Origin of the sequence: Streptococcus huangxiaojuni (assembly GCF_040930515.1) — a bacterium.
Taxonomy (GTDB): domain Bacteria; phylum Bacillota; class Bacilli; order Lactobacillales; family Streptococcaceae; genus Streptococcus; species Streptococcus huangxiaojuni.
The window spans coordinates 1-56811 of sequence record NZ_JBFQEG010000011.1 but is presented as its reverse complement, the minus strand read 5'-3'; the positions used below and the strand labels follow the sequence as shown (position 1 = coordinate 56811).

General features: G+C 42.1%; 70 protein-coding genes and 1 pseudogene (1 of these 71 only partly in view). 70 read left to right on the top strand and 1 reads right to left on the bottom strand.

What is annotated here, in order from left to right:
* The 16 genes from AB3329_RS07370 to AB3329_RS07295 all read left to right on the top strand — a co-directional run.
* Positions 1-212, top strand: the 3' end of a protein-coding gene (locus tag AB3329_RS07370) for a phosphoribosylformylglycinamidine synthase (RefSeq protein ID WP_368395183.1). Its footprint begins 3514 nt before the window's first position; the window shows 212 of its 3726 coding nt (coding positions 3515-3726); its start codon lies off the left edge, out of view; the stop codon is at positions 210-212.
* A gap of 142 nt (positions 213-354) precedes the next feature.
* Entirely contained in the window at positions 355-1791 is a 1437-nt protein-coding gene (gene purF / locus AB3329_RS07365) for an amidophosphoribosyltransferase (RefSeq protein ID WP_368395182.1), read from the top strand.
* A 118-nt stretch (positions 1792-1909) separates the two neighbouring features.
* Positions 1910-2932, top strand: coding sequence for a phosphoribosylformylglycinamidine cyclo-ligase (gene purM, locus AB3329_RS07360; RefSeq protein ID WP_368395181.1), 1023 nt, complete (start codon positions 1910-1912; stop codon positions 2930-2932).
* The gene (purN, locus tag AB3329_RS07355; RefSeq protein ID WP_368395179.1) at positions 2932-3489 is read left to right on the top strand and encodes a phosphoribosylglycinamide formyltransferase; all 558 of its coding nucleotides are present in this window, start codon (positions 2932-2934) and stop codon (positions 3487-3489) included. Before purM ends, purN begins: the two co-directional genes overlap by 1 nt.
* Positions 3490-3574: 85 nt before the next feature.
* Positions 3575-5122, top strand: a complete 1548-nt coding sequence (gene purH / locus AB3329_RS07350; protein WP_368395177.1) for a bifunctional phosphoribosylaminoimidazolecarboxamide formyltransferase/IMP cyclohydrolase — start codon at positions 3575-3577, stop codon at positions 5120-5122.
* A 39-nt stretch (positions 5123-5161) separates the two neighbouring features.
* Positions 5162-5908 (top strand): hypothetical protein, encoded by a 747-nt coding sequence (locus tag AB3329_RS07345; protein WP_368395176.1) that lies wholly within the window; start codon positions 5162-5164, stop codon positions 5906-5908.
* A gap of 195 nt (positions 5909-6103) precedes the next feature.
* Positions 6104-7057, top strand: coding sequence for a sugar-binding transcriptional regulator (locus AB3329_RS07340; protein WP_368395174.1), 954 nt, complete (start codon positions 6104-6106; stop codon positions 7055-7057).
* A gap of 188 nt (positions 7058-7245) precedes the next feature.
* The gene (locus tag AB3329_RS07335; RefSeq protein ID WP_368395201.1) at positions 7246-8046 is read left to right on the top strand and encodes an SDR family oxidoreductase; all 801 of its coding nucleotides are present in this window, start codon (positions 7246-7248) and stop codon (positions 8044-8046) included.
* A gap of 336 nt (positions 8047-8382) precedes the next feature.
* Positions 8383-8811, top strand: a complete 429-nt coding sequence (locus tag AB3329_RS07330) for a PTS sugar transporter subunit IIA (RefSeq protein WP_368395172.1) — start codon at positions 8383-8385, stop codon at positions 8809-8811.
* The gene (locus tag AB3329_RS07325) at positions 8808-9299 is read left to right on the top strand and encodes a PTS sugar transporter subunit IIB (RefSeq protein WP_368395170.1); all 492 of its coding nucleotides are present in this window, start codon (positions 8808-8810) and stop codon (positions 9297-9299) included. Before AB3329_RS07330 ends, AB3329_RS07325 begins: the two co-directional genes overlap by 4 nt.
* A gap of 35 nt (positions 9300-9334) precedes the next feature.
* Positions 9335-10132, top strand: a complete 798-nt coding sequence (locus AB3329_RS07320; protein WP_368395168.1) for a PTS mannose/fructose/sorbose transporter subunit IIC — start codon at positions 9335-9337, stop codon at positions 10130-10132.
* Positions 10133-10485: 353 nt separating this feature from the next.
* Complete coding sequence (locus AB3329_RS07315; RefSeq protein WP_368395167.1) at positions 10486-11328, top strand: PTS system mannose/fructose/sorbose family transporter subunit IID; 843 nt, start codon at positions 10486-10488, stop codon at positions 11326-11328.
* A gap of 26 nt (positions 11329-11354) precedes the next feature.
* A complete protein-coding gene (locus AB3329_RS07310) occupies positions 11355-12569 on the top strand; it encodes an iron-containing alcohol dehydrogenase (protein ID WP_368395166.1) in 1215 nt (404 codons plus the stop codon).
* 175 nt (positions 12570-12744) lie between these two features.
* Complete coding sequence (locus AB3329_RS07305; RefSeq protein WP_368395165.1) at positions 12745-13977, top strand: zinc-binding dehydrogenase; 1233 nt, start codon at positions 12745-12747, stop codon at positions 13975-13977.
* Between the two features lie 110 nt (positions 13978-14087).
* Positions 14088-15080 (top strand): Gfo/Idh/MocA family protein, encoded by a 993-nt coding sequence (locus tag AB3329_RS07300; RefSeq protein WP_368395164.1) that lies wholly within the window; start codon positions 14088-14090, stop codon positions 15078-15080.
* Positions 15081-15313: 233 nt separating this feature from the next.
* Positions 15314-16477: a LysM peptidoglycan-binding domain-containing protein gene (locus AB3329_RS07295; RefSeq protein ID WP_368395163.1), complete on the top strand. Its 1164-nt coding sequence runs from the start codon at positions 15314-15316 to the stop codon at positions 16475-16477.
* 39 nt (positions 16478-16516) lie between these two features.
* Here the strand turns inward: AB3329_RS07295 and AB3329_RS07290 are convergent, their stop codons facing one another.
* Positions 16517-17779 carry a hypothetical protein gene (locus tag AB3329_RS07290; protein ID WP_368395162.1) on the bottom strand — a complete coding sequence of 421 codons (1263 nt, stop codon included), beginning with the start codon at positions 17777-17779 and terminating at the stop codon, positions 16517-16519.
* A 194-nt stretch (positions 17780-17973) separates the two neighbouring features.
* On the opposite strand from AB3329_RS07290, the gene purD reads away from it, so the two are divergent.
* The 54 genes and pseudogenes from purD (at position 17974) to AB3329_RS07020 (ending at position 56702) form a co-directional block, all read left to right on the top strand.
* Entirely contained in the window at positions 17974-19239 is a 1266-nt protein-coding gene (gene purD, locus AB3329_RS07285) for a phosphoribosylamine--glycine ligase (RefSeq protein WP_368395160.1), read from the top strand.
* Positions 19229-19675 carry a 2-thiouracil desulfurase family protein gene (locus AB3329_RS07280; protein WP_368395159.1) on the top strand — a complete coding sequence of 149 codons (447 nt, stop codon included), beginning with the start codon at positions 19229-19231 and terminating at the stop codon, positions 19673-19675. The genes purD and AB3329_RS07280 overlap by 11 nt, the downstream gene beginning before the upstream one ends.
* Positions 19675-20163: a 5-(carboxyamino)imidazole ribonucleotide mutase gene (gene purE / locus AB3329_RS07275; protein ID WP_067064761.1), complete on the top strand. Its 489-nt coding sequence runs from the start codon at positions 19675-19677 to the stop codon at positions 20161-20163. Before AB3329_RS07280 ends, purE begins: the two co-directional genes overlap by 1 nt.
* Positions 20150-21241 (top strand): 5-(carboxyamino)imidazole ribonucleotide synthase, encoded by a 1092-nt coding sequence (purK, locus tag AB3329_RS07270; RefSeq protein WP_368395158.1) that lies wholly within the window; start codon positions 20150-20152, stop codon positions 21239-21241. Before purE ends, purK begins: the two co-directional genes overlap by 14 nt.
* Positions 21242-21418: 177 nt before the next feature.
* On the top strand, positions 21419-22114 hold the full coding sequence (locus tag AB3329_RS07265; RefSeq protein ID WP_368395156.1) for an aspartate/glutamate racemase family protein: 696 nt from the start codon (positions 21419-21421) through the stop codon (positions 22112-22114).
* A gap of 126 nt (positions 22115-22240) precedes the next feature.
* On the top strand, positions 22241-23191 hold the full coding sequence (locus AB3329_RS07260) for a ketopantoate reductase family protein (RefSeq protein ID WP_368395154.1): 951 nt from the start codon (positions 22241-22243) through the stop codon (positions 23189-23191).
* Positions 23192-23216: 25 nt separating this feature from the next.
* Positions 23217-23439 (top strand): annotated as a pseudogene (locus tag AB3329_RS07255) (phosphoribosylaminoimidazole carboxylase).
* 406 nt (positions 23440-23845) lie between these two features.
* Positions 23846-25138: an adenylosuccinate lyase gene (gene purB, locus AB3329_RS07250; RefSeq protein WP_368395152.1), complete on the top strand. Its 1293-nt coding sequence runs from the start codon at positions 23846-23848 to the stop codon at positions 25136-25138.
* Between the two features lie 174 nt (positions 25139-25312).
* The gene (locus AB3329_RS07245; protein WP_368395150.1) at positions 25313-26821 is read left to right on the top strand and encodes an FAD-dependent oxidoreductase; all 1509 of its coding nucleotides are present in this window, start codon (positions 25313-25315) and stop codon (positions 26819-26821) included.
* A gap of 346 nt (positions 26822-27167) precedes the next feature.
* Complete coding sequence (locus tag AB3329_RS07240; RefSeq protein ID WP_368395149.1) at positions 27168-28082, top strand: helix-turn-helix domain-containing protein; 915 nt, start codon at positions 27168-27170, stop codon at positions 28080-28082.
* 373 nt (positions 28083-28455) lie between these two features.
* Entirely contained in the window at positions 28456-29457 is a 1002-nt protein-coding gene (gene ruvB / locus AB3329_RS07235; protein WP_368395147.1) for a Holliday junction branch migration DNA helicase RuvB, read from the top strand.
* A gap of 117 nt (positions 29458-29574) precedes the next feature.
* The gene (locus AB3329_RS07230) at positions 29575-30111 is read left to right on the top strand and encodes a hypothetical protein (RefSeq protein WP_368395146.1); all 537 of its coding nucleotides are present in this window, start codon (positions 29575-29577) and stop codon (positions 30109-30111) included.
* Between the two features lie 308 nt (positions 30112-30419).
* The gene (locus AB3329_RS07225; RefSeq protein ID WP_368395145.1) at positions 30420-30881 is read left to right on the top strand and encodes a TipAS antibiotic-recognition domain-containing protein; all 462 of its coding nucleotides are present in this window, start codon (positions 30420-30422) and stop codon (positions 30879-30881) included.
* A gap of 24 nt (positions 30882-30905) precedes the next feature.
* Positions 30906-31787 (top strand): ATP-binding protein, encoded by an 882-nt coding sequence (locus AB3329_RS07220; protein WP_368395144.1) that lies wholly within the window; start codon positions 30906-30908, stop codon positions 31785-31787.
* Between the two features lie 236 nt (positions 31788-32023).
* The gene (locus tag AB3329_RS07215; RefSeq protein WP_368395142.1) at positions 32024-32464 is read left to right on the top strand and encodes a low molecular weight protein-tyrosine-phosphatase; all 441 of its coding nucleotides are present in this window, start codon (positions 32024-32026) and stop codon (positions 32462-32464) included.
* 19 nt (positions 32465-32483) lie between these two features.
* The gene (locus AB3329_RS07210) at positions 32484-32867 is read left to right on the top strand and encodes an MORN repeat-containing protein (protein ID WP_368395140.1); all 384 of its coding nucleotides are present in this window, start codon (positions 32484-32486) and stop codon (positions 32865-32867) included.
* Positions 32864-34654, top strand: a complete 1791-nt coding sequence (locus AB3329_RS07205) for an acyltransferase family protein (RefSeq protein ID WP_368395139.1) — start codon at positions 32864-32866, stop codon at positions 34652-34654. Before AB3329_RS07210 ends, AB3329_RS07205 begins: the two co-directional genes overlap by 4 nt.
* A gap of 292 nt (positions 34655-34946) precedes the next feature.
* Positions 34947-35093, top strand: a complete 147-nt coding sequence (locus tag AB3329_RS07200) for a hypothetical protein (RefSeq protein WP_368395138.1) — start codon at positions 34947-34949, stop codon at positions 35091-35093.
* A 72-nt stretch (positions 35094-35165) separates the two neighbouring features.
* Complete coding sequence (gene thrC, locus AB3329_RS07195; protein ID WP_368395137.1) at positions 35166-36653, top strand: threonine synthase; 1488 nt, start codon at positions 35166-35168, stop codon at positions 36651-36653.
* 110 nt (positions 36654-36763) lie between these two features.
* The gene (locus AB3329_RS07190) at positions 36764-38050 is read left to right on the top strand and encodes an MATE family efflux transporter (protein WP_368395136.1); all 1287 of its coding nucleotides are present in this window, start codon (positions 36764-36766) and stop codon (positions 38048-38050) included.
* Between the two features lie 4 nt (positions 38051-38054).
* Positions 38055-38420, top strand: a complete 366-nt coding sequence (locus AB3329_RS07185; RefSeq protein ID WP_368395134.1) for a LysR family transcriptional regulator — start codon at positions 38055-38057, stop codon at positions 38418-38420.
* Positions 38411-38947, top strand: a complete 537-nt coding sequence (locus AB3329_RS07180) for a LysR family transcriptional regulator substrate-binding protein (protein WP_368395199.1) — start codon at positions 38411-38413, stop codon at positions 38945-38947. The genes AB3329_RS07185 and AB3329_RS07180 overlap by 10 nt, the downstream gene beginning before the upstream one ends.
* A gap of 360 nt (positions 38948-39307) precedes the next feature.
* On the top strand, positions 39308-39691 hold the full coding sequence (locus AB3329_RS07175) for a hypothetical protein (RefSeq protein WP_368395133.1): 384 nt from the start codon (positions 39308-39310) through the stop codon (positions 39689-39691).
* A 594-nt stretch (positions 39692-40285) separates the two neighbouring features.
* On the top strand, positions 40286-40594 hold the full coding sequence (gene rpsJ / locus AB3329_RS07170; protein ID WP_368395132.1) for a 30S ribosomal protein S10: 309 nt from the start codon (positions 40286-40288) through the stop codon (positions 40592-40594).
* Between the two features lie 104 nt (positions 40595-40698).
* Complete coding sequence (rplC, locus tag AB3329_RS07165) at positions 40699-41325, top strand: 50S ribosomal protein L3 (RefSeq protein WP_067064795.1); 627 nt, start codon at positions 40699-40701, stop codon at positions 41323-41325.
* Between the two features lie 24 nt (positions 41326-41349).
* Positions 41350-41973, top strand: coding sequence for a 50S ribosomal protein L4 (gene rplD / locus AB3329_RS07160; protein WP_368395131.1), 624 nt, complete (start codon positions 41350-41352; stop codon positions 41971-41973).
* Positions 41973-42269 (top strand): 50S ribosomal protein L23, encoded by a 297-nt coding sequence (locus tag AB3329_RS07155; RefSeq protein WP_067064800.1) that lies wholly within the window; start codon positions 41973-41975, stop codon positions 42267-42269. Before rplD ends, AB3329_RS07155 begins: the two co-directional genes overlap by 1 nt.
* Positions 42270-42286: 17 nt before the next feature.
* Positions 42287-43120 carry a 50S ribosomal protein L2 gene (gene rplB / locus AB3329_RS07150; protein ID WP_368395130.1) on the top strand — a complete coding sequence of 278 codons (834 nt, stop codon included), beginning with the start codon at positions 42287-42289 and terminating at the stop codon, positions 43118-43120.
* 43 nt (positions 43121-43163) lie between these two features.
* Positions 43164-43400, top strand: a complete 237-nt coding sequence (locus tag AB3329_RS07145; RefSeq protein ID WP_368395128.1) for a hypothetical protein — start codon at positions 43164-43166, stop codon at positions 43398-43400.
* Between the two features lies 1 nt (position 43401).
* Positions 43402-43680, top strand: coding sequence for a 30S ribosomal protein S19 (gene rpsS, locus AB3329_RS07140; protein WP_003079295.1), 279 nt, complete (start codon positions 43402-43404; stop codon positions 43678-43680).
* A 17-nt stretch (positions 43681-43697) separates the two neighbouring features.
* A complete protein-coding gene (rplV, locus tag AB3329_RS07135; RefSeq protein WP_067064805.1) occupies positions 43698-44042 on the top strand; it encodes a 50S ribosomal protein L22 in 345 nt (114 codons plus the stop codon).
* A gap of 12 nt (positions 44043-44054) precedes the next feature.
* On the top strand, positions 44055-44708 hold the full coding sequence (gene rpsC, locus AB3329_RS07130; RefSeq protein ID WP_067064808.1) for a 30S ribosomal protein S3: 654 nt from the start codon (positions 44055-44057) through the stop codon (positions 44706-44708).
* 3 nt (positions 44709-44711) lie between these two features.
* Positions 44712-45125: a 50S ribosomal protein L16 gene (gene rplP, locus AB3329_RS07125; protein WP_067064810.1), complete on the top strand. Its 414-nt coding sequence runs from the start codon at positions 44712-44714 to the stop codon at positions 45123-45125.
* 9 nt (positions 45126-45134) lie between these two features.
* Complete coding sequence (gene rpmC, locus AB3329_RS07120; protein WP_067064813.1) at positions 45135-45344, top strand: 50S ribosomal protein L29; 210 nt, start codon at positions 45135-45137, stop codon at positions 45342-45344.
* Positions 45345-45367: 23 nt separating this feature from the next.
* Complete coding sequence (gene rpsQ / locus AB3329_RS07115; RefSeq protein ID WP_067064815.1) at positions 45368-45628, top strand: 30S ribosomal protein S17; 261 nt, start codon at positions 45368-45370, stop codon at positions 45626-45628.
* Between the two features lie 27 nt (positions 45629-45655).
* Positions 45656-46024: a 50S ribosomal protein L14 gene (gene rplN, locus AB3329_RS07110; protein WP_067064818.1), complete on the top strand. Its 369-nt coding sequence runs from the start codon at positions 45656-45658 to the stop codon at positions 46022-46024.
* Positions 46025-46095: 71 nt separating this feature from the next.
* Positions 46096-46401, top strand: a complete 306-nt coding sequence (gene rplX / locus AB3329_RS07105; RefSeq protein WP_368395125.1) for a 50S ribosomal protein L24 — start codon at positions 46096-46098, stop codon at positions 46399-46401.
* Positions 46402-46424: 23 nt separating this feature from the next.
* Positions 46425-46967, top strand: coding sequence for a 50S ribosomal protein L5 (gene rplE, locus AB3329_RS07100; RefSeq protein WP_067064822.1), 543 nt, complete (start codon positions 46425-46427; stop codon positions 46965-46967).
* A gap of 15 nt (positions 46968-46982) precedes the next feature.
* A complete protein-coding gene (locus tag AB3329_RS07095; protein WP_067064824.1) occupies positions 46983-47168 on the top strand; it encodes a type Z 30S ribosomal protein S14 in 186 nt (61 codons plus the stop codon).
* A gap of 126 nt (positions 47169-47294) precedes the next feature.
* Positions 47295-47693, top strand: a complete 399-nt coding sequence (rpsH, locus tag AB3329_RS07090) for a 30S ribosomal protein S8 (RefSeq protein WP_368395123.1) — start codon at positions 47295-47297, stop codon at positions 47691-47693.
* Between the two features lie 124 nt (positions 47694-47817).
* A complete protein-coding gene (rplF, locus tag AB3329_RS07085) occupies positions 47818-48354 on the top strand; it encodes a 50S ribosomal protein L6 (RefSeq protein ID WP_368395122.1) in 537 nt (178 codons plus the stop codon).
* 96 nt (positions 48355-48450) lie between these two features.
* Entirely contained in the window at positions 48451-48807 is a 357-nt protein-coding gene (rplR, locus tag AB3329_RS07080) for a 50S ribosomal protein L18 (protein WP_368395120.1), read from the top strand.
* An 18-nt stretch (positions 48808-48825) separates the two neighbouring features.
* Positions 48826-49320 (top strand): 30S ribosomal protein S5, encoded by a 495-nt coding sequence (gene rpsE / locus AB3329_RS07075; protein ID WP_067064834.1) that lies wholly within the window; start codon positions 48826-48828, stop codon positions 49318-49320.
* 14 nt (positions 49321-49334) lie between these two features.
* On the top strand, positions 49335-49514 hold the full coding sequence (gene rpmD, locus AB3329_RS07070) for a 50S ribosomal protein L30 (RefSeq protein WP_067064841.1): 180 nt from the start codon (positions 49335-49337) through the stop codon (positions 49512-49514).
* Positions 49515-49754: 240 nt separating this feature from the next.
* A complete protein-coding gene (rplO, locus tag AB3329_RS07065; protein ID WP_368395117.1) occupies positions 49755-50195 on the top strand; it encodes a 50S ribosomal protein L15 in 441 nt (146 codons plus the stop codon).
* Between the two features lie 16 nt (positions 50196-50211).
* On the top strand, positions 50212-51522 hold the full coding sequence (gene secY, locus AB3329_RS07060; RefSeq protein ID WP_368395116.1) for a preprotein translocase subunit SecY: 1311 nt from the start codon (positions 50212-50214) through the stop codon (positions 51520-51522).
* A gap of 283 nt (positions 51523-51805) precedes the next feature.
* A complete protein-coding gene (locus AB3329_RS07055; RefSeq protein ID WP_368395115.1) occupies positions 51806-52453 on the top strand; it encodes an adenylate kinase in 648 nt (215 codons plus the stop codon).
* A gap of 117 nt (positions 52454-52570) precedes the next feature.
* A complete protein-coding gene (gene infA, locus AB3329_RS07050) occupies positions 52571-52789 on the top strand; it encodes a translation initiation factor IF-1 (RefSeq protein ID WP_001040189.1) in 219 nt (72 codons plus the stop codon).
* A gap of 24 nt (positions 52790-52813) precedes the next feature.
* A complete protein-coding gene (gene rpmJ / locus AB3329_RS07045; RefSeq protein WP_001808836.1) occupies positions 52814-52930 on the top strand; it encodes a 50S ribosomal protein L36 in 117 nt (38 codons plus the stop codon).
* Between the two features lie 22 nt (positions 52931-52952).
* Positions 52953-53318 (top strand): 30S ribosomal protein S13, encoded by a 366-nt coding sequence (gene rpsM / locus AB3329_RS07040; RefSeq protein ID WP_067064864.1) that lies wholly within the window; start codon positions 52953-52955, stop codon positions 53316-53318.
* A gap of 18 nt (positions 53319-53336) precedes the next feature.
* Positions 53337-53720 (top strand): 30S ribosomal protein S11, encoded by a 384-nt coding sequence (gene rpsK / locus AB3329_RS07035; protein ID WP_067064867.1) that lies wholly within the window; start codon positions 53337-53339, stop codon positions 53718-53720.
* A 49-nt stretch (positions 53721-53769) separates the two neighbouring features.
* Entirely contained in the window at positions 53770-54708 is a 939-nt protein-coding gene (locus AB3329_RS07030) for a DNA-directed RNA polymerase subunit alpha (protein WP_368395104.1), read from the top strand.
* 14 nt (positions 54709-54722) lie between these two features.
* Positions 54723-55109, top strand: coding sequence for a 50S ribosomal protein L17 (gene rplQ / locus AB3329_RS07025; RefSeq protein ID WP_067064873.1), 387 nt, complete (start codon positions 54723-54725; stop codon positions 55107-55109).
* Between the two features lie 312 nt (positions 55110-55421).
* Complete coding sequence (locus AB3329_RS07020; protein ID WP_368395101.1) at positions 55422-56702, top strand: glutamate-cysteine ligase family protein; 1281 nt, start codon at positions 55422-55424, stop codon at positions 56700-56702.
* Positions 56703-56811 lie beyond the last annotated feature (109 nt).

Genomic DNA, 56811 nt, shown 5'->3' with positions numbered 1-56811 from the left:
ATGTGGATTTTGCCGGCAAACCGAGTATGGACAGCCGCTATAATCCTAATGGTTCCTATTATGCCATCGAAGGAATCACCAGCGAGAATGGTCAAATTATTGGGAAAATGGGACATTCTGAACGTTATGAGAAAGGCCTTTTCCAGAATATTCCGGGAAATAAAGAACAGCTGCTCTTTCGCAGTGCGATTGAATATTTCACTAAATCATGAAAATTTCAATTTTCAGCAGGCGGCTGCTGTTTTTGAAAGCAGTGCTGATGTTCTGCAGCTAGTACTTTTTGGTGTTTTTGTCAAAAGTTAGTTTGCTTATGGCTGATCTGAGGGGAACGAATAAGCAGTTAAAGGTGTAAACATGTACGAAGTAAAATCTCTTAATGAGGAATGCGGTATTTTTGGAATTTGGGGACATCCCCAAGCAGCTCAAATCACTTATTTTGGGCTTCATTCATTGCAGCACCGCGGTCAAGAGGGTGCAGGGATTCTCTCAAATAATCAGGGTAAATTAATAGGACACCGAGACATAGGCTTGGTCTCAGAAGTCTTTCGCAACCCTGCAGATCTGGAGAAATTAAAGGGCACTGCCGCAATCGGACACGTCCGCTATGCGACAGCGGGTGAGGCTTCTATTGACAATATTCAGCCCTTCCATTTTAAATTTCAGGATATGCAGTTTGGGCTGGCTCACAACGGCAATTTGACAAATGCTGTCAGTCTTCGGCGCCAGTTAGAAAACAAGGGGGCTATTTTTTCATCAACATCTGATACAGAAATTCTGGCTCATCTTATCCGTCACAGCAAGCAGAAAGATTTTATGGGAAAGCTCAAAGAAGCTCTTAATGCCGTTAAAGGCGGTTTTGCCTATCTGCTCATGCTTGAAGATAAAATGATTGCTGCTTTGGATCCTAATGGCTTTAGACCGGTTTCTGTCGGGAAAATGAAAAACGGCGCCTGGATTATTTCGTCTGAAACCTGCGCTTTTGAGGTGGTCGGTGCAGAATGGGTGCGCGATTTAAAGCCGGGGGAGATTGTGGTGGTTGACAAAGAAGGTCTCCATAACGACTATTTTACTGCCGACACACAGCTTGCTGTCTGTTCCATGGAATATATTTATTTTGCCCGCCCTGATTCTAATATCCATGGAATTAATGTACACACAGCCCGCAAACGGATGGGTGCCCAGCTGGCACGGGAATTCGGTTATGAGGCTGATATTGTTGTCGGCGTTCCCAATTCATCCTTATCAGCAGCAATGGGGTTTGCTGAAGCCTCTGGTCTGCCAAATGAAATGGGCTTAATCAAAAATCAGTATACCCAGAGAACCTTCATTCAGCCAACTCAGGAACTGCGTGAGCAGGGTGTGCGCATGAAACTGTCTGCGGTATCCGGTGTTGTTAAAGATAAGCGTGTTGTGATGATTGATGATTCTATCGTACGGGGGACAACTTCGCGACGAATTGTGCAGCTGCTGAAAGAAGCTGGTGCTAAAGAGGTGCATGTTGCTATCGGCAGTCCGCCTCTGGCTTACCCTTGCTTTTATGGCATTGATATTCAGACTCGCCGAGAGCTGATTGCAGCCAATCATACCGTAGAGGAAACCCTTGCTATTATCGGCGCAGACAGTCTGACTTACTTGTCCATTGACGGTTTGATTCAGTCGATTGGGCTTGATACAGCTGCCCCTAACGGCGGTCTTTGTGTGGCCTACTTTGACGGCCAGTATCCGACGCCACTTTATGATTATGAAGAAGAATACCATAAGAGCCTGAAAGAGAGAATAAGTTTTTATTAGAAAAAGACAGTGATAAATCAGCGCTCTTGATGCTGTGCTGATTTAAACAACATCATGGCTTGATTCTGTCTTTTCTTGATTTTACCGGTTTTTATGTACAAAAAAGGAGAAAACAGTTATGTCTGACAAAAATGCTTACGCACAATCGGGTGTTGATGTTGAAGCCGGTTATGAAGTGGTTGAGCGTATTAAAAAACACGCAGCCCGCACGAAGCGTGCAGGAGCTATGGGAGGACTTGGCGGTTTTGGCGGTATGTTTGATTTATCGCAGACCAATGTGAAAGAGCCTGTCCTTATCTCGGGGACAGATGGTGTCGGGACAAAGCTTATGCTGGCTATCAAGTACAATAAGCACGATACCATCGGACAGGACTGTGTGGCGATGTGTGTTAATGATATTATCGCAGCCGGCGCAGAGCCTCTCTATTTTCTTGATTATATTGCAACCGGGAAAAATAAACCGGAACAGCTGGAAGAAGTAGTGGCCGGTGTTGCAGAAGGCTGTGTGCTGGCTGGCAGTGCCCTTATAGGCGGCGAAACAGCAGAAATGCCCGGTATGTACGGAGAAGATGACTATGATTTAGCCGGTTTTGCAGTCGGTGTAGCAGAAAAAAGTCGCATTATCGACGGATCCAAAGTCAAGGAAGGTGATATTCTGTTGGGGCTAGCTTCAAGCGGCATTCACTCAAATGGCTACTCGCTTGTCCGCCGTGTTTTTGCTGCTTATACAGGTGAAGAAGTCTTACCTGAACTGGAAGGTAAAAAACTTAAAGATGTCCTCCTTGAACCAACCCGTATCTATGTGAAGGCCGTGCTGCCGCTTATCAAAGAGAGTTTGGTTAATGGAATCGCCCATATTACAGGCGGCGGTTTCATTGAAAATGTGCCGCGTATGCTGTCAGAAGATTTGGCCGCTGAAATTGAAGAAAACAAGGTGCCCGTTCTGCCAATTTTTAAAGCCCTTGAAAAGTACGGTCAAATCAAGCATGATGAAATGTTTGAAATTTTCAATATGGGAATCGGGCTTGTGCTGGCTGTCAGTCCGGAAAAGGCTGACCGTATTAAAGAGCTGCTTGATGAGCCTGTCTATGAAATCGGCCGGATTATTAAAAAAACGGATGCTAGTGTGGTGATAAAATAATGGCTAAAAAAATTGCTGTTTTCGCGTCAGGCAATGGGTCAAATTTTCAGGTTATTGCTGAGCAATTTCCGGTTGAATTTGTTTTTTCAGACAAGCGAGAAGCCTATGTTTTAGAGCGGGCCAAAAATTTGGATGTTAAAAGTTATGCCTTTGAACTTAAGGAATTTGACAGTAAAGCAGCTTATGAACAGGCTATCCTTGATTTACTGACAGCACACCAGATTGACCTTATCTGTCTGGCAGGCTATATGAAAATCGTAGGACCGGACCTGCTGGCTGCTTATGAAGGCCGGATTATCAATATTCATCCGGCCTATCTGCCAGAGTTCCCCGGCGCTCACGGGATCAAAGATGCTTGGGAGGCCGGTGTTAATCAGTCCGGTGTCACTATCCACAGGGTGGACAGCGGGATTGATACAGGCCAAATTATCAAGCAGGTGCGCGTACCGCGCCTGGCTGACGACACTATCGAAAGCTTTGAGACACGAATTCATGAGCACGAATATAAATTGTATCCGGACGTACTGGAAAGTCTAGGAGCAGAGAGGAAAAAATGAAGGCTGCAAACTCAATTTTTAGGTAGGGAAACTAAAGAAAGCCTCTGCTGCTCAAGGAAAGTATCAAAAATGAAAAGGAGAAATCATGACAAAACGCGCATTAATCAGCGTCTCTGATAAAACAGGCATAGTAGAATTTGCCCAAGAATTGAAAAAACTGGGCTGGGATATTATTTCAACCGGCGGAACAAAAACTGCTCTTGACAAGGCTGGGATAGCCACTGTTGCTATCGATGATGTGACAGGTTTTCCTGAAATGATGGACGGCCGTGTGAAAACTCTTCACCCTAATATTCACGGGGCTCTTTTGGCGCGTCGTGATTCAGACAGCCACCTGCAGGCAGCTAAAGACAACCAGATCGATTTGATTGACCTTGTTGTGGTTAATCTTTACCCTTTTAAGGAAACAATCCTTCGTTCGGATGTGACCTATGATTTGGCGGTAGAGAATATCGATATCGGAGGACCTTCTATGCTGCGTTCAGCAGCAAAAAATCATGCCAGTGTAACAGTTATCGTTGATCCCGCTGATTATGCTTCCGTGTTGGAAGAACTGAAAAACAGCGGGGAAACTGCCTACACCACCCGCCAGCGTTTAGCAGCCAAAGTTTTTCGTCATACTGCAGCTTATGATGCCTTGATTGCGGACTACTTCACTGTTCAAGTAGGAGAAAGCAAACCTGAGAAGCTGACTCTTACTTATGATCTTAAACAGCCAATGCGCTATGGGGAAAACCCTCAGCAAAATGCCGATTTCTACCAAAAAGCCCTGCCAACCGATTATTCGATTGCTTCTGCCAAACAGCTAAATGGTAAGGAATTATCATTCAACAATATTAGAGACAGCGATGCAGCTATCCGCATTATCCGTGATTTCAAAGATCGTCCAACCGTTGTAGCACTTAAACATATGAATCCCTGCGGTATCGGCCAGGCTGATGATATTGAAAGGGCATGGGATTATGCATATGAGGCTGACTCAGTATCTATTTTTGGCGGGATTGTTGTCCTCAACCGTCAGGTTGATGCGGCAACGGCTAAGAAAATGCACAGTATTTTTCTTGAAATCATCATCGCACCTAGTTATACAAAAGAAGCCCTAGCTATTTTGACCCATAAAAAGAAAAATTTACGTATCCTTGAACTGCCGTTTGAGGCACAGGATGCCAGCGAGACTGAAAAAGAATACACAGGCCTTGTCGGCGGACTCTTGGTGCAAAACCAAGATGTAATTAAGGAGACTCCTGCTGATTGGCAGGTAGTGACCGACCGGCAGCCCGATAAACAGGAAGCGGCAGCTCTTGAATTCGCATGGAGAGCCATCAAGTATGTAAAATCAAACGGCATCTTAGTAGCTAATGACCACATGACCTTGGGTGTCGGTCCGGGCCAAACCAACCGTGTTGGCGCGGTGCGTATTGCTATTGAACAAGCTAAAGACCGATTGGACGGCGCAGTTCTTGCCAGCGATGCCTTCTTTCCTTTTGCGGACAATATTGAAGAAATTGCTTCTGCAGGTATTAAAGCCATCATACAGCCAGGCGGCTCTGTCCGTGACAAAGACTCTATTGATGCAGCTAACAAACATGGCATTGCCATGGTCTTTACGGGCGTAAGACATTTTAGGCATTAAGTATTCAAATAGGAAAAACAGGGAGCAGAGAGGAGATTTATGAGGAAATATGTCAAGGACAACTGGAAAATTTTACTGCTGCTTATTGTATTGATTATTTTATCTGGCCCTTTTTTCTCAGTGCTGATTTCTTCTTTTTCAGCCTATTTAAATGGAGATCTGGGCGACTGGCTGAGTTTTTACGGGGCCATTACAGGCCTTGTTATCTCTCTTCTTATCATTCATCTGCAGCTTTTCCTTGACAGGGAAAGAGAGAAAGCAGCTAACCGGCCGGTTCTTTTTCTGGAGAATGACTATCAGGCGATAAAAAGCGGCAGCCAGATTTACTATCATGACAAATATTGGTTTAGTTTAATTAAAAAAGGCAAAACGAAAAAGTTAACTAACCAATCTCTGAAAAATTTTTATGCCAAAGAAGATAAAAGAGATAAGACGCTGTCGCTGGAAATCGTTAATAATCAGCCTATCTTTAACCTTCACATTCAATTTGGAGACAGAGAAAGCTTTGCCCTTATTCCAAAATTATCGGAAGGGCAGAAAATTTATGTCATCTCAAAAGAACATCAGGAAGCAATATTTTCCTATCTGCTGACAAATAAGCCTGACTTTAATCATGTCCCAAAAAGGATAAGACTGCATTTTACAACCTTAGCCGGAGAAACCATTTACCAGGAGTATACTGTTGATGCAAAACAGTACTGCAAATTAATAAAAGAAAAGTATGGCGTAAATTATCCCAAATTACCAGAAGGAAGCCACCTTTGCGACTACTTTATTAAAGCCTGAACTTAATTTTCCGTCTGATTTAAGCCCGACAGGGCTTTTTAGTCTGCCTTATTTTTTGAATGATTTTAGCAGAATGACACAGGCAATGCAGAAAAACAATTGGAGGGAGCACATTAGTGATTGGTTAATAACAATTGAAATAATTCTGTTTTATGCTAAAATACTAGCATAGATTAGAGATTTAGAGGTATCAGTATGCTAGCTGAGGATAAACTGCTGGTTAAAATTGCAGAAATGTATTATCAGGAAAATAAAACACAAAGTCAGATTGCCAAAGCATTAGGTATTCACAGGACGACAATCAGCCGTCTTTTAAAGCAGTCCCGAGAGGAAGGGATTGTTCAGATCAATATCAAATATGATAAAGCTGGGACTTATGCGATTGAAAAGCAGCTGGAGAAGACTTTTGGCTTACAAAAAGCCATTGTTGTACCGACAGCCAGTGATTTGGAACGCAAACAAAAAGACATACTGCTGGCCCAGGCTTTAGCTGCTTATTTAAAAAAATTACTGCATGACGATATGACCATCGGTTTCTCTTGGGGTGCCACGTTATCGGCAGTTGCCAGTCAAATGCCGGAACTTAACTTATCGGGTATTGTCTGTATTCCGATGATTGGCGGACCATCGGGCCGTTTAATCAGTGACTATCATGTCAATACCATTACTTACGAAGCAGCAAAAAAACTTCATGGTATTGCACTTTTAATTGATTCTCCAGCCATTCCTGAGACAAAGTCCTTAAAAGAAGAGCTGCTGAAAAATGTCTTTAATCAAGAACTCATCAGACTTTGGGATCGCCTCGATGTTGCGATAATGGGCGTAGGCAGTCCCCTTCTCAAAGACAATCAAACATGGCAAGACTTTTATGGTCAGGATATCATCGAAAACATTAAGGATAAGGACATTGTTGGGGATGTTGTCTCGAGGTTCTATAATATTCATGGTGAACACATTCAAAGCGAGCTTGACGAACGGCTTATCGGAATCGAAGCAGATAAGCTGCGTGAATGCCCCTACCGTATTGGCGTAGCCGAATCCAAGGATAAGGTCTCTGCTTTGATAGGAGCGCTTAGAGGAGGCTATGTTAATGTTTTAGTGACCACTGAAGAAACAGCAAGAGGAATTTTGGATGCTTTGCCGCTATAAAAAACAGCTGAGGATATTTTTTTCTCAGCTGTTTTTTGTGCATTTTTTTAAAAGAATAAAAGCAGCAATTCACATTTGTTATTTAATTTTAAAAAATGTGAAAAATCTATTGACAGCAGAAATAGATAGTGTTATATTAAGTTCGTAACAAATGTTATTTAAAAATCACAAATGATAAAAGGAGGGGGATTATGACATGGCTGGGTATTGAGAATAAAGTAATAATTGTCACTGGCGGTTCATCGGGGATTGGACAGGCTATTGTGGAAGAGCTTCTGGCTAATGGGGCGAAAGTAGCAAACTTTGATTTGACAAAACAGACCGATGAAAATGAATGTCTGCTTTTTATCAAAACAGATATCAGTTCACGCTCAGAGGTGGAAAATGCAGTACAAGAAGTTGTAGAGCATTGGGGGACAGTTGATGGTCTTGTTAATAATGCCGGCATCAATATTCCTTGTTTACTGGTGGATCAGCAACAGCCTTACAGTAAGTATGAACTCAGCGATGATATTTTTGAACGTCTGGTTGCTGTAAACCAAAAAGGGCTTTATTTAGTCAGCCAGGCTGTTAGCCGTATTTTGGTAAAAAAACAATCAGGTGCTATTGTGAATATGGCCTCTGAAGCAGGACTCGAAGGTTCTGAAGGGCAGGGTATTTACGCTGCTACAAAGGCTGCTGCTTACAGTTTTACACGATCTTGGGCTAAAGAGCTAGGGAGGCATGGCATTCGTGTGGTTGGTGTGGCCCCAGGAATTATGGAAGCAACCGGTCTTAGGACTTTAGCGTATGAAGAAGCCTTGGCTTATACACGGGGAAAAACAGTTGAAGCGATTCGGGAAGGTTATTCGTCTGTTGATACGATACCTCTGGGTCGAAGTGGAAAACTAAAGGAAGTGGCTGACTTGGTTCTTTATTATCTGTCTGACCGTTCCTCCTATATCAGCGGCATTACAACTAATGTCTCCGGCGGAAAAACACGAGGTTAAAACCCAAAAAGTAAACACACCTTAAAAACTGTGAAGAAAGAAGGCGACTTCAAGATAGCCAGCCGTAAATGACTGAAGACTGTGTCGTCTTAGTCGCCGCCCGCCCCCTTCTAGTCGTTCTGGCAGGGGTGCGTCTGCGAAATCAGAGATTTCGGACTTACCGTCATTTTTGTTGTGAGCTTAAACGCCCTTTGTATCTTGGTTTAACTGAACACGCCCTAAGAGCTGTGCAAAAAAGATAGCCTGTCCTAGAGCCTTGAGTCTCTTCGTCCAGTCTCCTATTTTTGCTTTGCTCTTTAAACGGGCTTTGTATCTTGGTGTGAGGAGGTGAATTGGATGGCTCAGGTTATTTTGACAGCACATGGTCATTTGGCTTCAGAGATGAAGGCTTCGGCAGAAATGCTGTTTGGAAATTTACCGGATTTCCATGCTATTGATTTTTTAGCAGAAGATGGTCTGGACAGTCTGTCTGAAAAAATTTATCAAAAAATGAAAACGCTTAACTGTCCGCTGATTATTTTTGCTGATCTATTTGGAGGGACACCGTTTAATGCAAGTTGTTCAGTTGTTTTGAAACATCCGGAACTAGAGGCTGAAATTATTTCAGGTATGTCTCTGCCTCTTGTACTGGAATTAGCTACTATGCTTAAAACCTGCCCAATCGAGACAGTGGCTGCGGCTCTTCTTGATTTAGCAAGTGATAGCGTTCGGGTGTTTGATAAACGCTTAAAACCACTTGAAACAGAAGAGGAGGATTTTTCATGAAAATTAAATTAGCGAGAATTGATGATCGTTTGATTCACGGGCAAGTCGCAACAGTTTGGGCCAAAGAAGCTGGGGCAGAGCGGATTATTATTCCAAGTGACGAAGTGGCTGGTGATGAAATCAGACGAACTCTAGTTAAACAAGCTGCCCCTCCAGGGATTAAAGTAAATGTTGTCACCACAGAAAAAGCGGTTAAAGTTTATCATAATCCCAAATACAAAGATGAAACGGTTTTTTATTTATTTACTAAACCGCAGGAAGTCGTCGATTTAGTGAAGGGAGGCGTTCCGATTGACAGTATCAATATTGGCGGTATGCAGTTTAAAGTCGGACGTGTTCAGCTGACAAAGGCAGTTTCGGTTTCTAAAGAGGACGTTGCTGCTTTTTATGAATTAATTGATTTAGGGGTTGAACTGGATTGTCGTGTGGTAGCAACAGACAGTCCTAAGGATTTTGAAATATTGCTTAAGCAGGCAGTTTTTAATTAATTTTTGCCTGACAAAGCAAGAAAGAGGGGGATGAGATGGCTCTATCAGTTTTGCAAATTATACTTATATTTATTTGGTCAAGTATCACCGGTATGGGCAGTGTTTTAGATGAGTTCCAGACCCATAGACCGCTTATCGCTTGTACTGTAACCGGTCTTATTTTAGGGGATATCACAACCGGTATTATCCTTGGGGGAACACTTGAATTAATTGCCTTAGGATGGATGAATATTGGGGCGGCTCAGTCTCCGGATTCTGCCTTGGCCAGTGTTATTTCGACGATTTTGGTGGTTGTCGGACGTCAAGATATTCAAAAAGGGATTGCTATTGCCCTGCCGGTAGCGGTTGCCGGTCAAGTCTTAACAGTTTTAGTACGTACAGTTACTGTTGCAGTTCAGCATGCTGCTGACAGAGAAGCACAGGATGCTCATTTTGGAAAAATTATCTTTTTGCATTTCTTTGCTTTAATATTTCAGGCAATGAGGGTAGCTGTTCCTGCTACTTTAGTAGCCGTATTTGTTGATGCGTCTGCAGTAACCAGAATGCTTGATGCGATACCGGAGGTGATTACAGGCGGTCTTGCAGTGGCTGGCGGTATGATTGTTGTTGTTGGTTATGCAATGGTGCTGAATATGATGTTTATTAGGTATTTGATGCCTTTCTTTTTTGCAGGTTTTATTTTAGGCGGTTATTTGGATTTCAGCTTACTGTCCTTTGGCGTTCTTGGTCTTATTCTCGCGCTGGTGTATGTACAGCTAAATCCTCATTTTACTAAAACAGTCAGTGCAGGCAATGAGAATTTTCATTTAAACGATGATGAATTGGAGGACTGATGAACACGGCCTAAGAGCTGTGCAAAAAAGATAAAACTTCCTCGAAACTAAAGTTTCTTTGTCTGTTTTCCTATTTTTGCTTTGCTCTTTTAACGGGCTTTGTATCTTGTTAATTGAACACGCCCTAAAATCCTAGTGAAAAAGATGGCTGTCAACGTGATGTCGTCATCACTTGCCATCCCCTATTTTCATACGGATTTTTTAACGGGCTTTGTATCTTGTTGAACTGAACACGGCCTAAACGCTGCGGGAAAAAGATGGCCTAATCTAGAATCTGATGATTCGTCGATCAGTCCCCTATTTTCCTTTTGCGTTTTTAACGGCCTTTGTATCTTGGTGTAAGGAAGGGAATTATGGTAACACAGAGTTTGACAACTGAGAAGAAGATAAGTAAGCAGGATTTATTTAAAACATTTGTTTATTCTAATTTTCAGCAGGCTTCTTTTAATTTTGAACGGATTCATGCTTTGGCTTTCTGTGTCGATATGATCCCTGCGATTAAGCGGGTATACAGCAGTAAGAAGGAGCAGGCAGATGCTCTGAAACGTCACTTAACTTTTTTTAATGTTACTCCGGCTATGTGCGGTCCTGTTATTGGGGTGACAATGGCTATGGAAGAGGCGCGAGCTAACGGTGCGGATCTGGATGACGGGACAATCAGCAGTCTGAAAATCGGTCTGATGGGACCGCTTTGCGGTGTAGGAGATCCTTTGATTTGGGGGACCTTGCGTCCTGTTACTGCAGCGATTGGAGCATCGATGGCTTTAAGCGGGCAAGTGCTGGGGCCGATTGCTTTTTTCCTAGCCTTTAATATTATCAGATTAGCGATTAAGTGGTATGGCTTAAGTTATGGTTACAAACAGGGGCTGGGGATTGTTAAGAATTTATCTGGGAATATTCTTCCAAAGTTAACAGAAGGTGCAACTATTCTGGGGCTCTTTGTCATGGGAGTCTTGGTTACTAAATGGACCAGTATCAATGTTTCGCTGACTGCATATAAAACCACGGGAGCAGACGGTAAAACCGTGGTTACCACTATTCAAAATATCTTAGATGACTTGGTTCCTGGCTTGTTACCCTTGGCACTCACTTTTGCGATGATGTATTTTCTTCGAAAAAAAATCAGTCCAATACTGCTGATTTTTGCCTTGTTTGCTGTCGGGATTGCTGGGTATGCAGCTGGGATACTATCATAGCTAAATAGAATTGCAGGAGGCAGACAATGGAGAATTTTCGATTATGCATACCGACAGATATTCGTTTTGGCAAAGAGCGATTAAGTGAACTGCCAGAAGCGCTTGAGACTTTTGGGAAACGTGTCTTATTTGTTTATGGCGGCGGTTCAATCAAAAAAATAGGCCTGTATACCAAAATTATGGCCTTATTGAAAAAGAATGATTTTATAGTAGCTGAATTATCCGGTGTTGAGCCCAATCCACGTATCGAATCAGTTCGTGAAGGGATAGCTATCGCACGGCAGCAGCAAGTAGATGTCATTTTAGCTGTTGGCGGCGGTTCTGTTATCGACGCCAGCAAAGTGATTGCAGCTGGGGTCTATTATGATGGAGATGCCTGGGATTTAATTACAGACAAAAGTTTAGTGGGGGAAGCCCTCCCTCTTGTTACTATTTTGACACTGGCTGCGACCGGCACGGAGATGAACCGCAATGCGGTTATCTCAAATCTTGCGACTAAAGAGAAACGGGGGACCAGCGGCTGGGAATTGATTCCGCGTGTATCGTTTTTAGATCCAACCTTGACTTATACTGTATCCAAGTGGCAGACAGCAGCAGGTTCAGCTGATATGATGAGCCATTTGTTTGAGCAGTATTTCAACAGAACTGAAGGAACCGATGTTCAGGACAGTATTGCGGAAGGTCTTTTGAAAACTATCATCAAACATGCCCCAATAGCTGTTCGGGAACCAGACAATTATATCTCTCGTGCTAATTTGCTATGGGCTTCGACCTTAGCTCTGAACGGACTGGTCGGTCAAGGTCGTTCAGGGGCGTGGAGCTGCCATGCCATTGAACATGAACTGTCTGCATACTATGACATTACTCATGGTATAGGGTTGGCTGTTATCACGCCCCGCTGGATGAAGTACTGTATAGACAGAGATGCCAGTACACATGCTAAGTTTGCAGATTATGCCCGCAATGTTTGGGGACTGACGGATGGAACTGATAAAGAACTGGCACAAAAAGCCGTTCGGCAGACCTATCGCTTTTTCAAAGATCAGTTGGGTATTCCGATGACTCTACCGGAAGTAGGGATCAAAACACAGGATATTCTTGCAGAAATGAGCCAAAAGGCTGTTGAACATGGAAACTTATCTGAAAACCGTTTTGTCAACCTAGGGACAGAGGCTGTTGAGCAGATTTTAAGGGCTTCCTTTGAACCGATGGATAATAATGAACCTGAAAGTAAATTCTAAAACAAAAAACTATTAATTGCAGAGGCTGTTTATGGAATCATGACTAAAAAGCGAAGATGACAAAAATTAAAAACACATAGCATCATTTAAAAAATGGTGTTTACAGCAAGGGCATTGCTCGTTCGGTACTATTTAGCCTTTGTATTTTATTTTGGGGAAGGAGTGAGCTATTAGAATGAAAACCAAAGCAGTACGTTTGTACGGAAAGAAAGATTTACGATTAGAAGAATTTGAACTGCCTGCCCTCAAGGATAATGAAATTTTAGCATCAGTAGTTACTGACAGTATTTGTATGTCATCATGGAAGCTGGCCAATCAGGGCTCTGATCATAAAAAAACGCCAAATAATCTGAATGAGAAGCCGATTATAATCGGTCATGAATTTTGCGGGGAAATTTTAGAGGTCGGAAAGAAATGGCAGGAGCAATTTAAAAAGGGGCAGAGATATGTTGTTCAGGCTAATCTGCAGCTGCCGGACCGTCCGGACTGCCCGGGCTATTCTTACCCTTATACAGGGGGTGATGCCACATATATTATTATTGACAATGATGTTATGGAGCAGGACTGTCTGATTGTCTATAAGGGAGACAGCTTTTTTGAAGGTTCTTTACTGGAGCCGCTCTCCTGTGTTATTAGCGCTTTCGAAGCTAATTACCACTTAATTGAGGGGAGTTACCGCCATAAAATGGGAATCAAAGATGGCGGAAATTTACTTATTTTGGGCGGAACCGGACCAATGGGGCTTTTAGCGCTTGATTATGCCCTACATGGACCGGTCAATCCCCGTCATCTTGTTGTCACGGATGTAAATCAGGATAAGCTTGAACGTGCCAAAAAACTCTATATGCCGACAGAACAAACAAAACTCAGTTTTGTTAATACTAGAGATATGGATAATCAAGAGACTGTTTTGCGTGACACTGCAGGCGGAGAGGGATTTGACGACATCTTTGTTTTAGTGCCGTCTGAAGCGCTTGTTACAATGGCTTCCAATCTTTTAAATCCTGATGGCTGTTTGAACTTTTTTGCCGGACCTCAGTCTAAAGACTTCCTATCACCTGTGAATTTCTATGATATTCACTATGCTTTTACTCACTATGTCGGGACCTCAGGCGGCAGTGCAGCTGATATGCGAAAAGCTGTTGAAACGGTTGAGCAGGGCAATATATCTGCGGCAAATATTGTGACACATGTGCTTGGCTTAAATGCGCTGGCTGAAACAACGCTGTCACAGCCGGAAATCGGGGGCGGCAAGAAACTCGTTTATACGCATAAAAATTTTGAGCGGCTGGAGTTGGCAAAGGCAGACCAAAGCGATCCGATTTTGGCTGAGATTTTGGGCAAAACAGAAGGTATCTGGAGCAAGGAAGCCGAGGATTATATTTTAAAGAACTATCCTGAAATCTGAAAAAGATTGCAATTCCTAAAAGAATTGCTATAATCCTTTATAGCAGGTTATAACTTGCTTGCTGTGTGAAAGATATCATTTTTGCTGTCTAAATAAAGGAGGCGAGCACCGTGGATCAGTCAACACAATACAATTGGGCAACTTTAGGGACTGGCGTGATTGCCAATGAATTGGCACAGGCTTTAGCAGCTCAAGGCAGAAAGCTCTATTCGGTGGCTAATCGAACTTATGAAAAGGGATTAGCTTTTGCTCAAAAATATGGGATTGAAAAAGTTTATAAGACAATTGATGAAGTTTTTGATGATCCTGAGGTAGATATTATCTATATTTCTACCCCCCACAATACCCATATCGAGTTTTTACGAAAAGCTTTAAGCAAAGGGAAACACGTTCTGTGCGAAAAATCGATTACACTCAACAGTGAAGAATTGGCAGAGGCCGTTAGGCTGGCTGAGAAAAATCATGTTATCCTTGCAGAAGCGATGACGATTTTTCACATGCCGATTTACCGTAGGCTGTCAGCGATTGCAGATTCTGGAAAATTAGGAGAACTCAAGTTTATCCAGATGAATTTTGGCAGCTATAAGGACTATGATATGTCCAACCGTTTTTTCAGCCGCAGCCTTGCAGGCGGAGCTTTGCTGGATATCGGAGTATATGCTATCTCTTTTGTACGCTGTTTTATGCGCTCAAAGCCAGATCAGCTTGCCTCGCAAGTAAGACTGGCTCCGTCAGGTGTTGATGAACAAGCAGGGATCCTTCTGTCCAATGGAGCGGGTGAAATGGCAGCTATCAGCTTAAGCCTCCATACCAAACAGCCTAAACGCGGGACTGTTGCCTATGATAAAGGTTATATTGAAATTTATGATTATCCGCGAGGTCAAAGAGCTGTTATCACCTACACTGAAGACGGCCATCAGGAGGTGATTGAGGCCGGCAAGATGGCAGATGCCCTTGCCTACGAAGTAGCCGATATGGAAAGAGCTGTTTCCGGTGAAGAAAATACGATGCGTCTCGACTACACTCAAGATGTGATGGCTATTATGACAGAACTTCGCAGAGAATGGGGATTAGTCTATCCCGAAGAAGAATCAAAGACTTAGCTTAAACAACAGTGTTTTACTGCCATCCCAATCTGTCATCAGATTGGGATTTTTTCCTATACAGCGTCTTGTCTGACCTCCTTCAGCTAATATCAATAGTTAGTAATATATGACAAAACAGAGGCGATGTTACATCTCAAAGACAGTTTCTTTAAATTACTCCAGATAGTCTTGTCCCATTCTGAATTTATGATAAGATAAAAAAACAAGAAAAAAAGAAAAGGAAATGAGTAATGAAAAAACGTCATAAAATACTATTAACGTCAACCCTCCTTCTATCTGCTTTTCCACCTCTTGCTATTCAGGCTCAAGAGGCAGCAGTGGGCCGGGCATGGACTCCCCGTACTTTAGAAGAGGTCAAGTCAGACCTTGTACAGTCTGAAGACAGTCGCAGCTACACCGTCCAATATGGTGATACGCTGAGTACTATTGCTGCAGCGCTGTCTGTGGATATGGCTGAATTAGCCAAAATCAACCAAATTGCAGATATTAATCTCATATTCCCAGGGACTGTTTTAACGACGGTATATGATGGGCAGAATCAAGCAAAAGAAGTTACAATTGAAATTCCGGCTGCCGCAGATGAGACAGAGCCAGTTGTTGCCGAGGCAGATTTGGCTAATAATGAGCTGGTAATAGAGGGTCAAACCCTCCCTCTGGAGGATATAGGTAGGGAATCTTCTGCTGAGCAGGGCAACACTGTAACAGAAATCCCAGAACCTGATGCTGCCAATCAAGAGCAGAATTTAGATGCTGACACAGCAGATGTTCAAACAGAACCGGCAGCAGAAGCAGCCGAAGAAATTCCAACAGAGGAGGCGGCTCCTGAGGAAGTCTCGCTGCCAGCCGAAGAGCCAGTTGCAGAGGACGCCCCCGCGACTGAAGACACGGCAGAAGTTCCAGCTGAAGAAGTGATTGAAGAAATTCCGACAGCAGAAGAAACTGCGGAAGCTTCAGCTGCTGAAATAGCTGAAGACAGTCAAGAACCAGCAGCAGAATCCGTGCCTGTTGAAACTGCAGCCAGCACAGAAGCTGCTCTGGCAAATCCTGAAAATGCCGGACTGCAGCCCCAGGCCGCAGCCTTTAAGGAAGAAGTTGCGTCTGTTTTTGGCATCAATTCTTTCAGTCTCTTCCGGGAAGGCGCTGATGATGACCATGGACAAGGTTTGGCTGTTGATTTTATAGTTGGGGAGAATGCTGATTTAGGCAATCAGGTAGCGCAATATGCTGTTGACAGTATAGAAGCTAATAACATTTCCTATATTATTTGGGAACAGCAGTTCTACTCACCGTACGACAGTATCTACGGATCAGCCTACACATGGAATGACATGCCTGACCGCGGCAGCATCACCGAAAACCACTACGACCACGTCCATGTGTCGTTTAATGGATGATAAAAAACACCCAGCTTCATTGAAAGCTGGGTGTTTTTGTCAGTGCCTTTTATGGACCCTTTGAGGGAACTTTCTATTATTTTTATTTGGGATCATTTTAATAAAACCATTTTTAGGTTGTTCAAAAACTGCCTGGAATAATAGCAGTGAAATTATTGTTAGAAGAGCACCAATCACAGTACTATCCATAACTAAAATCATATAATCAAAAAAGCTTTTCAAACTACTTAGAAGAAGAAAAGGGATTTTTGCTGTGCTAGCTAAACTGGCTAATATATTAATTGCGATTGTAGTATAAAAAAATAAAACATTAAAAAAATTTTTAGTTATTTGAAATTTATTTAAAGAAACAATTTTCTTTTTTGTATTATTATGTTCATTGGCTAGATTTCGAAAAAGAATTGGAATAATAGCTGGCAATAAAAAAGTAATAATATTTGTCCCTTTTTCACCCGGTAATATATATAAAAGAAAAGCCAATAAAGATATGGTACAAATATAAATTGTAAAGAATACAAATAATTTTTTTGCTTCTTCCATTTTAAATGAATAGCTGATAAAAAGTAATATTCGAGCATATAGCGTTAAAATATATAATAGGATCGTAGCTATAACAGCTATTCTTAACTCATCTTGTTTGCTTACTGCGACTATGATTGTCAGAAAAAAATAAAAAGACAATAATTCTCCTACAATCATACATCTTTGTTTAAAGAGGAAGGACCATTTTTTTGATAAAAATTTTATAATAATAAGGTATCTTAATAATAATACAACTAGGAAAAAAGGTGTAATAAGTATTTGTGGGAGGTTATCATAATAAAATACAGGGATTAAGATTAGCAGAGAGAAAAAGTCTGTTAGAACATGTATCCAAGGTTTATTGCTGACGAGCCATTTAGTAAAAAAGATTGCTAATAAATTAAATAAAAAAATCAATAAATAATTTGGCAGGTGAGATAAATCAATAATTTTAGAAAAATGGCCGGTAAGCTGCCTTAAAGAGATAAAACTTAAAGACCAAAAAAATAAAAAGAAAAATAAGGAATACCCAACCTTAGACAGTTTTGAATAACTTAATTCTTGGCAAAAATGAAATGCGATTATAACTTTAATTAGTGCTATACATGTGGTCAATAAGTAAATGAATTTCAAATCAGCCTTTACGTAGTATAATATGCAATATCCGATTATTAATAATACATCAGTTACTAATAAGATGGGAACACTAGGGAATAAATTCTTTTTTTCAGTGACTTTTTCAGAAATATTATTGAATAATTTTTTTCTTGGCAACTCCATAAAATAACTCCTTTATCTAATGATATAATGCAGCTATTATACTTTAACAAAGATTAAATATCAATATGAACGAAATTTTGCCGAACAAATATGTTATAATAATCCTATATAATTCGTGAAATGTGCTTGTTTTGCGAAAGGGTTTTAGTTTTTGGATAATGGTTTTCAGAATTTTCATGTGAGGTATCTTAACTATGAAACTGTTGGTTGTTGGATCTGGCGGCCGCGAGCACGCGATTGCCAAGAAGTTACTGGAGTCTCCGCAGGTAGAGCAGGTCTTTGTGGCACCTGGGAATGATGGGATGACGCTGGACGGATTAGATTTAGTCGACATCGGAATTTCCGAACATTCTGCCCTGATTGCCTTTGCACAGGCAAATAACATTGCTTGGACCTTTATCGGTCCTGATGATGCTTTGGCAGCTGGGATCGTGGATGATTTTAATCAGGCTGGTCTTAAAGCTTTTGGGCCCACCCAGTTGGCGGCAGAATTGGAATGGTCTAAAGATTTTGCTAAGAAAATCATGGGTAAATACGGCGTTCCAACGGCGGCTTACGGAACTTTTTCTGATTTTGAAGAAGCGAAAGCTTATATTGAAAAACAGGGTGCGCCAATTGTGGTCAAGGCTGACGGTCTGGCGCTGGGCAAGGGAGTAGTCGTAGCTGAAACCGTTGATCAGGCTCTTAATGCAGCGCGGGAAATGTTGCTGGACAATAAGTTTGGTGATTCAGGTGCGCGTGTGGTGGTTGAGGAATTTTTGGAAGGTGAAGAGTTTTCGCTTTTTGCCTTTGTCAATGGGAATCAGTTTGATATTATGCCGCCGGCTCAGGATCATAAGAGAGCTTTCGACGGTGATAAGGGGCCAAATACAGGCGGTATGGGAGCTTATGCCCCAGTACCCCATCTGCCGCAAAGTGCAGTGGACACTGCAGTAGAAACGATTATTAAGCCGGTACTGGGCGGTATGCTGGCGGAAGGACGTCCTTATTTGGGAGTGCTTTATGCCGGCCTTATCCTGACAGCTGACGGCCCCAAAGTTATCGAGTTCAATTCGCGCTTTGGTGACCCGGAAACACAAGTGATTTTACCTCGTCTGACTTCTGATTTTGCGCAAAATATCACGGATATTTTAGAGGGAAAAACGCCTGACATTACTTGGGCAGACACAGGAGTAACGCTAGGTGTAGTGGTTGCCTCTGAGGGCTATCCGCTTAATTATAAGAAAGGCGTGGAGCTACCTGCCAAAACGGATGGCGATATCATTACCTATTATGCGGGGGCTAAGCTGGCAGAAAACAGCAGCCGGCTGCTGTCTAACGGAGGCCGGGTCTATATGCTGGTTGCTACGGCAGATACTGTTCAGGCTGCGCAGGATAGCATTTACAGCCAGCTGGCTAAACAAGAGACAGCCGGTCTCTTTTACAGAACAGACATCGGAGGTAAGGCTCTTGGGAGATAGAACCTGTGTCCTGGTCAGCGCCTGTCTGCTGGGTGAAAACTGTAAGTATAATGGCGGCAATAATTACAATCAGCAAGTCATCGATTTTGTGTCTGATAAGGAAGTTATTGCGGTTTGTCCGGAAGTCGCAGGCGGTCTGCCTGTTCCCAGAAAACCTGTGGAACTTTCCGGCGGTCACGTCCGTGATGCTGAGGGTAAAGTCTATGATAAGCCTTTTCAGACTGGGATTGCTCATACTCTTGCTTGTCTGGAAGGAAAAACGATTGATTTGGCTATCCTACAGTCAAGAAGTCCGTCTTGCGGAGTCAAGCAGATTTATGATGGCAGCTTTTCCGGAAGGAAAACAGCAGGGAGCGGGCTCTTTGCACAAAAGCTCAAAGACCTTGGATATAAGGTCCTTGATGCTGAAGATATGAACCAAATGAAAGGAAAATGATGAAACCAATTATTTCGATTATTATGGGGTCAAGTTCCGATTGGGCAACCATGAAAAAAACGGCAGATATGCTGGATAAGTTCGGAGTCAGCTATGAGAAAAAAGTTGTTTCGGCCCACCGCACACCCGACCTCATGTTTCGGCATGCTCAAGAAGCGCGCGGCCGCGGGATTAAGATTATTATCGCCGGGGCAGGCGGAGCTGCTCACTTACCTGGCATGGTGGCCGCAAAAACCACTCTTCCGGTTATTGGTGTGCCGGTCAAATCACGGGCCCTGTCTGGCTTGGATTCCCTCTATTCAATTGTGCAAATGCCTGGGGGTGTGCCTGTGGCAACTATGGCTATCGGTGAAGCAGGAGCGACCAATGCAGCGCTTACAGCTCTGCGTATCCTCTCTGTTGAAGATAGTGAGATTGCAGACAAACTGGCCGATTTTACCCGTGAACAAGGCGAAATAGCGGAGGCTATGACAGATGAGCTCGACTAAAACAATTGGGATTATAGGCGGTGGACAGCTGGGGCAGATGATGGCTATATCAGCTATTTACATGGGCCACAGAGTGATCGCTCTCGATCCGGCAGAGGACTGCCCTGCGTCGCGCGTGGCAGAGCTGATTGCGGCGCCTTATGACGATGTTGCTGCCCTGCGCCAATTAGCAGAGCGCTGCGATATTCTCACGTATGAGTTTGAGAATGTAGATGCGGACGCTCTTGATGCTGTGGTCAGAGAAAAACAGCTGCCGCAGGGGACTGCCCTGCTCAGAATGTCGCAAAACCGTATTTTTGAAAAAAATTTCCTGTCGAAAGAAGCGGAGGTGCCTGTAGCCCCTTATAGAGCTGTTACTTCTAGCTCCGACTTAAAAAATCTGGACTGGTCAAAAAAATATGTCCTTAAAACAGCGACAGGAGGCTATGACGGGCACGGACAAAAGATTCTTGGTGGTCAGGCTGACCTTCAAGAAGCAAGTCTGCTGGCTGACTCAGCTGATTGTGTGCTGGAAGAATTTGTCAATTTTGATTTGGAAATCTCGGTTATTGTATCCGGGAATGGGCAAGATGTGACAGTCTTTCCAGTTCAGGAAAATATCCACCGCAACAATATTCTGTCCAAAACCGTTGTGCCTGCCCGCATTTCGCCAGAATTAGCTGAAAAAGCTCAAACCATGGCGAAGAGAATTGCTCACAAACTTCAATTATCCGGTACCCTTTGTGTGGAAATGTTTGTAACAGATGACGGCCTCATCGTTAACGAAATCGCACCGCGTCCCCATAACTCAGGCCACTACTCCATTGAAGCCTGCGATTTTTCACAGTTTGACACCCATATCTTAGGTATCCTAGGTAAACCATTGCCGGCTGTCAAGTTACATGCACCGGCTGTCATGCTCAATATCCTTGGTCAGCACCTGGATAAAGCTCAGGCCTATATTACTGCTAATCCTAGCGCCCACCTCCACCTTTATGGTAAACTAGAGGCAAAGCATAACCGCAAGATGGGACATGTGACCGTGCTTTGTGATGATTCTGATGAGGTTGAGGAAATGGGTAAAGGATTAGATTTTTAATGATAGTGTAATCATTCATATCTTATTGAAAATAGTCAAACAGGCGTAGTTAAGGAAGCCTTGCTTTAGCAAACGAGGCTGGATATGGATTTAAGTAAGTCTATTCATCAGTTGCTAGTAGGTAATAAGCGTTTAAGGAAGGCAATTAGTTATAAAATTGATTTTTAGGTGAACACTATGAAAACTATCGGTCTTATCGGTGGTATGAGCTGGGAAAGTACTGTTTCGTACTACCAACTTATCAACGAAACCATCAAGGAAGAACTCGGTGGCCTCCATTCAGCAAAAATTTTGCTTTATAGCGTGGATTTTGCCGAGATTGAGCATTATCAAGCTAGTGGTGACTGGGACAAGAGCGCTCAGGTCTTGTCTGAAATTGCTCAGAAGTTGGAGCAGGCTGGTGCGGACTTTATTGTCATCTGTACCAATACCATGCACAAGGTGATTCCGCAGATTGAGGAAAAAATTTCTATTCCGATTTTGCATATTGCGCAGGCGACTGCTGAGACTTTACTTGAAAAAGGCATTCAAAAAGTCGGCCTTTTGGGTACCAAATACACCATGACTCAAGATTTTTACAAGGAAAAACTGCTCGAAGCTGGGCTGAAGGTAGTCATTCCAGACCAGTCTGGCGTTGAGGAAGTTAATCGGATTATCTATAACGAACTTTGCCTAGGCCATATCTTAGAAGGATCAAAGCAAATCTACCTTGCAGTTATAGATGATTTGAAAAACGCTGGTGCTGAGGCTGTCATTCTAGGCTGCACAGAAATTGGCCTTCTTGTCAAACAGGAAGATACCGACATGCCCCTTTTTGATACAACAGCTATCCATGCTCAGAAGGCAGCAGAGTTGGCATTTGATGACGTATAAACCAAGTAATGTTTAAGGGAAAAGCGAGTGAGACTGAGGTGTTTGAAACAAAAGGACGGTATTCAAAACAATTTTTGGTGACTGATTCTTGATAAATTTTTTGAGGGAGAAGAAGTAACTTTTGATATGAAAATTTGCATTTTAGGCTTAGGTGTAATAGGGACAACTTACGGCTATGTTTTCCAGCAGGCTGGACACCATGTGGAGCACCTTGTGAGAACCGGCAAGACTGTTCCTAAACAGTTAACTGTCAGTTTATTAGACGGCCGTTATTCCAAAAAAGGGGAAGAAAAAACTGCCGCTTATGATATTTGCCTAGCTGAACCTGATACTGTTTATGATTTTATTTTTCTAAGTGTCAGGCATGGTAATATTAGTGAGGCTCTTGAGACACTTAGGCAAAATAAGATAAGAGGAAGTTTGGTTTTCTTTTGCAATTTTTGGAAAACAAGTGATGAGATTGCTGAACTTGCCGGAGATTATGCCTATGTTATTGGCTTCCCTACTGCCGGCGGTCATCTTGAAGGGAACCATCTTAATGCAGTCCTGTTTGATCATATTATGCTCGAGCACAAGACAAAGACAGCTATTACTAACTATCAAGATTTAGATCTTCTGATGCAGTCAGCTGATATTAAGCTGGAGATTCCTTATGACATGGTAGAATGGATCTGGGTTCACATGGCCATCAATGCAGGGGTCACTTCAACAGCTGCTGGTTTAGGCAATATGGCTGATCCACAGCAGCTGGCGGCTGATTTAATGAATGATTCACAGCAACTGGCACGCGCGGTTAAGGTGATTCGCGAAACAAGCCGAGTTGTATCGGCCTATGGCGTTGATCTGAGACGGTATAAAGGAGAGCTGCTCCCTTATAAGATGCCTGCATGGCTGGCTGGTAAAATCATGAAATCAATGTTTGCTGCCAATCCGTTAACCAGACGGATTATGACCCTGCATAATGATAAAGACGATATCTTTTACGGCTGTCAAAAAGTTTACAATGCTGGAAAACAAGCTGGAGTTTCGATGCCTCTGTTTACTGAAAATATTAAAAAGATAGACCAGTATTTTTAAATTTAGACGAAAGGGAATTATGATTATGATTCGAATTATCCTCCATGCTTTTGTTGAAAATAGTCGGACCGGTGTGTTTGAAATTGTTTTTGCTTCAACTGATGAATGCTGTTAAGCAAAAAATAACAGAATTAAAAGCGCAGTTTCCAAACGATTATCTTCCTGTTTATGACCTTCCACTGGATACGGATTTGAATAAACTTCCTCATTATCCGTCAGTGGCTATTGGGAGAGAGGAGTTGGAATGATTAGCTAGTAATCGGTTTAATAAAAGAAACAATATAGGAGCAAAGCTACCCTCGATAAGGATACAGGCTGCTCTTATCCCCAAATTGAGAAAGGAAAACGGGTATCATATTTGCTGAACTGAACCTGAGCGGAAAGCTCGGAATTTAGATACAACCGCTAGGGTACAAGCACCCGATTCTATAAAAATTTGCAAATTAAATCAAAAAGGAAAGGACTGGGCTCCCTGTATTCACCAAACTGAATACGGACTCATCTGTTCCACAAATTTAGAAAGGAAATGAGGGTTCCGAGTACTTGAACTCGGGCTAAAAGCGTCGAAAAAAAGATAGACTTCCTTGTGTGCAAGCACACGGTGTCAGTCTCCTATTTTTCTCTCGCTTTCTTAAGGCCCTCTGTATCATAAACATGCTAGAACGTTATTCCCGCCCTGAGATGGCGAACATTTGGTCAGAAGAAAATAAGTACCGCGCTTGGCTGGAGGTTGAAATCCTTGCTGATGAGGCCTGGGCTGAGCTAGGTGAGATTCCCAAGAAAGATGTGGCTGAAATCCGCGAGAAAGCGGACTTTGATATTGCCCGCATTCTAGAAATCGAACAAGAAACTCGTCACGATGTGGTCGCCTTTACCCGTGCTGTTTCTGAAACGCTTGGCGAAGAGCGCAAATGGGTTCACTATGGCCTGACCTCAACCGATGTGGTTGATACAGCCTATGGTTACCTCTACAAACAGGCAAATGCCATTATCCGCCGCGACTTAGGGAACTTTATTAAGATTGTGGCCGATAAGGCGCGTGAACACAAGTATACCATCATGATGGGGCGCACGCATGGTGTCCATGCGGAGCCAACAACCTTTGGGCTTAAGCTAGCGACTTGGTACAGTGAAATGAAGCGCAATATAGAGCGTTTTGAGCATGCTGCCGCTGGTGTAGAAGCTGGTAAAATTTCGGGTGCTGTCGGTAACTTTGCCAATATTCCTCCTTTTGTTGAAGCTTATGTCTGTGAAAAACTTGGCATCCGTCCACAGGAAATTTCGACACAGGTGCTGCCGCGTGACCTGCATGCCGAGTATTTTGCTGTGCTGGCAAGCATTGCGACATCGATTGAACGCATGGCGACAGAAATTCGCGGCCTGCAGAAATCTGAGCAGCGCGAAGTGGAAGAATTCTTTGCAAAAGGCCAGAAAGGAAGTTCGGCTATGCCTCACAAGCGCAATCCTATCGGTTCTGAAAATATGACCGGTCTTGCACGCGTGATCCGCGGGCATATGGTGACCGCTTATGAAAATGTTGCACTGTGGCATGAGCGTGACATCTCCCATTCGTCGGCTGAACGCATTATTGCAGCGGATACCACTATTTTGATTGATTACATGCTCAATCGTTTTGGCAATATCGTCAAAAATTTAACGGTCTTCCCGGAAAATATGATTCGCAACATGAACTCAACTTTTGGTTTGATTTACAGCCAGCGTGTTATGCTCAAACTCATTGAAAAAGGGATGACGCGTGAGGAGGCTTACGATTTGGTTCAGCCTAAAACCGCCTATTCTTGGGATAATCAGGTGGACTTTAAACCATTGCTTGAAGCAGATGAACAGATTACTTCCCGGCTGACACAAGAAGAAATTGATGAGCTCTTTAACCCAGCTTATTACGCCAAACGTGTCGATGATATTTTTGCACGTCTTGGCTTATAGAAAAAATATTCACTTTTGTATACACTAAAATTATTCTGAAACGTTTACCGAACATATCCGTCAGTCAAGATTCATAATTCAATTGATAAATGAGCTTTTTCATACATTTTCAAAAATAAAATGGCAATTTTTACAAACTTTTAAGGATGTCATAAAAAAGAAAGTTGGTTGCATATGGAGTATCAAACAGAAGTCGTTGTTGTTGGTGCGGGAGCAGCTGGTTTTGGAGCAGCTCTTAGCCTTGTTGATGCAGGTAAAAACGTTATTATGCTTGAAAAGGGGAATCGGTATGGTGGTGCCGGTATGTTTGGAGCAGAAGGCTTATTTGCTGTTGGCAGCAAGCTTCAACAGGTTTCAGAAGATGATAAAACGCGTGATTATACACTTCAGGATGCCATAGATGAAATGTTAGAATACACTCATCATCGGTCAAATGCTCGTATGACACGCGCGATTTTAGGGAAATCTGCTGAAACAATCACATGGCTGCAGGAACACGGCATGGAAACTGAATTGGTCAATAATACTCAAGAAGTCCATCAAGACCATGCAATGGTTTATCACCAATACATTGATAAATTTGCTGCTTTTGACAGAATGAAGGACTATTTTGAGGCAAAAGGCGGCATTCTTTTAACCGAGACTGCTGGCCAAGATTTGATCTATCAGGAGAGTCAAATCAAAGGAATAAAAGCGCTTAAGGTCAATAACGAAACAATTGAAATCAGCTGTCAGGCCGTTGTTTTAGCAGACGGTGGTTTTGTCGGGAATGAAGAAATGGTTTCTGAGGCTTTGACCATCGCCCCAGAATTCCTCTATAGCATGGGAGAGCGCAAAGCGACAGGGGACAGCTTTACAATGTTAGAAAAGTTGGGAGTTGAAACGCGTAAACACCGCTACTTTGAAAACCATGCTGCTACAGTTGTGTCAAAAACGAATCCTAAATGGCGAAATATGGCTGTATTTACTTTGACGAATTTACCTTTTCTATGGGTTGATGCGCAGGGCAAACGTTTTGCTAATGAGGAAATCGTCTATGATTTTGCTCTATGGGGGAATGCTGTTTATACAGTTGGCGGCCGTTATTACTTCCTTATGGATCAAGCACAGGTTGACTTTCTGAAGACAAATGTTTTAGATTGGACCCATTCCTTTGAAAGGACTTTTGTGACATTGGCGCATCAGCCTATGACCCATCAGGTTGGACCATTTCCAACCTTAGACAGTGATTTGGAAGAAGCTGCTGAAAATGGTGCTGCCTTTAAGGCTTCAAGTTTACAAGAATTAGCAGAACAAATTGGCTGTTCATTCCAATCTTTGAAAGAAACAGTTGAGACCTACAATGCAGCTATCCAACAGAAGTCGGATGCTGAATTCGGGAAATCCAAAAAGTTTCTTAAATTTCCTATCACAGAAGGCCCCTTCTATGCGGTTCGCCCCATCTCTACTTCACTAGGGACTATCGGCGGGATTCCTGCCAATGAAGATTTTCAGGTGTTATTCCCTAATCAAAAACCGCTTATGGGAGCTTTTGTCGCGGGTAATAATGCGACTGGCATGTATGACAACTCCTATCCGACCCTAGAAGGAATTAGCTGTGCTTTTGCATGGAATTCCGGCCGGATTGCGGGTGAATCAGTTGTCAAATTGTTAGACCAAGGAGTATCAGCATATTATTGTTAAATTAGAATGCAATCTTATAATCTTTAGTGATAAAAATTAGTGTGAATAGAGAACCTTTTACGATATGAGCAGCCCCAAAAGTTAGATATAAAATCTAACGATTGGGGTGTTTTTTATGAAATTGAGTTACGAAGACAAAATTCACATTTATAAACAACCAACAAGAGGGCCCGTCTGTGTGCTTAAAACTGAGCGAGCGGAGCTCAGCGTAAATTCCTAATTCGCAGAGGGTATTGTCTGGGAAAGCAAGATTTTCTTTTTTAATCAAAATGGTTTGCTAAATAAACCAGTCGTGCTAAAATAGGCTAATAAAAAAAGAAAAAACAGGGAGTTTTTAGGAGGAGCAGTGAAAAAGTTTGGCAGAACAATTAAATACCTAAGGCTTATCAAAAAATTGACACGGGAAGAACTCTGCGGCGATGAAACAGAACTGTCAGTCAGGCAGCTGGCGCGGATTGAATCGGGTGAATCAGCCCCAACTCTCAATAAAATAAGGTACATTGCCAAGCGTTTGGGAGTGACTGTCGGTGAACTGACAGACGGGGAAGGTTTGGATCTGCCTGCTCGGTATGAGGAATTGAAATATCTTATCATGAGAACGCCCATATATGCTGACACCAATCGTGTGGAATTGGTTGAGACCTATTTTGATGAAGTATATGAGCAGTATTATGATAATCTGCCTGAGGAAGAGCAGCTGGCAATCGATATTCTTCAGTCTTCTTTAGATGTTCAGATTACAGATAATATCGAATTTGGCAGTGTTTTACTGCAGGATTATTTTGAACAAGTCAAAGCAAGGAAGATTTACAGCATCAATGATTTGCTGATTATCGGCCTCTATTTTTACCAAATTTCCTCTGAGCACATTTATACTGATGATATTTCTTCGGAGACTTTGGATATGCTGGCCGGCCGCTTAATTCTTCAGACGCATTACATTGTACCGAGCTATCTCTTTTTACTGAGGGATGTCTTGCTGCAGTGCGGCGGTATGCTTTTATTAACACATTCCTACCGGCATTTGCCGGCCATTGTTCAGGAACTGAACACCATCATCAATAAAACCCAGGATTATCAAAAGAAGCCGCTGGTTGATATGCTCGAGTGGAAATATTACCTGTATGTTAAACAAAATTTCAGCCGGGCTCAACAGAAATACCAGCAGGCAGTGCAGTTTTCCACTATGATTGATGATGCTGTGCTAAAAGAAAATTTAGAAAAAGAATGGCATAAGGACACCTTACAGTTAAGAACATGACAAAAATGTCATGTTCTTCTTGCTTTAAAATAGGTATAATGGGCTAAGTCTATCGGAAAGGAGGAATACAAATGTTACAAGCCTTTTTAGGGTCTATTTGGTGGTTTCGCTAAGCCGAAAAAGTCCCCCAAAAATAAGAAATCACATGATGTCATTTCTTACTTGTCTCAAAAACACCCCTTAACTTGGGGTGTTTTTGTTATCAGGTTTTCAGGCATCAAAGAAAGCAGACGATTTACAAAAGCTGGCTGATGAGACTAAGTGCAGAGACAGGCGGTTTGTGCAGCAGTGAGGCGACAGAGGAACTGCAGTATCTGAACCGTTTATCGATAAGACAATAGTTTTTCTGTCTTTTTTCTGTTATACTGGTCTCATGGCAAGAATTTTAGATAATCATTTAATGGAAGATGAAGAAGCGCTTGAGCCGACACTTCGCCCGCGCTACTTAAAGGAATATATTGGCCAAGACAAGGCAAAAGAACAGTTGAAAATTTTTATTGAGGCAGCTAAAATGCGGGATGAGGCGCTGGATCATGTCCTGCTGTTTGGCCCTCCCGGTCTGGGGAAGACGACTATGGCTTTTGTTATTGCTAATGAACTTGGGGTAAATCTCAAGCAGACAGCAGGTCCTGCGATTGAAAAAGCCGGCGATCTGGTCGCTCTCCTCAATGATTTAGAACCAGGAGATGTTCTATTTATTGATGAGATTCACCGGCTGCCTATGGCTGTTGAGGAAGTTCTCTATAGTGCTATGGAGGATTTTTATATTGATATCATGATTGGGGCCGGTGATACCAGCCACAGTGTTCACCTTGATCTGCCGCCATTTACGCTTATCGGAGCTACCACACGTGCTGGTATGCTGTCCAATCCCTTGCGTGCCCGCTTTGGTATTACAGGCCACATGGAATATTACAGTGTCGAAGCACTGACCGATATTGTGGAGAGGACAGCTGCTATTTTTACAATGGCTATTGAACATGATGCCGCTGTAGAATTAGCCAGACGCAGCCGCGGGACACCGCGGATCGCCAATCGTTTGCTGAAACGGGTCAGAGACTATGCTCAAATTATGGGAGACGGTCAGATTAATAAGGAAGTGACAGATAAAGCTCTAACCATGCTTGATGTCGATCATGAAGGTCTGGATTATGTGGATCAGAAAATCTTAAAAACCATGATTGAGCTCTATCAAGGAGGACCTGTCGGTCTGGGGACTTTGTCGGTTAATATTGCTGAAGAACGAGATACAGTCGAGGACATGTATGAGCCTTATTTGATTCAAAAGGGCTTTATGATGCGGACAAAAACCGGCCGGGTAGCCACTGCCAAAGCTTATGAGCATCTTGGCTACACATATCCTACAGAGAATTAATCTTTTTATAATAATATGAAACCAAGATGCCAGTTAGATGACATCTTGGTTTCATTATTTGGTAAAAGATTTTTCCTATCGTTTTTGTTACAATAAGTAGGATAGGAGGACTTATTTATGAGAAAAACCATTAGCTTTACTTTACTGACTGCCAGCATTTTGGCACTTACAGCCTGCAGCAACAACAATCAGACTGACAGTTCGAGCTCTGCTTCTTCCAGTTCCAGCATAACTAAGAGTACAGGCTCTGATAAAACCGCATCAAGCAGTAAGTCTGTTTCTGACAGCGGCAAAGGAATCACCTACAGTGATGGCAGCACAATCTTAGTCGGCAGTGATGGTAATTTTAGCGTTACTCTGAATGATGGAACGGATATCACATCAAATACAGATGGGACTTATACTATCCTTGATGCAAACGGAACAACAGTATCTAAAGCAGCTGATGGCAGTTATGCTATTGTCTTATCCGATGGTTCAAATATCGCTGCAAAGGCTGATGAAACTTATGTTGTTACAACTGCAAGCGGTGAAATTAAGGCAGGTTCCAGCTTAAGTGAGCTCAATGATTACTTAACGGAGAACGATTATCCTACCATAGCAGACTACGATGAGCGAGTTGAGGATATCCGCGACTATATTGACAGTCATTAAAAATCATTGAAATCTAGACAAACAGAGATTATGATGAGTAAGTCTGAAATTCTGTATTTTAAAAACAGTGATTGTGAATTGAGATTCCATTGTTGATTTTATATTTCCCAAAAGAAGTTACTGTTAAGTGTCCTGTTTCTAGATTTCATACAGCGCATGTGCTGTAGGGTGGAAATCTTTAGAGATAGTAAATACTAGCTTCATACCTGATGAAGTGAAGACAGATATTATGATATAGTATCTGTTTTTTTGAACGGAAAACATAAAATGTGTAATTGTCTATTTTGACACAAAAGACTGGAGGGAATATGAAGAAAAAAGACAAAAAGGCCAAGAAAAGTTTAAAAATTAAAGAAAAAAGAATGCTCAGAGAACTATCCAATGATTGGGATTCTAGCTTAGTTAAGGAATCTACTGAAAATTGGCATTCGTATAGTGATTCAAAACAAAATGAAATACTTGAAGAATGCGAAAATATTTTTTTAGAAATAGCGTCTTTACAAGAAAAAGGGATAGAAAGTCCAGAAATAAAGGAACTTTTAGTAAGGTGGCATAAATTTATCCAGCATTTTTATGAACCTTCACTGGAAGTTTTAAGAGGATTGGGTTATATCTACGCAGATGATCAAAGATTTAAGAGTAAATTTGAGACAATAGATCCTAATCTGCCAGATTTTTTAAAATCAGCAATAGATTACTATGTAGACGAATTAGAAGATATTTGGTTACAAGAACAGTATGAGACTCTTGAACACAAAAACGAGTTGTAATTTATCTAAAACAGGAGTAGAAAAGTGAGCAAAACAGTAAAAAAACAAAGATATGTGTCTCCTGATAGGGTTGATATAAACAGAAGCAACACGGATTCTCTTTTTGAATTAATTGAACCAAAGCGAAAATTAGATAATTTGATTTTATCGGATTCTACTAGAGAACAGATTAATAGCTTAATAACCAAAGTAAAGCATTATGATATACTGTACAATACGTTTGGATTAAAAGAGATAGATCCGTCAGGTGGGCGAACTGCTATTAATTTATATGGACCTCCAGGTACAGGAAAAAGTATTACTGCTGAAGCGATTGCAAATGAATTAGGAAAAACAGTTATAAGGGCTAATTATGCCGAAATAGAGTCAAAGTTTGTTGGCGAAACTCCAAAAAATATCAAAATTTTATTTTCAGAAGCAGCTAAAACAGATTCAATCTTGATATTTGATGAGGCTGATTCATTGTTAAGCAAACGTTTATCATCGGTAAATCAAAGCACGGATCATGCAGTAAATGTGACGAAATCAGTATTATTGCTGGAATTAGATGTTTTTTCTGGAATTGTAATATTCACTACTAATTTTGGGCAGAACTATGATCCGGCCTTTGTTAGAAGAATCATTGGGCACATAAAATTAGAATTACCAAATAAAGAACTACGATATAGATTATTTGAACAGTTAATTCCGGATGCATTGCCAATACTTATTACAGAACAGGATAAAGAAACTATAATTGAACAAACTGAAGGGTTCTCTGGAGGCGATTTACTTAATGTCGTGCTCTATGCCAGTTCCAATGCGGTTAGTAGAGATGGTAAAGATTGCAATGTCTTAGTTTCTGATTTTATATCCGCTGTAAATATTTTAAAACAAGCAAAGAAAGAGGTAGGAACTAAATTATGAAAGCTGAATTGACTGGTCCATGTGCCTGACATCCTTGAAGGGGTTGTTGGCTGCTTCCAACTAAGGCCATTCAAAAGTATCAGTGATTTATGTACAGCCAGCTGAGTTTTTTGCTGCCGATAGGCGCAGAAAGCTTGGCTGGTTTTTTGAGGTAAAGCCCTATTTTAAGTGGAAAATCCGTTAAAAATAGGGTAAGATTAAAGGAGAACAATAATGTCATAAAGGGAACCGCAATTATGCCAAAAATTTGTTTTGTCTGTCTAGGGAATATTTGCCGCAGTCCTATGGCTGAGTTTGTTATGAAAAACCTCAGCAAAGGGCAGCCAATACATATAGAAAGCCGGGCAACCTCAAGCTGGGAACACGGAAATCCCATTCATCCCGGAACACAGAAAGTTCTGACGCAGCACCATATAATGTTTGATAAAACGAAGGTTTCTCAGCGTATCAGTATGCAGGACTTTGCTGCTTTTGATTATATTATCGGAATGGACAAGGATAATGTCCGCGATCTAAAGCGTCTGTCTAAAGGGGAATTCACAGACAAAATTTATTTGTTTACTGAAAATGGTGTTCCTGACCCTTGGTATACAGGAGATTTCGCTGCCACTTATGATTTAGTTATGCGCGGCTGCCGGCACTGGCTGTCATTTATTTCCGAAAAAGGCAGCCGATAGGGAAAGAAGAGGGCTTATAATGATTAAAAAATTAGGGCTGACACGAAAGAAAATAGAGATTTTATGCCTGCTTCTTATCTTAGTGTGCGGCTTATCAGTATTTCCTCTGTCTTTTAAAAGGAAAGCTGTTTTAACTTACGATGATAACAAAATAAACTACACGGGCTATGTTGTCAATAATCGGATGAATGGTCAGGGAAAGCTGACCTATGAGAACGGTGATGTTTATGAAGGCCACTTTACCAACGGCGTTTTTAACGGGCAGGGGACCTTTACGTCAAGCAATGGCTGGTCTTACAGCGGCAGTTTTAAAAACGGCCAGGCAGACGGTAAAGGAATCTTAAAGGCTAAAAATGGCGAAGTTTATACAGGAACCTTTATACAGGGGATTTATCAAAAATGAGAATAAAATGGTTTTCTTTAATACGTATTTCCGGCTTGCTGCTGGTTTTATTGTATCATTTCTTTAAAAATACTTTTTCCGGCGGTTTTATCGGCGTTGATATCTTCTTTACTTTCTCAGGCTATCTGATTACTGCTTTACTGATAGATGAGTATGCTAAAAATAAGCATATTGACTTAATCGGTTTTTTTAGAAGGCGCTTTTACCGTATTGTCCCTCCTTTGGTACTGATGATACTATGCACGATACCGTTTGTTTATTTGGTGCGTTCGGATTTTATTGCAGGTATCGGCCGGCAGATTGCAGGAGCCGTTGGTTTTACGACCAATTTTTATGAAATTATCACAGGCGGGAATTATGAAACACAATTTATTCCCCATCTTTTTGTGCATACTTGGAGTTTAGCCATTGAGGTTCATTTTTATATTATTTGGGGGATTCTGGTTTGGTGGCTGGCCAGACAAGGCTATGATAAAAATAAACTGAGAAGCTTTATCTTTGTTCTGTCAGCTGCTCTCTTTGCGCTTAGTTTTGGCAGTATGTTTGTTCGGGCTTTTTTTGTAGACAATGTTTCCAGTGTTTATTTTTCAACGCTTTCCCACACTTTCCCTTTTTTCTTAGGGGCGATGGCTGCTACGGTATCAGGAGTGTCGGAAACGACTGCGCGGTTTAAGCGCAATTCCCGCCTGTGGTCAGCCCGACGCGCTCTCTCTGTAATGGCCGGCAGCTTCTCTCTTCTTCTGCTGCTGAGTCTGCTGCTTGATTTTAACAGTCTTATAACCTATCTTTTTGGTTTTTTTCTGGCCAGCTTTTTTACTGTGCTGATGATTTATTCGGCGCGGGTGCTTCATGATAAAACACCTGATCTCAAAGAACCGCTGATTATTACTTTTTTGGCGGATATCAGTTATGGCATGTACCTTTTTCACTGGCCTTTTTACATTATTTTCAGTCAGCTTCTGACTAATAGTTTAGCTGTTCTTTTGACAGTTTTTTTCTCTCTTGTTTTTTCAGTTTTATCTTACTATATCATCGAGCCTTTTATTGCAGGGAAATCCGTCAGGCTTCTGGGCATTGACTTTGATCTGACACCTTATAAAAAATGGCTGTATGGTTCTGCCGGATTTTTAACTTTGGTGACCCTTGTAACGGTAATCACAGCCCCTAATGTTGGAGCTTTTGAAAGAGAATTAACGGTTAACTCCTTAAAACAGGCTCAAACAAATCTTGAGCGGACCCATACACTGGCAGCAGGAGATGCAACGGCTCTCAGTGATGTGATGGTTATAGGCGATTCGGTTGCTCTGCGTTCAAGTGATGCTTTTACTTCGCTTTTGCCGGAAGCTCAGCTGGATGCTTCGGTCAGCCGTGATTTTGATGATGCCTTTACGATTTTTCAAAACCATCTGACAAGCAATACTCTATCCAGAATTGTTGTACTGGCAGTTGGTGTTAATTCGCTGGATCATTACCAAGAAGATATTCAGCAATTTATTGATGCCCTTCCTGACGGTTACCGTCTGGTTTTGGTTACTCCATATAATTCCAAAGATATCACACAAGTCTCAGAGGTGCGTGATTATGAACTGCAGCTAAGTAAAACCTACGATTTTTTGACGGTAGCTGACTGGTATCAGACTGCTGTAGACAATCCGGCTATCTGGAACGGAACGGATGGCGTTCATTATAGTGATGCCAATGATCAGGGAGCTAACCTCTATGTGGAAACCATTCAGAAAGCTATCCAAAAAGCTGCCAAACAGCCGGCAAAAGGAGAATCGGAGTGAAAACAGTGTAAGGATGAAGGACAGACCCATGATGGTGAAATAATCATGGGTATCCGTCTGCTTTTTAAATGCAGTATGTGATTTCTGCGGATTTAAACCTTAGACAAAATGAAATCGTTTGCCCTTAAAAAATTTCTGATTAGCTGTTTACAAACAAAAAAGATAGAGCTATAATAATGGTGACAAAGGATGTCAGAAAAATAAGGGGGATAAAAATGACTGAATTGTTCTATGACGTTTTAGCAACAGTTTGGATTTCCATTGCTGGAGTAGACTCACGTTGGGAATATTAATGATATTTATTGTTAGTGCGATGATGAAAGCAGCACCTTTAGATTTTTTGCCGCAGGGTGAAGGTAAAAAATCTAAAGGTGCTTTTGTTGTCCGGCCTGCCCCTTTGTATTTTGGCAGCCATTGGCCAACTACTACTATTTCCTAGCCGGTCTTACTCAAATATTCAGAAAATTATGGTATAATGCTTACAAAAGACTATTGTAAAAGAGGATGACACATGACCTTAATCTATCAATCAACACGCGATGAAAAAAACAGAGTAACGGCCAGTAAGGCTATCCTGCAGGGTTTAGCTGCTGATGGAGGCCTTTTCACTCCTTTGTCAGTCCCAAAGCTCAATCTCAACTTTGACCAACTGCAGCATGCATCTTATCAAGAAGTGGCTAAATTGATTTTGTCTGCTTTTCTGGATGACTTTACAGAAGAAGAACTTGATTACTGTATCACATCTGCCTATGATGCGAAATTTGATACACCCGCCATTGCTCCGCTTGTTAAGCTAAAGGGACAGTATCATTTGGAGCTGTTCCATGGCTCCACTATTGCGTTTAAAGATATGGCGCTTTCTATTTTGCCGTATTTGCTGACAACAGCTGCTAAAAAACAAGGAGTGGACAATAAAATTGTTATCCTGACAGCGACATCAGGGGATACGGGAAAGGCGGCCATGGCTGGTTTTGCTGATGTTCCGGGGACAGAAATCATTGTCTTTTACCCTAAAGGCGGGGTGAGCAAAATCCAAGAGCTGCAGATGACGACTCAAAAAGGATCCAACACTCATGTTATCGCTATAGAAGGGAATTTCGATGACGCGCAGACTAGGGTCAAAGAGATGTTCAATAACCCGAATTTACGGCAGGAGCTTCTGGAGCACCATATGCAGTTCTCCTCGGCGAATTCAATGAATATCGGCCGCTTGGTGCCGCAGATTGTCTATTATGTTTATGCTTATGCCCAGCTTGTCAAGACAGGAGAGATTAAAGCCGGAGAGGCCATTAATGTCGCTGTCCCAACAGGTAATTTTGGCAATATTTTAGCGGCTTATTATGCCTATCAAATCGGACTGCCTATCGGCAAACTGATCTGCGCTTCAAATGAAAACAAGGTCTTAACCGACTTTTTTGAGAGCGGAACCTATGATAAAAAACGTGATTTTCGGGTGACAACCAGCCCTTCTATGGATATCCTCGTGTCCTCCAATTTGGAACGCTTGCTGTTCCATCTGCTCGGCAATGATGCCGCAGCAACAAAAGGTTTGATGGATAACTTAGCTAAACAGGGGGAGTACAGTTTGGCTAAGGTCAATCAAAGTATTCTTGATTTATTTGCGGCGGGCTTTGCGACAGAAGACGAGACTGCTGCTGAAATTAAGCGTCTCTATGATCTTGCAGGCTATATTGAGGATCCTCATACAGCGGTGGCCTCTGCCGTTTACCAGACTTATGCGGAGCGTTCAGGGGACCAAAGACCTGCAGTTATCGTCTCAACAGCCAGTCCCTATAAGTTTCCGCGTGTCGCAGTGGAAGCAGTGACAGGTAAAGATGCGGCTGATGATTTCGCTGCAGTAGGTGAGCTGCACACCTTATCAGGTGTGGACATTCCTCAGGCAGTTGCCGGTTTGGAAAAGGCAGATGTCCGCCATAAAACGGTTGTCGCTGTTAAAGCTATGCAGGAAGCCGTCGAGAATTGTCTGGGGCTTTCTTAAAAAAGCTGTTCTAGTTTTGCCTACTTAGGCTGTTTGCCTCCATTTCATAGAGAATGCCAACTATTTAAAATAAAGCTGCTGTCCGTGGTTTAACTGTCTCGTGTCGTACTATGAATTCAAAAAAGAAAATTATTAGACTGGCTTTGCCGGCTATGGGAGAAAATTTTCTGCAGATGCTTATGGGGATTGCAGATAATTATCTGGTAGCTCAGGTGGGTTTGGCTGCTGTTTCCGGCGTATCAGTTGCTAATAATATCATTACTGTTTATCAAGCGCTTTTTATTGCCCTTGGCAGCGCGGTCTCCAGTCTGATAGCTAAGAGCTACGGTGAAAGAGATGAAGCAAAAACTAGGCACTATCAAGCTGAGTCTGTTTTTATAACACTTGTCTTAGGTCTTGTTTTAGGTCTGTTCTCCCTGCTGTTTGGCAGAACGGTTTTACAGGTATTAGGAACTGCCCCTCCTGTGACACAGGAGGGCGGTCTTTACTTGATAATTGTGGGGGGCTTGGTGATAAGTCTCGCTTTAATGATAACTTTTGGGGCCCTTTTACGGGCGCAGGGGAAGTTTGTGCTGCCCATGACGGTCAGTTTAGTGATTAATTTTCTGAACGCTTTTTTGTCCGCCTGTGCAGTCTTTGTTTTTAAATGGGGAGTGGCAGGAGTTGCCGGAGCGACAGTTTTTTCCCGCCTGTTGGGCGTTATTATCTTAGGTAGCCAGCTCCCTCTTAAAGAGATTTTTAGGCAGTTACGGCCAAGAGCAGATAAAGACTTACTTGGCCTGGCCCTGCCTGCCGCAGCTGAACGTTTAATGATGCGCGCTGGTGACATTGTTGTGATAGCCCTAGTCGTTCAGTTTGGTACAGCAGTTGTTGCCGGTAATGCTATCGGGGAGACCTTGACTCAGTTTAATTATATGCCCGGTATGGGTGTGGCAACAGCAGCTGTAATATTGGTTGCCCATAGTCTTGGTGAGGGGAATGAAAAAGAAATTCGGGCTTTAGTCAGAGATTCTTATCTGATTTCTCTGGTTTTGATGCTGCTAATTGGGACCTTAACCTTCTTCTGCGGCCGATATTTAACCTATCTCTTTACAGCAGATACAGGAGCAGTTCAGGCCAGCTTAGTTGTTTTATTTTTCTCTTTTATCGGCAGTCCTGCTACTGCCGGGACCTTGATTTTTACAGCTGTCTGGCAGGGGCTTGGTCAGGCAAAACTTCCCTTGTATGCGACAACTGTCGGAATGTGGCTGATTCGGGTAGTGCTCGGCTGCGTTTTGGGCCTTTGGCTTGGATTAGGTCTTTCCGGTGTCTGGCTGGCTACGCTTATGGATAATTTGTTTAGGTGGCTGTTCCTCTATTATAAATACAAATGGTATATGCGAAAGAGAAGTAGGTAATATTATGGACCTCAATCATATTAAGGCATTTATTGTACTGGCTAAAACAGAGAATTATTCAGAAGCCGCTGAACAAACATTTATTTCCCAGTCCAGTCTGTCTAAGCATATTCAGTCGCTGGAGCGGGAGCTTGGTGTTTTGCTGTTTGACCGAACCAGACGTTCTGTCAGACTTAGTGAAGCCGGTAAAATTTTCCTTAATTATGCGTCACAGATGATAGAATTGCAGCATCAGTGCAATACCGAGCTTATCAATTTTCAAGATGCCAAGGAAAGAAATCTGACTATCGGTTCTATTCCCTTGATGGCACCTTATGGCATTACTGATATTCTTTTAGAATTTAAAAAAGGAATGTTAAGATTAATATAAAAATTATTGAAGGGGAAGCCCATCAGCTGAAAGAAAAAATTAGAAGCGGAGACTGTGATTTAGCCTTTATACGTCGCTTTTTGCCACATAAAGACAATCAGGAAGAAGCTGATTGCTTTTCAACTATTAAATTTACGACAGATTATATGGTGGTGGTTTTACCTCATGATCATCCGTTAGCTGGTGAGGATGCTGTCAATTTATCTGAGCTCAGAGGTGAAGAATTTTTGTTTTTGCCGCCTGATTCGGTTTTATATTCGTTATGTTTTAAAGCTTGCCAACAGGCTGGTTTTACGCCAGCAGTCACTTATACCGGCAAGCGGGCTGAAAATATTGTGGACCTTGTGAGCAAAGGAATGGGGATATCGCTTCTAATGGCAAAACCGGTTGCTTATATCAATACCCAAAACTTTGTCAGTCTGGTTCCTATTCTGCCGCATTTGGAGACGGAACTCGTTATTTATTATAAAAAAGGATCCGCTCTTTCTAAAGCTGCCCGTCACTTTCTTGATTTTATCCAGCAATAAATTTTATCTGCACTGTTTTTCAGCATTATAAAGAGGATTAGGGGTGTTTTACACAAGTCCCTTATACCTCTTTTTTATTGTAGTGCGTTTGATAGGTTTTAGTTTGAAGGTGATTAGATTTTGGAATCTGTTAAAATTGCTTATTGCTTTGGTTAAGACTCGTTTTGCCGTCTCTGTCCGATTTGTATGTGCATTAAAAAGATGTTTTATTCGGTTTTAGAATAAAAAAACTTTAAAACAAGAATTGCAGGTGCTTCATTTTTAGGCTAGGATAAACAGTAAGGAGGCTTGACAATGAAAATCAGCAGGGCACGAGAAGATGTCTTTTCTTTAGCAATGGCTTTTGCGAGGAGCTTTTGCATGGAATATTATAATCTAGCTCTTAAAAGCGGCGGTGCTAATTATAGCTTGTTCTTGGATGTTTTGACGGAGGTCTGGTGGATTGGTCTTTTAGTCTTTATCATGCAGAAATTTTTGGGCAATCCGCTGGCTGAAGGTTTAGTTGCAAGGCTGGCTAAGCCACAGGAAATTCCCCGATTCATGCAGCCAACAGTCAAGCGGATTTGTATCGTTTGTGTTATGTGTCCTATTATAGCAGTTGTTTCTTCGATTTTATTTAAACTGCCTTGGGGGAACTTCCTGCCGACTGTTCTAACGACTCTGGTACTTAATTTTCCACTAGCTTTCTCTATTCAAATCTTTTTTCTAGGCCCTGTTCTTAAAAAAATGATTTTGGAAAAATAGAGAAAGGGACTATTATCTCTAGAATTGTCAAACTAAGCGCATAAAATTTCCATAGAATACTTCATATAAATATGTGCCTTCCAGTTTATCCTTAAATCTACCTTCAAAAGTTCATCGGCATCATTCAAGCCATCCTTTTCGGGAAATACCTATGTAATAAGTTAATGGTGTATTATCATTTGGTAAACTTTTAAATAATAGGTGCGAACATAATCAGACAGGCATGATTGTTGATACAATCATACCTGTTTTGTATCCCGGGCTCTTAGCTATTTTTAAAAAGTATTCATTATAAAATAAAAAGCCTGAGGTAAAACATGGCGGCCAAAACCCATTTTTGCCTTGGAATAGCTAACGGTTATTCATAGAGTCTTCAAAGCATCATGAAAACCTTTTCTTGCTCTTAAATCAAAAAAATCTGCAAAAACCCCTTGCAAAGCCTTGTCAAATCTGATATTATAGGTGGGTGCTGTAAAAAGCAGCTTTAGCTATGATGCAAGAGGTTGCGACACGCTCGGTTGCATTGCCACGCAACTGCCTGTCGGTTTTCTTGAAGAGCTAGCCTATTATCGTAAATAGACGAGAGGAGAAAAGATGGCAAATAGAAAAATCCGTATCCGCCTGAAGGCGTACGAACACCGCACATTGGACGCAGCAGCTGAAAAGATTGTTGAAACGACAACGCGCACTGGTGCAGCAGTAGCCGGACCGGTTCCGCTGCCAACCGAACGCAGTCTTTATACTGTTATCCGCGCAACTCACAAGTATAAAGATTCTCGTGAACAGTTTGAAATGCGGACGCATAAACGTTTGATTGATATCATCAACCCAACTCAGAAAACAGTGGATGCTTTGATGAAACTGGATCTGCCAAGCGGAGTTAATGTTGAGATCAAGCTTTAAGGAGCGATTTCACAGAGTTTGAAAGCACTCTAGGATAAAACTTTCTGAGCGGGAAGGCTCACAAAAAATCAAACAATAAATTATAAGTAAAGGAAATAGTTCTCATGACAAAAGGAATCTTAGGGAAAAAAGTGGGAATGACTCAAATCTTCACAGAAAACGGTGAATTTATTCCTGTAACGGTCATTGAAGCGACACCGAATGTCGTTCTTCAGGTTAAAACTGTTGAAACAGACGGCTATGAAGCTGTTCAAGTCGGTTTTGATGACAAACGTCAAGTGCTGAGTAACAAACCCGCCCAAGGCCATGCAGCAAAAGCTGACACAGCTCCTAAGCGCTTCATTCGTGAATTCAAAAACATTGAAGGCTTGGAAGTTGGTCAGGAAATTACAGTTGATACTTTCGAAGCTGGTGATGTTGTTGATGTCACTGGAACAACAAAAGGAAAAGGTTTTCAAGGGGCGATTAAACGCCATGGACAATCACGCGGTCCTATGTCACACGGTTCGCGCTATCACCGCCGTCCGGGCTCTATGGGGCCGGTTGATCCTAACCGTGTCTTCAAGGGCAAGAAATTGGCAGGACAAATGGGCGGTAACCGTGTAACTGTGCAAAACCTCGAAGTGGTGCAAGTGATTCCGGAAAAAAATGCTATCCTTATTAAAGGGAATGTACCGGGGGCTAAAAAATCTCTTGTTATCATCAAATCAGCAGTTAAAGCTGCTAAATAATAAGGAAAGGGGAAATCAGTAAAAATGGCCAACGTAAAACTATTTGACCAGACTGGTAAAGAAGTCAGCGAAATCACTTTAAACGATGCTGTTTTTGGTATTGAACCGAATGAAGCGGTTGTTTTTGATGTGTTAATCAGTCAGCGTGCCAGCCTACGCCAAGGAACGCATGCAGTGAAAAACCGTTCTGCAGTGCGCGGCGGCGGACGTAAACCGTGGCGCCAAAAGGGTACCGGACGTGCTCGTCAAGGTTCCATTCGTGCTCCGCAATGGCGAGGCGGCGGTGTTGTCTTTGGACCGACTCCGCGTTCGTATGCTTATAAACTTCCGCAAAAAGTTCGCCGGCTTGCTTTGAAGTCCGTTTATTCGGCGAAAGTTGCTGAAGATAAAATGATTGCTGTAGATGCTCTTTCATTCGCAGCTCCTAAAACTGCTGAGTTTGCAAAAACTCTCGCTGCGCTTAATGTTGATTCAAAAATTCTTGTTATTCTTGAAGAAGGCAATCGCTTTGCTGAACTGTCAGCCCGCAACCTTCCGGGTGTAGCGGTAGCTACAGCAGAGACCGCAAGTGTTCTTGATATTGTTAACAGTGACAAGATTTTGGTTACTAAAGAAGCAATCTCTAAAATTGAGGAGGTTCTTGCATAATGAATTTATACGATGTCATTAAAAAGCCCGTTATTACCGAAAAAGCAACCTATGATTTGGAATCAGGGAAGTATACTTTTGAGGTTGATACACGCGCGCACAAACTCTTGATTAAACAAGCTATTGAAGCTGCTTTTGAAGGTGTTAAGGTTGCCAGTGTTAACACGATTAATGTTAAACCCAAAGCAAAACGTGTCGGCCGCTATACCGGCTTTACAAACAAGACTAAGAAAGCTATTGTCACACTGACAGCTGACTCTAAATCAATCGATTTATTTGAAACAGAAGCTGAATAATCTAAGGAGGAAATAAGGTGGGTATTAAAGTTTATAAACCAACGACAAATGGCCGTCGTAATATGACTTCTTTGGATTTTGCAGAAATCACTACAACAACTCCGGAGAAATCGTTGCTTGTTCCTTTGAAGAGCAAGGCCGGCCGCAACAACCAAGGTCGCATCACTGTCCGTCATCAGGGCGGGGGACATAAGCGCCACTACCGTTTGATTGACTTCAAACGTAATAAAGACGGCGTTGAAGCAGTGGTTAAGACAATTGAATATGATCCGAACCGTACAGCTAATATCGCTTTGGTGCACTATACAGATGGGGTAAAGGCCTATATTCTTGCGCCGAAAGGCCTTGAAGTCGGACACCGCATTGTATCTGGTCCTGATGCTGATATTAAGGCTGGGAATGCTCTGCCGCTGGCAAATATTCCAGTCGGTACTGTAGTTCACAACATTGAGCTTAAACCAGGCAGGGGAGCTGAGCTTATCCGTGCTGCCGGTGCGTCAGCTCAAGTGCTGGGGCAGGAAGGCAAGTATGTGCTTGTACGCCTGCAGTCAGGTGAAGTTCGGATGATTCTAGGCACTTGCCGGGCAACAATCGGTACTGTCGGCAACGAACAGCAAAGCCTGATTAATGTCGGCAAGGCCGGCCGCAGCCGCTGGAAAGGGATTCGTCCTACAGTGCGCGGTTCCGTAATGAACCCCAATGATCACCCACACGGTGGTGGTGAAGGTAAAGCGCCAGTTGGACGCAAAGCACCATCTACTCCATGGGGCAAACCAGCACTGGGCTTGAAAACACGGAGCAAAAAAGCTAAATCTAATAAACTTATTGTTCGTCGCCGTAATGAAAAATAGGCGTTTGAACAACAATTAGCTGCAAAATCAAATGAGCGGCTGTGTGGTTTTGCCTGCTGGGCAGCATGCTTTGAGCAAGGAAAACATGCAGACACGCTTTATCACTACTAACATCCGCCAGCTCGGTAGGGTAAGGACAGATAAATCTGCCTCTATAAACCCGCTTCTGCAGGCTCAATCTTTTGGTTTGCTGGCAGGGGCGCTTGGTCTGAGAGGATGGTACGGTTTTTCTGTCTTATTCCCAAGCCGCTGTGGTATCTATTTAAAGGAGAAAGATTAAAATGGGACGCAGTCTTAAAAAAGGCCCTTTCGTCGATGAGCACTTGATGAAAAAAATTGAAGCTCAGGCTAATGACGAAAAGAAAAAAGTAATTAAAACATGGTCACGTCGTTCAACGATTTTTCCAAGTTTTATTGGGTATACAATCGCTGTTTACGATGGACGCAAACATGTTCCTGTCTATATTCAGGAAGACATGGTAGGTCATAAATTGGGTGAATTTGCACCGACTAGGACTTACAAAGGTCACGCAGCTGACGATAAGAGAACACGTCGTTAATAGGAGGAGAAAACACAATGGCAGAAATTACTTCAGCTAAAGCAATGGCTCGTACAGTGCGTGTTTCACCTCGGAAAACACGTCTTGTGCTTGATCTTATTCGAGGGAAAAATGTTGCTGACGCAATTGCAATTTTAAAGTTTACGCCTAATAAAGCCGCTCGTGTGGTTGAAAAAACCCTTAATTCAGCCATCGCCAATGCAGAAAACAACTTTGGTTTAGAGAAGGCTGATTTAGTGGTATCTGAAACATTCGCTAATGAGGGACCAACGATGAAACGTTTCCGTCCCCGTGCGAAAGGGTCGGCTTCGCCGATTAACAAACGGACAACTCACGTTACTGTAGTTGTAGCAGAAAAATAAGGAGGTAAAATCGTGGGTCAAAAAGTACATCCAATTGGTATGCGTGTCGGAATCATCCGTGACTGGGATGCGAAATGGTATGCTGAAAAAGAATACGCGGATTACCTTCATGAAGATCTGGCGATCCGTAAATTTATCAACAAAGAATTGGCAGATGCTTCAGTTTCTACCATTGAAATTGAGCGTGCTGTAAATAAAGTAATTGTAACAGTTCACACTGCTAAGCCTGGTATGGTTATCGGGAAAGGCGGTTCTAATGTTGATGCTCTTCGTGCACAGCTTAATAAACTGACAGGCAAGCAAGTACACATCAATATTATTGAAATTAAAGCACCGGATCTCGATGCTCATCTGGTCGGCGAAAATATTGCCCGTCAGCTCGAGCAGCGTGTCGCTTTCCGCCGTGCTCAAAAACAGGCTATTCAGCGGACAATGCGTGCGGGAGCTAAAGGAATTAAAACCCAAGTTTCCGGCCGTTTAAACGGTGCTGATATTGCGCGGAGCGAAGGCTACTCTGAAGGAACAGTTCCGCTTCACACACTTCGTGCAGATATTGATTATGCTTGGGAAGAAGCTGACACAACCTACGGTAAACTCGGTGTTAAAGTCTGGATTTACCGCGGCGAGGTTCTTCCTGAACGTAAAAACACTAAAGGAGGGAAATAACAAATGTTAGTACCTAAACGTGTTAAACACCGCCGCGAATTTCGCGGAAAAATGCGTGGTGAGGCTAAAGGCGGCAAACAAGTCGATTTTGGTGAATACGGTCTTCAGGCAACAAGCAGCCACTGGATTTCCAACCGCCAAATTGAAGCTGCCCGTATTGCTATGACACGCTACATGAAACGTGGCGGTAAAGTTTGGATTAAAATTTTCCCTCATAAATCATACACCGCAAAAGCAATCGGTGTACGTATGGGGTCTGGTAAAGGGGCACCTGAAGGCTGGGTAGCACCAGTTAAACGCGGCAAAGTAATGTTTGAAGTTGCAGGTGTTTCTGAAGAAGTAGCGCGTGAAGCCCTTCGTCTGGCCAGTCACAAGCTGCCGGTTAAGACTAAATTCGTAAAACGTGAAGCAGAGTAAGGAGAAGACATGAAACTTCAAGAAATTAAAGATTTTGTTAAAGAGCTTCGTGGCTTGTCTCAAGAAGAGCTTGCTAAAAAAGAAAACGAACTCAAAAAAGAATTATTTGACCTTCGTTTCCAAGCTGCAGCAGGTCAGCTTGATCAAACTGCACGTTTGCGCGAAGTGAAAAAACAAATTGCCCGTGTTAAGACTGTGCAGGCTGAAACGAAAGAATAGATTGGGAAAGGAGTCTTCTAATAATGGAACGTAATAAACGTAAAGTTCTTATTGGACGTGTTGTGTCTGATAAGATGGACAAAACAATTACTGTTATAGTTGAAACCAAGCGTAATCACCCAGTCTATGGCAAGCGTATCAACTATTCAAAGAAATATAAAGCACATGATGAAAACAATCTTGCTAAAGAAGGCGATATTGTTCGTATCATGGAAACTCGTCCGCTGTCGGCTACAAAACATTTCCGTCTTGTCGAAGTGATCGAGAAAGCTGTTATTATCTAATATTGAAACTAAAAGGAGACAATTGAAATGATTCAACAAGAAACTCGCTTGAAAGTTGCTGATAATAGCGGTGCTCGTGAAATCCTGACTATTAAAGTACTTGGTGGTTCAGGACGAAAGATTGCTAATATCGGCGATGTTATCGTTGCTTCGGTAAAACAAGCTACTCCTGGTGGTGCTGTTAAAAAAGGTGATGTTGTTAAAGCTGTTATTGTTCGTACAAAATCAGGCGCTCGTCGCCCAGATGGTTCTTATATCAAATTTGACGAAAATGCGGCTGTTATCATCCGTGATGACAAGACACCTCGCGGGACTCGTATCTTTGGTCCGGTTGCCCGCGAATTGCGTGAAGGCGGCTATATGAGGATCGTTTCTCTGGCACCGGAAGTTATTTAAACCACAAACGAAGTCCCCTAGCTTGAGCTAGGGTGCCCTCAGGGCGTAAGAAATATCATAGGAGAAAATTAATGTTTGTAAAAAAAGGCGATAAGGTTCGCGTTATTGCTGGAAAGGACAGAGGGGTCGAATCCGTTGTTCTTAAAGCTCTTCCAAAAGTAAATAAGGTTGTTGTTGAAGGTGTTGCTATTGTTAAAAAACACCAAAAACCAAATGCTGCCAACCCTCAAGGCGCTATTGTTGAGCAAGAAGCACCCATTCATGCGTCAAATGTGCAAGTGCTGGATAAAAACGGTGTTGCAGGGCGTGTCGGTTACAAATTTGTTGACGGCAAGAAAGTCCGTTACAATAAAAAATCAGGCGAAGTGCTTGATTAATCACGAAGGAAAGGAGAGGCATAATGGCAAATCGCTTAAAAGAAAAATATGTTAATGAAGTTGTTCCTGCTTTGACAGAAAAGTTTAACTACACTTCTGTGATGGCTGTGCCTAAGGTTGAGAAGATCGTTCTCAATATGGGCGTGGGTGACGCTGTTTCAAATGCGAAGAACCTTGAAAAAGCAGCTGAAGAATTGGCTCTTATTTCAGGACAAAAACCGTTAATTACCAGAGCTAAAAAATCAATTGCTGGCTTCCGTCTTCGTGAAGGTGTCGCAATTGGTGCAAAAGTTACTCTTCGCGGTGAGCGGATGTATGATTTCTTAGATAAATTGGTAACTGTTTCACTGCCGCGTGTCCGTGATTTCCACGGTGTTTCCACAAAGTCTTTTGACGGCCGCGGGAACTATACACTTGGTGTGAGAGAGCAGCTGATTTTCCCGGAAATTAATTTTGACAATGTTGATAAGGTTCGCGGACTGGATATCGTCATTGTTACTACTGCCAATACTGACGAAGAGTCACGAGAATTGCTGACGGGTCTTGGCATGCCTTTTGCGAAATAAAAAGGAGGATTTAAATTGGCTAAAAAATCAATGATTGCTAAGAGCAAACGTCCTGCAAAGTTCTCAACGCAGGCTTATACACGCTGTGAACGCTGCGGACGCCCGCACTCGGTTTACCGCAAATTCAAACTTTGCCGTGTTTGCTTCCGTGAATTGGCTTATAAAGGCCAAATTCCAGGTGTAACAAAAGCTTCTTGGTAAATAATGAATCAGGCTGCCTGCATAACAGATGGAGTAAGATTATGGATTTTGCTGCAGCCTTTGTATCATTCATTAACTAGCAAGTGAGTGTATCAAACTACTAGTAAATAGAGGAGAAATAATAAAATGGTTATGACTGACCCAATTGCAGACTTCTTGACGCGCATCCGCAATGCCAATCAAGAAAAGCATGAAATGCTTGAGGCGCCTGCATCTAATATCAAAAAAGGGATTGCTGAAATCCTCAAACGCGAAGGCTTCATAAAAAATGTAGAAATTATTGAAGACAATAAGCAAGGCATTATTCGTGTTTTCTTAAAATACGGTCCGAACGGCGAACGTGTCATCACTAATTTGAAACGTATTTCAAAACCAGGCCTGCGTGTCTACGCCAAAAGAAGAGATGTTCCTAAGGTTCTTAACGGACTTGGAATTGCGATTATTTCGACATCAGAAGGTCTTTTGACTGATAAAGAAGCTCGTCAAAAGAATGTTGGCGGAGAAGTTATTGCTTATATCTGGTAAAATCTCGAGAGAGATTCTGCCTAAAAATACTCATTTGAAGATAGGCTAAAGCCTTTGTATCATGAGTCCCCGTGAAAACTAGTCGCCTGCGGCGGCTTGATAATCTAACAGGAGAAATTGAATTATGTCACGTATTGGTAATAAGGCAATTGTATTGCCTGCCGGTGTTGAAATCACCAATAAAGATAATCTTGTTACGGTAAAAGGCCCTAAAGGGGAGCTCAGCCGTGAATTTAACAAGGATATTGAAATTAAAACTGAAGGCAGTGAAATAACACTGCATCGCCCCAACGATTCTAAAGCAATGAAAATGATTCATGGAACAAGCCGTGCTAATTTAAATAACATGGTAGTCGGTGTATCAGAAGGCTTTAAAAAAGAACTTGAAATGCAAGGGGTTGGGTACCGTGCTCAGCTTCAAGGCAAAAAATTAGTCCTTTCCGTTGGGAAATCCCATCAAGATGAAGTAACTGCTCCAGAAGGCATTACTTTTGAAGTGCCGTCAGCAACATCAATCGTTGTCAGCGGAATCAATAAAGAAGTTGTCGGTCAGACAGCTGCTTATATTCGCAGTCTTCGTGCTCCTGAGCCTTATAAAGGCAAGGGTATTCGCTATGTTGGTGAATACGTTCGCCGTAAAGAAGGTAAAACAGGTAAATAGGAAGGCTGTAAAATATGCAGGGCTCTGTTTCTGCGTATTAAGTGCTTTGTATTTAGTAATAAAACAAAGAAAAATAATATTTAAGAGGTGAAAATTGTGATTTCAAAGCCAGATAAAAATAAACTCCGTAAAAAACGCCACCGTCGCGTTCGCGGTAAACTCTCTGGAACTGCTGATCGCCCACGTTTGAACGTTTTTCGTTCTAATAAAGGCATCTACGCTCAAGTAATTGATGACGTAGCGGGTGTAACGCTTGCAAGCGCATCAACTCTTGATAAAGACGTTTCTGATGGAACGAAAACAGAACAGGCCGCTGTTGTTGGTAAATTAGTCGCTGAACGCGCAGTAGCTAAAGGTATTTCTGAAGTGGTGTTTGACCGCGGTGGATATCTCTATCACGGACGTGTGAAAGCTTTGGCTGACTCAGCTCGTGAAAATGGATTGAAATTCTAAGAGGGAGGACACTGAATAATGGCATTTAAAGACAATGCAGTTGAACTTGAAGAGCGGGTAGTTGCGATTAACCGAGTAACAAAAGTTGTTAAAGGGGGCCGTCGTCTTCGCTTTGCAGCGTTAGTTGTTGTCGGCGACCGCAACGGTAATGTCGGTTTTGGCACTGGTAAAGCTCAGGAAGTACCTGAAGCTATCCGTAAGGCTTCAGAGGCTGCTAAGAAAAATATGATTGATGTCCCAATGGTAGGAACAACAATCCCGCATGAAGTTCGGTCAGAATTCAGCGGAGCACGTGTTCTGCTGAAACCTGCGGTTGAAGGGGCCGGAGTTGCTGCTGGCGGTGCAGTGCGTGCCGTTGTTGAATTAGCAGGTATTGCAGATGTATCTTCTAAATCATTAGGCTCTAATACGCCAATCAATATTGTGCGTGCAACAATGGAAGGTTTGAAACAGCTTAAACGTGCTGAAGAAGTCGCTTCCCTGCGCGGACTTTCAGTAGCTGATTTGGGATAAGAAAGGAGATTGACATGGCTCAAATTAAAATAACTTTGACTAAGTCTCCGATCGGACGCAAACCAGAGCAAAGAAAAACACTTGTTGCCCTCGGACTTAGCAAGATAAACAGTTCAGTTGTTAAAGAAGACAATGCAGCCATTCGCGGTATGGTAAACAGAGTAGCGCATTTGGTAGCTGTTGAAGAAGGCTAACTGATCTGGTCAAAGCAGTTGTGCTGTTTTTGCCTCTTTCTTCACAGGCAAAGCAAAGCCAGACATCAGTCTGCTTCTTAAATTTAGCAGACTGCGCTGCTGTTTGACTGCTGTATATAAAAAGTTAAGTCGCGAGTTTTCTTGCGGCTTAAACTAAATCATAAGTATAGGCGAGTTGGTAGGGCATAAATCCTTTGTGCTCTACTGGCGCTAGCATTTTACAATAAGGAGAAAAAATAAATGAAACTTCATGAACTCAAGCCTGCTCAGGGCTCTCGCAAAGTTCGTAAACGTGTAGGCCGCGGCAGCTCATCTGGAAATGGGAAAACTGCCGGCCGTGGACAAAAAGGCCAAAAAGCCCGCAGCGGCGGTAGCATCCGTCTAGGTTTTGAAGGTGGACAAACACCGTTGTTCCGCCGTCTTCCAAAACGCGGTTTCACTAACATTAACGCCAAAGAATACGCTCTTGTTGGTCTTGAGCAGTTAAATGTTTTTGAAGATGGTACAGAAGTAACACCGGATCTTCTTAAGAAGAAGGGAATTATCCGTTCCGAAAAATCAGGAGTGAAAATTCTTGCCAACGGTGAACTGACTAAAACTTTGACTGTTAAAGCAGCTAAATTTTCAAAAAATGCTGAAGCAGCAATCACTGCTAAAGGTGGTTCTACTGAAGTCGTTTAATGAGAGGTAGCTCATTATGTTCTTTAAATTACTCAAAGATGCCTTAAAGATAAAAAATGTCAGAAGTAAAATTTTCTTTACGCTCTTTATTATTTTGGTCTTTCGAATAGGTACCCATATCACCGTTCCGGGGATTAATGCTAAAAATCTGGGGCAGCTCAGCGATCTTCCGTTTTTAAATATGCTGAATCTGGTGAGTGGTAATGCTCTGGGCAATTTTTCAGTATTTTCAATGGGGGTCAGTCCTTATATTACGGCCTCTATCATTGTACAGCTCCTGCAAATGGATATTGTTCCGCGCTTTGTTGAGTGGAGCAAGCAAGGGGAAGTTGGCCGCCGAAAACTCAATCAGGCGACCCGCTATATCTCTTTGGTGTTTGCCTTTGTCCAATCTATCGGTATCGCCTACGGTTTTAACACCTTGTCAAGTGTAGGGATTGTGGCGACACCTAATCTGCAAACCTATTTGCTTATTGGTGCACTGTTAACGACAGGAAGTATGATTGTGACTTGGCTGGGAGAGCAAATCACAGATAAAGGTTTTGGAAATGGTATTTCAATGATTATCTTTGCTGGGATTATCTCGTCGATTCCTGACACTGTCCGTACGATTTATGAGGACTATTTTGTCAATATCCGCGTCAGTGAATTAAATCGCTCTTTCATCGTTGTCGGTATCTTAGTTCTTGCTACACTTGCTGTTATTTTCTTTACGACATTTGTTCAGCAGGCTGAGTATAAAATTCCGATTCAGTATACGAAACTTTCGCAAGGAGCACCGACTAGTTCTTATCTTCCTTTGAAAGTTAATCCGGCCGGTGTTATCCCAGTTATTTTTGCCAGCTCTATCACAACCATTCCCAGCACAGTTATTCCCTTTTTCCAAAATGGAAGGGATATTCCTTGGCTGACTACTTTGCAGAATCTTTTAAATTATCAAACGCCTTCAGGGATGTTTGTTTACGCTTTGCTGATTGTACTTTTTTCTTTCTTCTATACGTTCGTTCAGGTCAATCCGGAAAAAACTGCAGAAAATCTGCAGAAAAATTCTTCTTATATTCCTAGTGTGAGACCTGGCCGGGAAACAGAAGAGTATATGTCGTCCTTGCTGAAAAAACTAGCAACAGTCGGCTCAGTTTTCCTTGCTTTTGTTTCTTTGAGCCCTATCGTTGCTCAGCAATGGTTGAACCTGTCTTCAAGCGTTGCATTAGGGGGAACTAGTCTCTTGATTTTAATTTCAACAGGCATTGAGGGTATGAAACAGCTGGAAGGCTATCTCTTAAAGAGACAGTACGTTGGCTTTATGAATACAGCTGATATCGGATGATAGCTGTATATTAAGAATTTAGATTTGTGATATTCAGATTGATGGCGGACTTGAGGCAGCTTTCCGGTTTGTCCACGAAAGGACTGAGAAAAGCTTTGGAATAAACTCAAGTTCGCTTATTTTGAGATAAGAACCCATGAATCGTAAAATTTAAATTGTTTGTCTGGTTTCTTAAGGTTTTAGGAATCTGGTCAGCCGAAAAACTTTTGGGCAAACTGCCATTAAACTTAAACTGTGTCAGAAAAGTATGGTTCTGCCCATTGCATTCACTAAGGAGATTAGCATGAATCTTTTGATTATGGGACTGCCGGGTGCTGGTAAAGGTACTCAGGCGGCTAAGATTGTTGATGAGTTCGGAATAGTGCATATTTCTACCGGCGATATGTTTCGCTCAGCCATAGCTGATCAAACTGAGATGGGCTTGCAGGCTAAAGCCTATATAGATAAAGGGGAGCTTGTACCGGATGAAGTAACAGACGGTATCGTAAAAGAACGCTTGGCTCAGGCGGATATTGCTGAGAAAGGCTTTCTGCTTGACGGCTATCCGCGTACAATTGAGCAGGCTCATGCCCTTGATACTATTCTGTCAGGCTTAGGTTTGAAGCTTGATGGCGTTATCAATATTGATGTTGATCCATCCTCTTTATTGGAACGTCTCAGCGGACGGATTATCAACCGCAAAACGGGAGAAACCTTCCATAAAGTTTTTAATCCGCCGGTTAAAGATGAAAACTATAAGGAAGAAGACTATTATCAGCGCGATGATGATAAACCAGAGACAGTCAAACGCCGTCTTGATGTCAATGTTGCGCAAAGTGAGCCTATCCTTGCTCATTACCGCAAGGAAGGGATTGTTTTTGATATCGAAGGAAACCAAGCGATTGATTCGGTTTTTCAAGCTATCAAAAAAGCAGTTGAAGCGATGAAATAATTGCTCTGCCTCACTTGCGTAAGCAGAAGAGACGTGATATAATAGGCTAGTCTGGCTTATAATGGTTATCTCTGTGTCCAGAGATAAGCAAATCGAAATTTAGGGGGGTGCTTTTGCGTGGCAAAAGAAGATGTGATTGAAATCGAAGGTAAGGTTGTTGAAACGATGCCCAATGCAATGTTTACTGTTGAGTTGGAAAACGGACACCAAATTTTGGCAACTGTATCAGGAAAAATCCGGAAGAACTACATTCGTATTTTGGTAGGTGATCGTGTTACTGTTGAGATGAGTCCATATGACTTGACACGCGGCCGAATCACATACCGCTTTAAATAATCGAAATAATTGGAGGGATTGAAGATGAAGGTAAGACCATCGGTTAAACCAATCTGCGAATACTGCAAGGTTATTCGCCGCAACGGTCGTGTTATGGTGATTTGTCCGGCAAATCCAAAACACAAGCAACGTCAAGGTTAAAGAAATTTAGAAAGGAGAAAACATGGCTCGTATTGCTGGAGTGGATATTCCAAACGATAAACGTGTGGTTGTTTCATTAACTTATATTTATGGGATCGGTTTGCCAACAGCGAAAAAAATTTTAGCAGCTGCTGAAGTCTCAGAGGATATTCGTGTTAAAGATTTAACAACTGATCAAGAAGACGCCATTCGCCGCGAGGTTGATAATGTTAAGGTCGAAGGAGATCTTCGCCGCGAAGTTAATTTAAACATCAAACGTTTGATGGAGATTGGCTCATATAGAGGAATCCGCCATCGCCGCGGTCTGCCTGTCCGCGGACAAAATACCAAAAACAACGCTCGTACTCGTAAAGGAAGAGCTGTTGCCATTGCTGGTAAGAAGAAATAAAATAGGAGGTGGCAAAAATTGGCTAAACCAACACGTAAGCGTCGAGTGAAGAAGAACATCGAATCCGGTGTTGCTCATATTCACGCTACATTTAATAACACTATTGTTATGATTACAGATGTGCATGGCAATGCAATTGCTTGGTCATCGGCTGGTGCTCTTGGGTTTAAAGGTTCTCGTAAATCAACCCCATTTGCTGCCCAAATGGCTTCTGAAGCTGCTGCCAAATCTGCACAAGAACATGGGCTCAAGACTGTTGAAGTTTCTGTGAAAGGTCCAGGTTCAGGTCGTGAGTCGGCTATTCGTGCGCTCGCTGCTGCCGGTCTGGAAGTGACTGCAATCCGTGATGTGACTCCTGTGCCGCATAATGGTGCTCGTCCTCCAAAACGTCGTCGTGTATAATCATATAATTAGTAAGTAGTACACAAGATTCGTTTCGAGGGGGAAATAAATGATTGAGTTTGAAAAACCAATAATAACAAAAATTGATGAAAATAAAGATTATGGCAGATTTGTTATCGAACCGCTGGAGCGCGGCTATGGAACAACTCTAGGTAATTCTCTTCGTCGTGTACTTCTGTCTTCACTTCCGGGTGCAGCAGTAACATCAATTAAGATTGATGGAGTACTCCACGAATTTGATACAATCCCGGGTGTACGCGAAGATGTTATGCAGATTATCCTTAATATTAAGGGACTTGCGGTAAAATCTTACGTAAATGATGAAAAAATGATTGAACTTGATGTTGAAGGTCCTGCAGAAATTACTGCCGGAGACATTTTGACTGACAGCGACATTGAAATTGTTAATCCTGATCACTATTTATTTACAATCGCAGAAGGCTACAATTTGAAAGCAACGATGACTGTTGCAACAAACCGTGGTTATGTACCTGCAGAAAACAATAAAAAAGATGATGCACCTGTGGGAACACTGGGAGTAGATTCTATATACACACCAGTGAAAAAGGTTAATTATCAAGTAGAGCCTGCCCGTGTCGGCAGCAATGACGGTTTTGATAAATTAACAATTGAAATCATGACTAACGGCACAATTATTCCGGAAGATGCCTTAGGTCTTTCAGCTCGCGTTCTTATTGAACATTTAAACTTGTTTACTGATTTGACAGAAGTTGCCAAAACAACTGAAGTAATGAAGGAAGTTGAAACGGTTAATGATGAACAAGTGCTTGATCGTACTATTGAAGAATTGGATTTATCGGTGCGTTCATACAATTGTTTGAAGCGTGCAGGAATTAACACAGTTTTTGATTTAACAGAAAAAACTGAACCAGAAATGATGAAAGTCCGTAACCTTGGCCGCAAAAGCCTTGAAGAGGTAAAAGTAAAACTTGCAGATCTTGGTCTGGGCTTGAAAAACGATAAATAACATAGGAGGACAAAATGGCTTATCGTAAATTAGGACGTACGAGTTCACAGCGTAAAGCAATGCTTCGTGATCTGACGACAGATCTGATTATCAACGAGTCTATTGTTACAACAGAAGCGCGTGCTAAAGAAATTCGCAAATCTGTTGAAAAGATGATTACTTTAGGTAAACGCGGTGATTTACATGCGCGCCGTCAGGCTGCTGCCTTTGTTCGTAACGAAATTGCGTCAGAAAGCTACGATGATGATGCAGATAAGTATGTATCAACTACAGCTTTACAAAAACTGTTTGACGATATTGCACCCCGTTATGCTGAGCGCAATGGAGGCTATACGCGTATTTTGAAAACAGAACCGCGCCGTGGTGATGCTGCCCCAATGGCAATCATTGAATTAGTATAAATCATCAGTTTTGTTGAGTGTTATGATGATGGATTTATAAGAAAGATAAATCTTAGTCTAGCTCTGGTCTACCGCTGGGTTTTCCCCGGCGGTAACACTCATCATGATGAAGCAACACTTGTTTGCGAAATCTTTCTAGAAGTGTAGAAGGACTTCGCAAGCAGGTGTTTTTTTAATATTTGGAAGTTTGTCGGCCAGAACAGCAGTCGATTTTCAATAAAAACGAGCTTTGGCTGTCATCTGTGAGTAACAATCATTGGTTTTTCTGTATAATTTTGCTATAATAAGGCTCAAACAAAAGAGGAGGGGCCTATGAGCACAGCGATTCATTTATTAAAAGAAAAATATCTGCTGCCTATTCAGAAGAAGCCGGAACTCTATGTTGGTGTAGAACTGGAGTTTCCTATTGTTAATTTGGCCCAAAAAGCTACAGACCTTGCTGTCGCAAAGGGACTTTTGTCCTATTTAATCCACAGCGACCTGCATTTCGAAGCAGAAGAACAAGACTGGGAAGGGAACCCTATCCAAGTGGTAAATGCCAATGGGGACCGCATTTTATTTGAAGTTTCGTATAACACTTTAGAGTTTGCTTTTGCCAAGGCAGAAAGTATTCAGGAGGTAGAAGCAAAATTTTCAGTTTATCTTGAAGTCATTCAGTCTTATTTGAGGGAGAGACAGCATGAACTGCAAGGAAGAGGGATACACCCCTTCTGGAATTTAAATGACAATTCAGCCGTACGGCTGCCGCGTTATCAGATGCTTTTAGCTTTTTTGGCCCGTTCCAAGCAGAAGAAATCATTCGCCTTTCATTCTTATCCGCTGTATGGTTCTTTTATATGCGGGAACCAAGTCCAGTTAGATGTCAGCCGAGACAATTATTTAAATGTTATCAACGCTTTTAATAAAATTGAAGCCGCTAAAGCTTATCTTTTTGCTAACTCGGAATTTCCCGCTGAAGAATGGGATACTAAAATTGCCAGAGACATCTTTTGGGAAGACTCCATGCATGGTTATTTTCAGGAAAACGTGGGAGTAAATGAGAAAAATTTCCAAACAGAAGAAGAGTTTTTTGCTAATCTGGCAAAGACCGCAGTATTTACTGCAGAAAGAAAGGGAAAATATCTGTATTTTGATCCAATAAGGGTCGATGAGTATCTGGGTAAAGATACTATCGCCGCTTTTGACTTGAAAGGGCAGGAGGTGCCCATTAAGCCAGAACAGGGAGATCTGCTCCTTCATCGCAGCTATCAGTATCAGAACTTGACAAAGCGAGGAACGGTTGAATTCCGTAGTGTTTGCACGCAGAAATTTGAGAACACTTTTGCACCAACAGCTTTTCATCTGGGACTGATAGCCAACCTAAAAGCTTTTGAACAGCTTTTGGCCGATAATGACTTTTTTGTGAAATACGGACGAGACTATAAGGCTCTACGCAGATACTTTTCCCGAAAGCAACTCAGTGCTCAGGATCATGATTATATCAGCACTTTTTGTCAGCACTTGCTGGAGTGTTCAGCCCAAGGTTTGATAAAAAGAGGCTATGGTGAAGAAGAATATTTAAAAAAATACCAAAAACCCCTTGACAATAGATGAGAAGAGATGCTATACTAATTGAGCTGTCAGAGAGAGTCTGAGGGGAAAAAAGGAAAAAGTCCTTGACAGCTCTCGTATGATTTGCTAGAATAAAGGAGTTGTCTCAAAG

Coding starts and splice junctions, on each gene's coding strand:
- AB3329_RS07230 (WP_368395146.1), top strand. CDS start 29,575: ATGAGAAAAACCATTAGCTTTACTTTACTGACTGCCAGCATTTTGGCA.
- rpsM (WP_067064864.1), top strand. CDS start 52,953: ATGGCTCGTATTGCTGGAGTGGATATTCCAAACGATAAACGTGTGGTT.
- purM (WP_368395181.1), top strand. CDS start 1,910: ATGTCTGACAAAAATGCTTACGCACAATCGGGTGTTGATGTTGAAGCC.
- rplQ (WP_067064873.1), top strand. CDS start 54,723: ATGGCTTATCGTAAATTAGGACGTACGAGTTCACAGCGTAAAGCAATG.
- purE (WP_067064761.1), top strand. CDS start 19,675: ATGAAACCAATTATTTCGATTATTATGGGGTCAAGTTCCGATTGGGCA.
- rpsS (WP_003079295.1), top strand. CDS start 43,402: ATGGGACGCAGTCTTAAAAAAGGCCCTTTCGTCGATGAGCACTTGATG.
- purB (WP_368395152.1), top strand. CDS start 23,846: ATGCTAGAACGTTATTCCCGCCCTGAGATGGCGAACATTTGGTCAGAA.
- purN (WP_368395179.1), top strand. CDS start 2,932: ATGGCTAAAAAAATTGCTGTTTTCGCGTCAGGCAATGGGTCAAATTTT.
- AB3329_RS07310 (WP_368395166.1), top strand. CDS start 11,355: ATGGAGAATTTTCGATTATGCATACCGACAGATATTCGTTTTGGCAAA.
- rplV (WP_067064805.1), top strand. CDS start 43,698: ATGGCAGAAATTACTTCAGCTAAAGCAATGGCTCGTACAGTGCGTGTT.
- AB3329_RS07295 (WP_368395163.1), top strand. CDS start 15,314: ATGAAAAAACGTCATAAAATACTATTAACGTCAACCCTCCTTCTATCT.
- rpsJ (WP_368395132.1), top strand. CDS start 40,286: ATGGCAAATAGAAAAATCCGTATCCGCCTGAAGGCGTACGAACACCGC.
- rplN (WP_067064818.1), top strand. CDS start 45,656: ATGATTCAACAAGAAACTCGCTTGAAAGTTGCTGATAATAGCGGTGCT.
- purD (WP_368395160.1), top strand. CDS start 17,974: ATGAAACTGTTGGTTGTTGGATCTGGCGGCCGCGAGCACGCGATTGCC.
- AB3329_RS07315 (WP_368395167.1), top strand. CDS start 10,486: ATGGTAACACAGAGTTTGACAACTGAGAAGAAGATAAGTAAGCAGGAT.
- AB3329_RS07325 (WP_368395170.1), top strand. CDS start 8,808: ATGAAAATTAAATTAGCGAGAATTGATGATCGTTTGATTCACGGGCAA.
- ruvB (WP_368395147.1), top strand. CDS start 28,456: ATGGCAAGAATTTTAGATAATCATTTAATGGAAGATGAAGAAGCGCTT.
- rplO (WP_368395117.1), top strand. CDS start 49,755: ATGAAACTTCATGAACTCAAGCCTGCTCAGGGCTCTCGCAAAGTTCGT.
- rpmJ (WP_001808836.1), top strand. CDS start 52,814: ATGAAGGTAAGACCATCGGTTAAACCAATCTGCGAATACTGCAAGGTT.
- AB3329_RS07190 (WP_368395136.1), top strand. CDS start 36,764: ATGAATTCAAAAAAGAAAATTATTAGACTGGCTTTGCCGGCTATGGGA.
- AB3329_RS07020 (WP_368395101.1), top strand. CDS start 55,422: ATGAGCACAGCGATTCATTTATTAAAAGAAAAATATCTGCTGCCTATT.
- rpmC (WP_067064813.1), top strand. CDS start 45,135: ATGAAACTTCAAGAAATTAAAGATTTTGTTAAAGAGCTTCGTGGCTTG.
- rplC (WP_067064795.1), top strand. CDS start 40,699: ATGACAAAAGGAATCTTAGGGAAAAAAGTGGGAATGACTCAAATCTTC.
- rplE (WP_067064822.1), top strand. CDS start 46,425: ATGGCAAATCGCTTAAAAGAAAAATATGTTAATGAAGTTGTTCCTGCT.
- purK (WP_368395158.1), top strand. CDS start 20,150: ATGAGCTCGACTAAAACAATTGGGATTATAGGCGGTGGACAGCTGGGG.
- rplD (WP_368395131.1), top strand. CDS start 41,350: ATGGCCAACGTAAAACTATTTGACCAGACTGGTAAAGAAGTCAGCGAA.
- AB3329_RS07340 (WP_368395174.1), top strand. CDS start 6,104: ATGCTAGCTGAGGATAAACTGCTGGTTAAAATTGCAGAAATGTATTAT.
- AB3329_RS07210 (WP_368395140.1), top strand. CDS start 32,484: ATGATTAAAAAATTAGGGCTGACACGAAAGAAAATAGAGATTTTATGC.
- AB3329_RS07185 (WP_368395134.1), top strand. CDS start 38,055: ATGGACCTCAATCATATTAAGGCATTTATTGTACTGGCTAAAACAGAG.
- rplX (WP_368395125.1), top strand. CDS start 46,096: ATGTTTGTAAAAAAAGGCGATAAGGTTCGCGTTATTGCTGGAAAGGAC.
- purF (WP_368395182.1), top strand. CDS start 355: ATGTACGAAGTAAAATCTCTTAATGAGGAATGCGGTATTTTTGGAATT.
- thrC (WP_368395137.1), top strand. CDS start 35,166: ATGACCTTAATCTATCAATCAACACGCGATGAAAAAAACAGAGTAACG.
- AB3329_RS07205 (WP_368395139.1), top strand. CDS start 32,864: ATGAGAATAAAATGGTTTTCTTTAATACGTATTTCCGGCTTGCTGCTG.
- rpsE (WP_067064834.1), top strand. CDS start 48,826: ATGGCATTTAAAGACAATGCAGTTGAACTTGAAGAGCGGGTAGTTGCG.
- AB3329_RS07260 (WP_368395154.1), top strand. CDS start 22,241: ATGAAAATTTGCATTTTAGGCTTAGGTGTAATAGGGACAACTTACGGC.
- AB3329_RS07320 (WP_368395168.1), top strand. CDS start 9,335: ATGGCTCTATCAGTTTTGCAAATTATACTTATATTTATTTGGTCAAGT.
- AB3329_RS07155 (WP_067064800.1), top strand. CDS start 41,973: ATGAATTTATACGATGTCATTAAAAAGCCCGTTATTACCGAAAAAGCA.
- AB3329_RS07305 (WP_368395165.1), top strand. CDS start 12,745: ATGAAAACCAAAGCAGTACGTTTGTACGGAAAGAAAGATTTACGATTA.
- rpsH (WP_368395123.1), top strand. CDS start 47,295: ATGGTTATGACTGACCCAATTGCAGACTTCTTGACGCGCATCCGCAAT.
- AB3329_RS07055 (WP_368395115.1), top strand. CDS start 51,806: ATGAATCTTTTGATTATGGGACTGCCGGGTGCTGGTAAAGGTACTCAG.
- AB3329_RS07215 (WP_368395142.1), top strand. CDS start 32,024: ATGCCAAAAATTTGTTTTGTCTGTCTAGGGAATATTTGCCGCAGTCCT.
- AB3329_RS07175 (WP_368395133.1), top strand. CDS start 39,308: ATGGAATATTATAATCTAGCTCTTAAAAGCGGCGGTGCTAATTATAGC.
- AB3329_RS07345 (WP_368395176.1), top strand. CDS start 5,162: ATGAGGAAATATGTCAAGGACAACTGGAAAATTTTACTGCTGCTTATT.
- AB3329_RS07290 (WP_368395162.1), bottom strand. CDS start 17,779: ATGGAGTTGCCAAGAAAAAAATTATTCAATAATATTTCTGAAAAAGTC.
- rplP (WP_067064810.1), top strand. CDS start 44,712: ATGTTAGTACCTAAACGTGTTAAACACCGCCGCGAATTTCGCGGAAAA.
- purH (WP_368395177.1), top strand. CDS start 3,575: ATGACAAAACGCGCATTAATCAGCGTCTCTGATAAAACAGGCATAGTA.
- AB3329_RS07200 (WP_368395138.1), top strand. CDS start 34,947: ATGATATTTATTGTTAGTGCGATGATGAAAGCAGCACCTTTAGATTTT.
- AB3329_RS07330 (WP_368395172.1), top strand. CDS start 8,383: ATGGCTCAGGTTATTTTGACAGCACATGGTCATTTGGCTTCAGAGATG.
- AB3329_RS07030 (WP_368395104.1), top strand. CDS start 53,770: ATGATTGAGTTTGAAAAACCAATAATAACAAAAATTGATGAAAATAAA.
- rpsQ (WP_067064815.1), top strand. CDS start 45,368: ATGGAACGTAATAAACGTAAAGTTCTTATTGGACGTGTTGTGTCTGAT.
- rpmD (WP_067064841.1), top strand. CDS start 49,335: ATGGCTCAAATTAAAATAACTTTGACTAAGTCTCCGATCGGACGCAAA.
- AB3329_RS07245 (WP_368395150.1), top strand. CDS start 25,313: ATGGAGTATCAAACAGAAGTCGTTGTTGTTGGTGCGGGAGCAGCTGGT.
- secY (WP_368395116.1), top strand. CDS start 50,212: ATGTTCTTTAAATTACTCAAAGATGCCTTAAAGATAAAAAATGTCAGA.
- AB3329_RS07265 (WP_368395156.1), top strand. CDS start 21,419: ATGAAAACTATCGGTCTTATCGGTGGTATGAGCTGGGAAAGTACTGTT.
- rplF (WP_368395122.1), top strand. CDS start 47,818: ATGTCACGTATTGGTAATAAGGCAATTGTATTGCCTGCCGGTGTTGAA.
- AB3329_RS07225 (WP_368395145.1), top strand. CDS start 30,420: ATGAAGAAAAAAGACAAAAAGGCCAAGAAAAGTTTAAAAATTAAAGAA.